The organism is Vibrio sp. V09_P4A23P171, assembly GCF_963875615.1.
Taxonomy (GTDB): Bacteria; Pseudomonadota; Gammaproteobacteria; order Enterobacterales; family Vibrionaceae; genus Vibrio; species Vibrio anguillarum.
The window spans coordinates 115,343-173,013 of record NZ_CAWNMR010000066.1 but is presented as its reverse complement, the minus strand read 5'-3'; the positions used below and the strand labels follow the sequence as shown (position 1 = coordinate 173,013).

The following is a 57,671-nucleotide window of genomic DNA, read 5'->3' as shown; positions in this document are numbered from 1 at the left end:
AAACCCACACGAAATAACCGCTATCGCACACGACTTACAACATTGGCCGATTCTTCCCAATGGTACTGAAGGTTATCGCACAGCCGAAGTCACATTAGGTGGCGTAGACACCGATTGCCTCTCATCGAAAACCATGGAATGCAAATCGGTTTCTGGCCTCTATTTTATTGGTGAGGTAATGGATGTGACGGGCTGGCTTGGCGGCTATAATTTCCAATGGTGTTGGTCAAGCGGCTATGTCGCTGGACAGTGGGTGTAAGTGTGTAGAGAAGACCCAAAAGGGGTGACGAGGATCACCCCAAGGATACAAACTTTATTATCTCTACACAGTGCTTTCACGAACGGACTAGCCTGTCTCATTTGTAGGCGTTGATAGCCTCACTTGCCCGCAACGGGGCAAGGCGTTGTTCAAAGAAGGTCGGCTGGTTTTTGCACCAGACGCAATATCAGGAAAAATCTTCTTGCCCCTACATTACTCAAGCGAATGCGTCTGCATATCAAATGCTTGGTTCTTTGTACTTACCCTTTGATATCCAAAAATCATAACCATAAATCATAAAAAGTTCGCGCTATCCTTCTGCTTTTTGTTTACTCGAAGATTGAACATAGCAACGGCTTTTTCATGCTTATCACTTTTAGCTCAAAGCATGTGATTCGATATGCTGTAAAAGTATGAATAAATGTGCATTTTATTGAACCAGTAAACGGCTAAAAATTATATTCACAACGGATGTAAACTCATCTGGATGAAATCAATCTTCTACATTTACTCACAAATAAAGACATGACCTTTTACTCATCCTCACGTCCAATAAGATGCATCTCTATACATCATACCGCGGTGATAATATAGCGCCTTCCACTGTGCTGACTATGGTTCGCTTAGATATCGTTTGAACAAAGCCTAATTTTATAAGGATTTGAAATGAAAACATCTTTTACATTTACGGAGCCTCAAAGCTATTCCCTCGAACGGGCAACATCACTACAAGAACCATTCTTTGTTAAACAGGTAAAGAATGTACCAGTCAGTGCAACGCAAAGCGCTTTGGAGCTTCGCCAGCGCCGGGTAAAAGATATGGATGATAATCGGTTCCTCTCTGAACCGAGTGATAAAATTAACTTATTAAAACATGTGCAAGAGAAGCTATGCCAAGGGGTTACGCCTCAAGAACAACCAAGCGCCTTTGTTGTTACAGGGCAAATGGGCGCTGGGAAATCGACCGCGATAAAAGCATGTTCGTCACAGCTCAAGAATAACTGTGTGGTGGTTGATTATGATGAACTGAAAAAATACATTCCAGGTTATTCGGAGTTAGCAAGCAATGGGCACCCAAGCACGGTGTCAAACTGCCAACAAACGGCGTTGTTTCTCTGCGAAGGTTTAATAAAGTACGGACTTGAAAAAAAATTCAACATGGTGATACAACGCTCCATGTTAGATCAGCAACACTCAATATTACACGTTCTGGATGACTGTAAAAAACATGGCTTTAAGACTCATTTGACGGTGCTGGCCGTTGATAAGTCGTTAAGTATGATGGGGGTTTTCACAAGGTATGAGTCAGCACTTAAAAGAATTAGAGAAGGAAAGTTAGTCCCTGATGGTGCTAGAAGAACGCCATTGAACAAACATGATGAAGCCTATAGCGATATGGAAAGTGTCGAGAAGTTTCAAGAGCTTCTTCCATTATTAGATACGATCACTGTGACCTCAAGAGCGGGAATAGAGCTCTATACAGGAAGAAATCCTGACGAAATTGTCAAAGCTTTACAAGATGGTCGAACGGCTAGTAAAAACGATAAACATTTACAGATGGAGGCATTTAACACTCTAATCGGGCTAGTGCGGTATAACGTCCAATTCCCCAATTACGACTATAACTAAGTGGTCGATTCTGTCGAAACCTTTGACGTTTTAAGTCTAGGTACCCTCTGATAGGTCAGTGTATCTAGAGGCCGTTACCTGTACGTCAAGAATAAGTTTTGCGATAGAAGCCATCCTTAGCGATAAATGTCACTAAAAAGCACTGTCAAACCAATGGATAGTTTTTTAGAAAAAAGAAGAGCTGCACAGGTTAGCCCTTCTTTTTTGTTGTGTGGCAATGAGTTGCTTCTAGCTGGATTTATTTTGTTTATAGCGGTCAAAGATAACCGCCGCGAGCAAAATAGTTCCTCGCACTACGTATTGAGAAAAAGGTGACATATTCAGTAGATTCATCGCATTCTCTACCGTACCGAGGATGAGCACACCCGCAATAACGTAAGATACTTTACCTATCCCGCCTTTGAGCGATACCCCACCGAGCACACAAGCCGAGATGACCACTAACTCAAAACCGACGGAAGTCATCGGCTGACCGCTGGTCATACGCGCGGCTAAAATAACCCCAGCGAGCGCAGAGATAAAGCCAGAGATAGTGAAAATGATGATTTTAGTTTTTACGACGTTAACACCTGCTAATCGTGCGGCTTCTTCATTACCGCCAATCGCTAATGTATTGCGCCCATAAACCGTACGATTTAGCAAAAAGGCAAAAATAGCGAAGGTGACTATGGTTAACCAAATTGGCGTTGGGATACCAAGTAAAGAGGAGTTACCTAGGGTGAAGAAGTGTTCTTCAGTGATCCCAACCGCCTTACCGTCAGAGATGATATAACCAAGACCACGAGCGATTTGCATCGTTGCGAGAGTCGTTATCAGCGCATTGATCTGCAATTTGGCAATAACGAAGCCATTTAGCAAACCAAAGAGTACACCTGAAAGTAAGCCTGCGCCGATACCCAATACCACACTGCTGGTTGCGTTAATCGCCACCGCCGTGACTACGCCAGAGCAGGCAATAACCGAAGCAATCGAGAGATCTAAATCCCCGCAGGCTAGGCAAAAGAGCATGGCGCACGCAACCATGCCGCTCATGGAAATAGCCAGACCGAGCCCTTTCATATTAATGAATGTAGCAAAATAAGGGACAAATAAACTGCAAAGCAAAAATAGCCCAGCAAAGACCATCAGCATGCCGAACTTATCCCAGATGGAAGAGAACTTAAAAGAGCGAGTCGGGCTCTCGGTATTGTCTATTTTGGTTGAACTCGTTACAGCCATTAGGATATTCCTTTTTACGCAGCGACGTCGTTGCCAATCATGGCAAGACGTAACGCAGATTGTTCGTTAAATTCAGTTCGTGTTAATTCACCCGTTACTTTGCCATCTTTCATAACCAGTAATCGGTCAGCGATACCAAGCACTTCAGGCATGTCACTAGAGACAACTAAGACAGTCACGCCATTTTCTGCCAATTTGAAGATCAACTCGTATATCTCAGACTTAGCGCCAACATCAATGCCGCGCGTCGGCTCATCTAGCAAAATGACGCTCATATCGGTAGATAACCAACGACCAAGGATCACTTTTTGTTGATTGCCACCGGAGAGCTCGCCAATGGGTTGATCTAACGAAGCGGTTTTGACGTTTAATGACTGGTTTTGTTTGAGGGCATTGCTCGACTCCCACTGGAAGTTGATTAACCCGCCAAGCTTTAGATGCCATGGACGAGCGCTGATGTTGGTGTTTTCTTGCACCGATAAAATAGGCACGATACCGTCTGCTTTGCGATCTTCAGGGCATAAGGTAATGCCCGCCCGAATGGCATCTTCAGGTTTAGTAATCCGTATTTTTTGTCCGTGAAGATAAACATCGCCCGCGGTGGCTTTTTCTGCTCCGAAAATCAAACGGGTAAGTTCTGTTCTGCCCGCACCGACCAGACCAAACAAACCTAATATTTCGCCTTGCTTTATTTCTAGCGAGAGAGGAGCGGTGAGCCCTCTGCCCATCAGGTTTTTAATCGCTAATCCACTTTGACCAAGAGGACGAGAGCGGTAGTTGTAAATGTCATTGATTTCCCGGCCAACCATTAACTCAACCAAACGGTCATGAGTGAGAGTCGAAAGGTCATAACAGGTTTGCACATGGGTACCATCTTTGAAGATGGTGATTGCATCACACAGAGCGAATATTTCTTCCATACGATGAGAAACGTAAAGAATGATTTTGCCGTCGTCGCGCAATTCGCGGATCACTTTAAATAGGTTTTCAATTTCACGTTGAGACAAGCTACTGGTTGGTTCGTCAAAAGCGATGATGTGTGCATTGCGACTTAGCGCTTTGGCAATTTCAACCATTTGCCACTGACCAATAGAAAACTCTTTTAATGGGCGAGAGGGGTCAAAATTTTCCCCCAAGCGCAATAACTGTTTACGTGCGTTACGATTGAGGGTTTCGGTATCGACCCGGCCATGTTTAGTGGGAAGTTGCCCTAAGAAAATGTTTTCTGCCACGCTGAGTTCAGGAACCAAATTAAGCTCTTGATAAATAATGGCGATACCTTGCTCTAATGCGTCAACCGTTGATTGAAATGTTACTGGATGCCCATCAATGAGCAGCTTGCCGTGGGTGGGTTGATGCAGCCCGCTTAGCGTTTTCAATAGGGTCGATTTCCCGGCCCCATTCTCTCCCATTAAGGCATGAACACTACCACTGTTAACGCGAAAGCTAATGTCGGTCAGTGCCTTAACACCCGTAAAGTGTTTTGATATTTGGCAAAACTCTAGGCAAGAGTGTGAAGCTGCCATAGTCTGTACTCCTGTTTACTTCGCGAAAGCGGTACGAAAAAGCTGTACCGCTTTTAGCCATTGACGACGAACGCCTTACAGGCCTTTCTTCGCCAGTTCTGCTTCGTAGTTGTCGCGAGTAATTAAGACAACGTCCGTCACTTCAACGAATTTTTGTGGTTCAACACCGTCTTTCACCCATTTATAGAGTGATTCGATGCTTTTGAAGCCGTGTACATCTGGGCTCGGTAAAAGAGAACCATAGAACCCTGTTGGTTTCGATTTAGCTAATTCACTGACAGCATCGACGCCATTAATGCCAACACCAATCACATTACTTGCGTTAAACCCTTGTCCTTCTGTCGCACGAACGCCGCCGAGAACGGTATTGTCGTTCATACCGACGATAAGCCACTGCTTGACCATTGGGTATTGCACCAGTAGCGAGTTTGCTGCATCCAGAGCGCCAGGGATGTCATTTGCTTTGGTTGGCACGCGGTAAATTTGGTTGGATGGGAAACCCGCTTCTTTCAGTGCCTTAATCGAACCATCGACACGACGACGCGCAGTATCCAGCTCGTCTGCGGTTATGGCCATAACACCCGTTGTTGCGGTATCCCAGTTACGTTTTGTCATCTCTTTGTACAGTTCAGAACCTTGGCGATAACCAATTTCACTGGCAGCCATCATCACCAAAGGCACGTTTGTCATCGGTTCGCCTTTCGCATTAAGGAACTGGTCATCAACCGTGATGACTTTCAAATCGTAGCTTTTTGCTTTAGCCATAATTGCAGGCCCAAGCTTAGGGTCAGGTGTGCAGATGACAAAACCTTTGGCGCCACTTGCCGCTAGCGTATCGATAGCGTTCAGTGTTTTTTCTCCATCAGGCACCGCCATTTTGATCACTTCAAAGTTATATTGCTTACCGGCTTGCTCAGCAAAATTCCATTCTGTTTGGAACCAAGGCTCTTCAGGTTGTTTTACCAAATAACCTAATTTGAGTTCATCGTTGCTACCGAAAAAGGCATTAGCAGAAATACTGAATAATGCGGTTCCGGTGAGTATTGCGGCAGCGAGTGTGGTTTTTATGCTTTTCATCTTATTTGTCCGTCCACTGGTAGGGTTGTTTCATCTCCATACTTAAGGAAGTTGACGAGCTTTGAAGTGATGAAAATCACAGCAGAAAAATGTAGCGTTTTTGTCCATTTATGTAGCGAGGTAGGGCATGAAGTACCTCTCACTTTTTATAGTTTTATGTGTTTAATTTTATATATTCATCGGCTATTTAGCGTTTTTATGCGCTTTTTTTTCTGGAAAAAAGCTGAAGTGATGATTTTAAAACCATTAGCACAGAATGAGTGTGTCGACTAATTTATCCATATTTTTAGCTATTGGGTTCATGGTGATATTGACGTAAGACCGTTATAAAAATAGGCAGTTAATCGGTCTGATGTGGAGTGACCATGAATAATTTGAATATAGATTCACCTTACGTGATCGGCTTAGATTTTGGCTCTGATTCTGTACGAGCTTTATTGGTGAATGCTCGCAATGGTGAAGAGGTTGCGTCTGGCGTGGCAAACTACCCAAGGTGGGCAAAAGGACAATACAGCGACTCGAACCAATCTCAATTTCGTCATCATCCTCTTGATTATATTGAGTCTCTGACCATTGCTGTCCGAGAAACGTTGGCGCAGGTTTCCACGGAGATCGCACAATCTGTTGTTGGCATTGGCGTGGACAGTACGGGTTCGACTCCAGCCCCTATCGATAAAGAGGGCAATGTGTTGGCGTTGCTTCCTGAGTTTGAGCATAACCCCAACGCCATGTTTATCTTATGGAAAGATCATACTTCCGTGACCAAAGCGGAACGCATTAATGAGCTGGCCCATTCACACACTTTTCCAGACTACACCAAATACATCGGGGGATTGTATTCATCGGAGTGGTTTTGGGCGAAAGCCGCGTGGGTAGCGGAACAAGATGCAGGGCTTGTTCCTTATATCCATAGCTGGGTTGAGTTGTGTGATTGGGTTCCAGCTCTCCTTGCAGGGTGTCAGCATCCTACAAATTTACGCCGCGGTATGTGTGCTGCAGGGCATAAAGCGATGTGGCATGAAAGCTGGGGCGGTTTACCTTCGCAAGATTTTTTATCGGCCATTTCTCCCACGCTCGATGGCATGCGAGATCGAATGTTTACTGAGGTATACACCTCAGACCAATTAGCTGGGCATCTGAGTGCGGAGTGGGCGCAGCGGTTAGGCTTACCAGAGGGAATTGCCATTGCTATTGGTGCTTTTGATTGCCATATGGGCGCGGTAGGCGCGGGCGCGGGCGAACATGACTTAGTGAAAGTTATTGGTACGTCAACATGCGATATTTTGATGGTGGATGCACAAAGTATCGGTGATCGAACCATTCATGGAATATGTGGCCAAGTCGCGGGTAGTGCGATGCCAGACTTAATGGCACTGGAGGCTGGGCAATCAGCATTTGGTGATATTTATGCTTGGTACAAACGTGTGATGTTGTGGCCAATCGTACAACTGGCTAAGCAAAACCCACAATTAGGGATTGATCTGGACGCCGCTGAGGCCTTGTTAATTCCTCAACTTACGGTGGAAGCACAGTCAAAACGTCTGCAACTGGAAACGCCTCTTGCTTTAGATTGGCATAACGGGCGGCGAACGCCTTATGCCAATCAACGTCTCAAGGGCGCAATCACGGGGCTGAATTTAGGCTCTAGTGCACCAGATATCTTTGCATCACTGGTGGAATCAACGGCTCATGGCGCGAAATCAATCGTCGATTGTTTCGTTGAGCAAGGTGTCGAAGTGAAACGTGTCATCGCCATTGGCGGAATTTCTCAGAAGTCACCATTTGTGATGCAAACCTGTGCCAATGTCATTGGGCGAGAAATCGCCGTTGTCGCTTCAGAGCAGTGTTGTGCATTAGGTGCGGCCATTTTTGCAGCTGTTGCGGCCGGGGTTTATAGCGATGCAGAGCAAGCTCAAACTCAAATGGCGAGCCCAATCTGCGATGTTTACTACCCAGATGCTGACACCAAAGGGATGAGCGAATGGCGTTACCACGCTTATCGCCAGTTAGGGCAGCAGATCGAACAATTTTCTGAATTCTTGTTGGCACAGGAGTGTACTGATGAGTGTTAAGACTTCTCTAGGCTTCGATTTAGCGAGCGACCCACAAGCAAAGCAACGTCTGAGTGAGCTTCGGCAGCAAGTATGGCAAGCCAATATGGCGCTACAGACCCACGGTTTAGTTACCTTTACTTGGGGCAATGTATCAGGCATTGACCGCTTAACAGGGTTAGTTGTGATTAAGCCAAGTGGCGTCGAATACGAAGCACTCAATGCCGGCAATATGGTGGTGGTTGATCTGAATGGCTTGGTTGTCGAGGGCGATCTTAAACCCTCTTCTGACACGGCTACCCATTTGGCTTTATATCGCGCTTACCCAGAGCTTGGCGGCATTGTGCACACGCATTCTCCTCATGCCACCTCTTGGGCTCAAGCAGGTAAAGCCATCCCAGCATTGGGTACTACTCATGCTGACTATTTCTACGGCAGCATTCCCTGTACTCGTCCCTTGACCAATGCCGAAATCGCAACCGACTACGAACATCATACAGGCAAGGTCATCATTGAAGCGATCAGTGGTGGTGAAGTGTTGGCCATTCCTGGGGTTATTGTTAATGAACACGGCCCATTCAGCTGGGGTAAGGATGCGGATCACGCCGTTCATAACTCAGTTGTCATGGAGGTTGTCGCCAAAATGGCGCTGCAAACTTTGCAGATCAACCCTCAAGTGACATTCATCAATCAAGCCCTACTGGATAAACATTACTTACGTAAACACGGAGCTAATGCTTATTACGGTCAAAGTAATGTAAAAAATAAATAAGGGATAACAATGAACACGTTTACCAATCAACAAGTGTGGTTTGTCACTGGGTCGCAGCACCTTTACGGACCTCAAGTATTACAAAATGTCGCGCAAAATAGCCAAGAAATTATCCATGGTTTAAATCAATCTCCAGCCATTTCGGTTCCTTTGGTGAACAAAGGTACAGTGAAGACGCCAGATGAGATATTAGAGGTTTGTCGCCAAGCCAATAATGATGATTCATGTATTGGTCTCGTGCTTTGGATGCACACATTCTCGCCTGCAAAAATGTGGATTTCAGGGTTAAGTCAGCTCAACAAGCCGTTCTTGCATCTTCATACTCAATTCAATGCGGCCCTGCCTTGGGATGAAATTGATATGGGTTTTATGAACCTAAATCAAAGTGCTCATGGCTGTCGTGAGTTTGGTTTTATTGGCACGCGACTGGGGATTGATCGAAAAGTAGTCGTGGGGCATTGGGAGAGCCCGATTGTTCACCAACAGGTGGATGATTGGTGCCGTGCAGCGATTGCTATTCATGAAGGGAAGTCGCTTAAAGTAGCGCGTTTTGGCGACAACATGCGTCAAGTCGCGGTGACGGAAGGAAACAAAGTCTCTGCGCAAATTCAATTTGGTTATGAAGTTCATGGCTATGGTTTGGGTGAGCTGAGCGAGAGCGTCAATCAAGTTTCAGACAGTGATGCTAAGGCTTTAATGGATGAATACGCGTCTTGCTACACCATGAGCCCTGAACTTTTCAAAGACAGCGCAAGTATCAATATTCTAACCCAAGAAGCGAAGTTGGAATTGGGTATGCTGCGTTTCTTGCATTCCGTGGGCGCGAAGGCATTCACCAACACCTTTGAAAATTTATCGGGTATTTCGAACTTGCCGGGCTTGGCCACACAACGCTTGATGGAAAAAGGCTTCGGGTACGGTGGTGAGGGGGATTGGAAGACCGCAGCGATGACTCGCATCATGAAAGTGATGGGGCAAGGCCGAGTGGGCGGAACATCGTTCATGGAAGACTACACCTACAACTTTGGTCAGCAAAGCCAAGTGCTCGGCGCTCATATGCTGGAAGTTTGCCCTTCCATTGCTCAAGACAAGCCAAAGATTGAAATTCATCGTCACACTATTGGCTGCAAATGCGATATTGCTCGTATGATGTTCAGCGGAAAAGCGGGGCCTGCGGTAAACGTATCTTTGATTGATCTTGGAAATCGCTTTCGCATGATAGTCAATACGGTCGATACTCAAGCTCCACCACAATCGCTACCTAAATTACCCGTGGCGCATGCGTTATGGACGCCGCAACCCAACCTTGAGACGGCAGCCGCAGCATGGATCCATGCGGGTGGCGCGCATCATACCGTATACAGCCAAGCGGTGAGCGTTGAGATGTTAGCGGATTATGCCGAAATGGCGGGGATCGAAATGGTATTAATCGATAACCAAACCTCCTTGTATCCATTCAAGTCCGCACTCAAAACAAACAGCGTTTATTACCGTTTATCTTCAGGTATTTAAACCCGCTGAGCACTCCCTCATCTGAGGGAGTGCTCATTAAGCTATGGTGTGAACATGAATGCTCTTCCTTTATCCACTGGCTTACCATTACTGCGTTATAAAGAGTGGTATTTGGAATTAAAAGCCGATACACCCGATCAATTTCAGCTGTGTTGTGAGGATAAACCTGTATTCGTTGGGCAGCTTGAGCTGATCAACAATGGGCTTATCATTGATATGTGCTCTGTGGTTTGGCATTTCAGATCTAAGCAAAACCATTTAGAGCAGTGGTGCAACATTCAGCTTAACGAAACACTCTCATTGAGTATGACTTACACCTTTTTTCAAGGAGCATTGGTGATTGATTATCTTGCGCGAAATAGCATCCCAACTCGGCTTGATATTCGACATCACATTACTCAAACAGACGTTAGCCACCAACTGGCCACGCAACCTGAAGACATCATCTCTTCGATTAAAGGTTGGCAAAGAAAACGTAATGACCAACCCAGTGAATACTTAATCGAACCCGTAGGACATGGCTTCTGTGAGGCTTTTTCTGCGACACAATGGATAGTCTTAGATGAAAAGTGTGAACTGAAAAATCGTACTTAACGAAGAGGTTGCTTACACTACACGTAAATTACAGTGAATATTGCCCCCATGCAGAATAACCCTCTAAAACCTGGATATAACTTTAATGCTCATTTAGTGGCTGGACTAACGCCAATTATTGAGGGAGATGAACTGGATTTTACGATTGATCGACCTAATGGCATGAAAGGTTTTATTGTCAATTTTACGAGCAAAGGCGAGGGAACCATTTTTTATGGCGAAGATGAGTTTCACGTGAAACCTGGAGACTTACTTCTTTTCCCTCCAACAGCGGCTCACTATTATCATCGAAAAAAAGATTGTGCTTCTTGGTTTCACCGTTGGGTTTATTTTCGGCCACGAGCCTTTTGGCATGACTGGCTAACATGGCAACAGCAAAAAAATGGCGTCTACTTAACGCAAGGGTTGGATGAGAATACCATTCGATATATTGAAAACCTGTTTATCGATATTGAATACACTTCAAAACAAGATGTCCCTTATCGAAATGATTTATCGATTAACTTGCTCGAACAATTATTGATTAGATGTAAGACACTGCAACCGGATGTCGTCAGCAAACCGCTTGACCCTAGGGTGGTGGAAGCGATGAATTATATGACGCAAAACCTCAATCAAGACTTCACTATCGAGGATGTTTCGGCCCATATCTGTTTATCACCATCGCGTTTAGGCCATCTATTTCGTTCTGAAATGGAGATGACCATAACCCAATGGCGCGACGACCAAAGGATCAGCCGAGCCAAACAATTACTGGTCACGTCTAACTACTCGGTCAATCACATTGGTCGAATTGTGGGCTATTCAGACCCACTCTATTTTTCTCGTGTTTTTAAACGTAAGGCCGGTGTGAGCCCTAAGATTTACCGCGATCAAATTACTTTGTAAACCTATGCAATCTGTCCGTTTGGGCTTTTCGTCAATTTGGGCCGCTGTCATTGAGTGATCGTTTTAGGCGTTTTAAACTGCTGCACGACAAGCCCTGTGATGATCAGCACTAAACCAATCAGAGTGGTGGGGTGAATAGTTTCGCCAATAATAGTAGCCAGCAACAGCAGTGAGATGAAAGGTGAAGCAAAAATGAGATTGCTGATCCTTGCGGTGTTGGCCGTGAGTTTTAACGCACTCAACCACAGCACGAAGGTGATCCCCATTTCAAACAAGCCGACATAAGTTACCGCACTCCACCCTTTAATCGTAATCTGATGCCAGCTTGCACCTTCATAACAACTTAAACCAATCGCAAAAGGGATGGCGATCAAAAACCCCAGTAAAACGCCAATCACGGGGTCGGCGGTGTTTTTGGTATTAAGAATCCAGTAGCCAGCCCAAAGAAGCGTTGATAATAGTGCCAGCCCAACACCCAGCGGGCTATCAAACTGCATGGCTAAAATATCACCCTTAGTCGCGATAACCACCACACCAAAATAGCTCAGTGCACACGCTATCCAATCTTGTTTACGAATGGTTTGTCCTAAAAATACAGCGGCCATCAGTGTCAGGGTGATGGCCCAACTGTAGTTGATCGCTTGCGCTTGAGAGGCGGGCAGCAGTGAGTAGGCCTTAAACAGAATGAGGTAGTATGCGAGAGGGTTAATTAAGCCCAACAATAAGTAATACCAAGGGTTAGCGAGAAAGGTACTCACCACTTGGTTGAGCTTGCCTTGCAGCGCGCAAATGCCCAGCAGTACGCACCCAGAGACAGCACTCGCAACCGTCAGCATCTGGATCGGCGTAAATTCAGCCAGCGTAAGTTTGAAAGCCGTAGCAACCGTTGACCACAATAATACGGCAGATAAGCCAAAGCCGAGTGCGCGTCGTTCGTCCATGAATCCTCGTTAGAATAATTGTTGAAATAGTGTTCAGCGGCGCAAGTCTATAGTTTGCTGTTAACTTGTACAAACTGGACATTTATCCAGTATCGAAATACCATTTGTCCATGACTGATAAAATGAGTTAACCCGTTATCATGCAATGGATTATCGAAAATCAAGCGTTAGTGCTTTCAACGTTAGGCAGCGCCGTGCTGAGTGGCTCAGTCGCTGGCTGGTGGGTTAAGCAGAAGCTCAATTTGAAAAGTGAGCTATTACAACAGCAGTTAGAGACTCATCAAGCCCATCATCAGCAGCAGATAATCGAACTCAAACAAGCCTTGCAGCAGGCGCGACAAGAGTTGGATGAGCTGGATGAAGAACGAGATAAAGCCGCATTTGAGCTTAAGCAATCGCACGGGAAATTCATGGCCGCGATGGAAAAGTTGCGCTATTTCGAAGTGGTTAAGCAAGAGCGGCAACAGAGCATGGAAGATGCGCACGCTCTGCGTGAGCAGAAATCGCAACTTGAGGCTCAACTGCGTGAGCAAGAAGCGCGGCATGAACAGCAAATTCAATCGAGCCAAGAAAAACTACAGTTACTTGAACACGCTGAGGAACGCCTAAAGCAGCAGTTTGAGCAGCTAGCCAATCAGTTATTTGAAGTCAAAACTGCGAAAGTGGATCAGCAGAACCGTCAAAGTTTGGAAGGGCTACTTTCTCCACTGAAAGAGCAGCTCGAAGGGTTTAAAAAGCAGGTCAATGACAGCTTCAATCATGAAGCGAAAGAGCGCCATACGTTGGTTCATGAATTGAAAAACTTACAACGCCTCAATGAACAGATGGCGCAAGAGGCACTCAATTTGACCCAAGCGCTGAAAGGCGACAATAAACAGCAAGGCAATTGGGGCGAAGTGGTTCTCGCGCGGGTGCTGACCGAATCGGGCCTGCGTGAAGGGCACGAATATCACACTCAAGTCAGTTTGCAAAACGAGGCTGGTAAGCGCTATCAACCGGATGTGATCGTCAATTTGCCACACGACAAACAGGTGGTGATTGACTCGAAAATGGCGCTGGTGGCTTATGAGCGTTATTTCCATGCTCAAACTGAAAGTGAACGTGCTCGCGCATTAAGTGAGCATTTACTTGCGCTGCGTGCCCATATAAAAGGACTCGGTCAGAAAGATTATCATCAGCTCAAAGGGCTACAAAGCCTGGATTACGTGCTGATGTTTATTCCCGTCGAACCTGCATTCCAAGTGGCGATTCAAGCTGATCCCAGCTTGGTAAAAGAGGCGATGGAGCAAAATATTTTGCTGGTTAGCCCAACCACCTTGTTGGTTGCGCTGCGTACGATCGATAATTTATGGCGCAATGATCGACAAAACCAGAACGCGAAGTTGATCGCTGAGCGGGCCAGCAAATTGTACGATAAATTACGCTTGTTTATGGAGGACATGGAAGGGCTTGGTGGCGCGTTAGACCGTGCAAACCAAAACTATCAAGGGGCGATGAATAAGCTCGCGACAGGGCGTGGCAACGCACTGCGTCAAGCCGAAAGTTTTAAACAACTTGGCGTCGAGATAAAACGTTCCATAAACAGTGAGTGGGTCGAAAAAGCGCAAAATGAGGCATGGGCAGACAGTGCGGTGGAAAATGCACCTTTAGTAGAAAGACATCACGCTGAGGATAAAGTAAACTGATCGCTCGCAGTCGCCTTTAACAACACAGTGCTGCCCAAGAGGAACCTTCATGACGGATACCAGCGTGCAATCAAAAACAGTATTAGAGACACAAAATACCACTCACTTTGGTTTTGAAACCGTAGCGAAAGAAGAGAAAGTCGCCAAAGTTGCGCAAGTTTTTCACTCGGTTGCGGCCAAATACGACATGATGAATGACCTGATGTCCGGTGGCATTCATCGCTTATGGAAGCGTTTTACCATTGATTGCAGTGGCGCTCGCCCGGGCCAACGTATTTTGGATCTTGGTGGTGGTACGGGCGATCTAACCGCCAAATTTTCACGCATTGTGGGCGAAAAAGGTCATGTTATTCTGGCTGATATCAACAACTCGATGCTCAATGTCGGACGCGATAAATTGCGTGATAAAGGTGTCGTGGGCAACGTACATTACGTGCAAGCCAATGCCGAAGAACTGCCTTTTCCTGATAACTATTTCGACTGCATTACCATCAGTTTTTGCCTGCGTAATGTAACCGATAAAGATAAAGCGCTGAGCTCGATGTTCCGCGTTTTAAAACCGGGTGGTCGTTTGTTGGTACTTGAGTTCTCCAAGCCAGTGCTTGAGCCATTATCCAAAGTATACGATGCGTATTCGTTCCATCTATTGCCGAAAATGGGCCAAATCATTGCCAATGATGCCGACAGCTACCGCTATCTTGCGGAATCTATCCGCATGCATCCCGATCAAGAAACCTTAAAAGGGATGATGGATCAGGTTGGTTTTGAACAAACGAGTTACTACAACTTAACGGGCGGTATTGTTGCGCTGCACCGTGGTTACAAATTCTAAGGATTGGGCATGCCGTTTGAGCCTTTAGTTACCGCCGCGATTGAGACCACACTCAACACCTTAATTCAAGACGATCCTGAATTGGTGCGCCGATTATCACGCCTGAAAGGGCAAGTCATCCAAGTGCATCTCAAAGAGTTCAATAAAACGCTGACCTTCATTTTTAGCCAGCAAATTGATGTGTTAGCGGCTTACGAAGGCGAGTCGAATTGCTACCTGTCGCTCAATGTTTCCATTTTGCCCGAGCTACGTGAGCAAGCGAACATCACCCAACTGATCAAACAAGATAAGTTGGTGCTGGAGGGCGATATTCAACTGGCGCAAAAATTTGCCCAGTTGATCACCGATTGCAAGCCGGATGTTGAAGAGTGGTTGTCACGCCTGACGGGCGATGTGCTGGCTCACGCTTTAGTGCAGGGTGTGAAAGACATAGGCCAAGCGCTGCAATCACAACGAAGCAAGCATCAAAACCATCTCAGCCAAGTGTTAACGGAAGAGTGGCGTTTATTGCCCAGCTCGCTCGAGGTGGCTTATTTTTGTGACCAAGTGGATGATCTCAATAGCCAAGCGGCGCGTATCGAAGCCAAAATTCAACACTTGTTGGAGCAAGCATGACGCCAACTGAACTCAAGCGGTTGTACCGAATTATCAAAGTACAATTGGAATATGGTCTAGATGAACTGTTGCCAGAACATCAACTCACTAAAGCGCCAATATTAGCGCGTAAAGGATTGTTCTGGATTAAAAATCAGCATGCGGACAAACCATTAGGTGAGCGCTTGCGCTTAGCCTTGCAAGAGCTTGGCCCAGTGTGGATTAAGTTTGGTCAGATGATGTCAACGCGGCGTGACCTGTTTCCACCGCACATCGCAGACCAACTTGCGTTACTGCAAGATAAAGTCGCTCCGTTTGATGGTGTACTTGCTAAAACTCAGATGGAAAAAGCGTTGGGCGGCGCTTTAGAAACTTGGTTTGATGAATTTGATATTGAACCACTTGCTTCTGCATCGATTGCTCAAGTCCATACCGCCAAACTCAAATCATCTGGCCGGGAAATCGTACTCAAGGTGATTCGGCCAGATATTCGGCCAGTGATTGATGCCGATATCAAACTCATGTATCGCATGGCGAAAATTGTTGCCAAAGCATTACCTGAAGCAAGGCGACTGAAGCCCGTTGAAGTGGTGCGTGAATACGAAAAAACTCTGCTTGCTGAACTCGATCTACGCCGAGAAGCAGCCAACGCCATTCAACTGCGTCGTAACTTTGAAAATAGTGAAGAGTTATACATTCCAGAGATAATTCCTGACTTTAGTAATGAAACTGTCATGGTTTCTGAGCGAATATACGGCATTCAAGTTTCTGATATTGAAGGTTTAGCGGCCAACGGTACTAATATGAAGTTGCTTGCTGAACGCGGGGTGAGCGTATTCTTTACCCAAGTGTTCCGCGACAGTTTTTTCCATGCCGATATGCACCCGGGTAATGTCTTTGTTAATCCCGCGCATCCTGACAATCCACAATGGATTGGCTTAGATTGTGGTATTGTCGGTACCTTAAACAGTGAAGATAAACGTTATTTAGCCGAAAACTTCTTAGCTTTTTTCAACCGAGATTACCGCCGAGTGGCACAATTGCACGTTGATTCTGGTTGGGTTCCACGTGAAACCAACATCGATGAATTTGAGTTTGCTATTCGCGTGGTCTGTGAGCCAATTTTTGCCAAGCCATTGTGCGAAATCTCATTTGGTCACGTGTTGCTAAACTTGTTTAACACGGCTCGTCGCTTCAATATGGAAGTGCAGCCGCAATTGGTCTTGCTGCAAAAAACGTTATTGTATGTCGAAGGGTTAGGGCGTCAGCTTTATCCTCAATTGGATTTGTGGCAAACCGCTAAACCATTTTTAGAAAAATGGATGATGAACCAAGTTGGGCCGCAAGCGTTTATCCGCGCAGTGAAAGAGCGAGCTCCGCTTTGGGCTGAAAAATTACCTGAATTGCCAGAGCTGCTTTACGATAGCCTCAAACAAGGTAAAGCAATGAACCAAAGGTTGGATCAGTTGTACCAAGGTTATCGAGCCAGTAAGCGTCAACAGGCAACAGGAAAGTTTTTATTTGGTATTGGCGCCACTTTGGTCGTATGCTCGGCGATATTAGTGACCAGTGCTTATCAGCCGTTTGCAATAACCAGTGCGATTGCAGGTGTTGTATTTTGGCTACTCAGTTGGAGTGCTTACCGTCGTTAAGCGGTCTTTTATTTGAAATCAATTTGTTGAGAAATTCCTGAGGTGTAGAGAATGGGTGGTATCAGTATTTGGCAACTTCTAATTATTGCCGTGATTGTTGTATTACTATTTGGAACCAAGAAACTGCGTGGTATCGGTAGCGATCTCGGTGGTGCGGTTAAGGGGTTCAAAAAGGCGATGAGCGATGAAGAGCCAGCCAAGAAAGACGCAGATTTTGAACCTAAAAATATAGAGCAGCAGAAGACAGAAGCGACTGCTGAGACTAAAAAAGATAAAGAGCAGGCCTAACACGTGTTTGATATCGGTTTTTGGGAGCTGGTATTAATATCGGTTGTCGCGTTGGTCGTTCTTGGCCCTGAGCGTTTACCTCATGCTATTCGCAGTGTGGCAAAATTTGTTAGCACAGCAAAGAACATGGCGAACAGTGTCAAAGATGAATTAGCACATGAGCTCAAAATTCAAGAGCTGCAAGAAAACTTGCGTAAAGCAGAGCAAATGGGAATGGAAAATTTATCTCCAGAGCTGAAATCTTCTGTGGATCAGCTCAAGCAGGCTGCGCAAGATGTACAACGCCCTTATGCGAACTCATCGCCCTCTGAAACAAAAACAGAGCACGATGGACAAAGCGTTGAAGTGATTCCCGCTACAACGATTTCGTCGCCTGAAACGGCCGATAAGAAAGCCGACTCATCTCTGTAGGAGGAGTTATTGTTACCACTGTAATTCCTCCTCTTAAGCTCTATTTATACGAGGTTCGATATGTCTTCCGTTGAGCAGACACAGCCTTTAATCAGTCACTTGCTAGAACTACGCGATCGTTTATTGCGTTCAATAGCTGCGGTGATCGTGATTTTTATCGGCTTAGTCTATTTCTCTAGCGACATCTACGATTTTGTCTCCAAACCATTGGTTGAGCGTTTGCCTGAAGGGGCGACGATGATTGCGACCGATGTTGCCTCGCCCTTTTTCACGCCACTCAAACTTACTTTGATCGCGTCCGCTTTTCTCGCGGTGCCTTTTATCCTTTATCAAATCTGGGCCTTTGTCGCTCCAGGTTTGTATAAGCATGAACGCCGTTTAGTCATGCCATTGATGTTTTCAAGCTCATTGTTGTTCTATTGCGGTGTGGCGTTTGCGTACTTTGTGGTATTTCCGCTGGTGTTTGGCTTTTTTACGGCCATCTCTTTAGGCGGTGTTGAGTTTGCAACGGACATTGCCAGTTATCTCGATTTTGTGCTTGCGCTCTTTTTCGCTTTTGGTATCGCCTTTGAGGTTCCCGTCGCCATCATTTTACTGTGTTGGACGGGGGCGACGACGCCGAAAACCTTGAGTGAGAAAAGGCCTTATATCGTGGTTGGGGCATTTGTGGTGGGTATGTTACTGACGCCGCCTGATATGGTGTCGCAAACCTTGCTCGCCATTCCGATGTGTTTATTGTTTGAGGTTGGACTTTTCTTTGCTCGTTTTTATGTGCGCAAAGATGAGGAAGAGCCGGAAGATGAAAGTCATTAATACATGAAAAAAGCGGCGAATAGCCGCTTTTTTTGTACCTATGATAGTGGACTATTTAATCTTCAAAAGATAACCGCACTGAGAGCATCGATAGACTTCCTTGATACCCAGAAGTTTTTGCCAGAAGGTTCGATGTTGACGTTGTAAGTGATTACCATGTTCACACATATTAGCCACGTTTATGTATTAAAATTTTGCCGCATACTATAGTGTTTGCATAACTATTTTTGTGATATAGATCACGTTAATGTGTATATCATTCTATCTATAGTTCTATAAATTATAATTTAAACAGTGAGTTAGCATTAGTGTTTGTAATGTTATTCACTTCAACCAACGAGAGTTCGGTGAGTTCTGCGATGCGTTTGGCAACTAGCGTTGTGTAAGCTGGTTCGTTGCGCTTACCTCTGTGAGGGACAGGGGCTAAATAGGGACAATCTGTTTCTAGCAGAACAAAGTTCATATCGAGATGCGGTAATACTTTATCCATGCCGCCATTTTTAAACGTTGATACACCACCAATCCCAAGATGAAACCCTAGCTCATTAATGGCTTTAGCTTCTTCAAGCGTGCCGCCAAAACAGTGGAATACACCGCTAAGTGAGCCATCTTGCTCTTTTTCCAGCAGTTGTAGAGTTTGAGTGATGGAATCACGGGTGTGGATGACAACAGGCAAATCGCGCTCTTTGGCCCAATTAAGTTGAGTGACGAAAGCCATCTCTTGTTCGGCCTGAAAGGTTTTGTCCCAATACAGATCAATGCCAATTTCACCAATGGCGATAAAGGGGTGTTTATCTAGCCAAGATTCGATAACCGTTAGCGTTTGCTTCACATTTCCATCTACATAGCATGGGTGCAGCCCCATCATCGATCGGCAAAGTTCAGGGTAAGCCGCTTCTGTTTTAAGCATAGGCTCAATGGAGGCAAGATCGATATTGGGCAACAAAATAGCCTCAATGCCTTGCGCTTTAGCGCGTTGTACGACCTCATCTCGATCGTGATCAAATTCAGCGGCATAAATGTGAGCGTGAGTGTCAATCATGGTGTGTCTCGATAAACAGAGAATGGGAGAACAGTATACGGAAGTGTGAGCCTGAGGTCATTTTTCTGATTTTTGTCGATTGCCGCTAGCGTCAAAAAGCGAGAGTGATATGATTTCGCCACACTTGAGCGATAGCGGTAGTGAAGAAAGAATGCTTTCTCACACCGCGTATAAACAAGGAGAAGAGAGTGTCAGTATCCATTCAAGGTCAGTTCCCAGGGCGTCGCATGCGTCGCTTACGCAAGCATGATTTTAGCCGCCGTTTGATGGCTGAGAATCAGTTATCGGTTAATGATTTAATTTATCCCATGTTTATTTTGATGGGTAAAGATCGCCGCGAGCCAGTGGAGTCTATGCCTGGTATTGAGCGTCTCTCTATCGACTTAATGCTCGAAGAAGCGCTGTATTTGGCTAATCTCGGCGTGCCAGCCATCGCACTTTTTCCAGTGGTTAATCAAGATGCTAAAAGTTTGTGTGCTGCTGAAGCGCATAATCCTGACGGCTTAGTGCAACGTGCGGTGAAATTATTAAAAGAGCATATACCACAAATGGGTGTCATTACCGACGTCGCGCTGGATCCTTTCACGACCCATGGCCAAGATGGCATCATCGATGAAAGTGGCTATGTGATGAATGATGAGACCACCGAGGTGTTGATCAAACAAGCGCTGTCTCACGCTGCAGCCGGTGCCGATGTGGTTGCCCCTTCCGATATGATGGATGGACGAATTGGTAAGATCCGCGAAGCGCTTGAAGAGGCGGGTTTTATTCACACACAGATCATGGCTTACTCTGCGAAATACGCGTCATGTTATTACGGCCCATTCCGCGATGCGGTTGGTTCCTCTTCGAACCTGAAAGGGGGAGACAAGAAAAACTATCAGATGGATCCGGCCAACAGCGATGAAGCCATTCACGAAGTGGCGATGGATATCAATGAAGGGGCTGACATGGTGATGGTGAAGCCCGGCATGCCATACCTTGATGTGGTGCGCCGCGTGAAATCTGAATTACAAGTTCCTACGTTTGCGTATCAAGTGTCTGGCGAATATGCGATGCATAAAGCGGCCATTTTAAATGGTTGGCTTAAAGAACGAGAAACCGTAATGGAGTCATTATTGTGCTTTAAACGCGCTGGGGCAGACGGCATTTTAACCTATTTTGCTAAAGACGTTGCGCAGTGGCTGGCAGAAGATAACGCCAAAACGGCACAATATTTACATCAAGATAACTAAGTTGTGAATTTAGGCTGGGGAGCGATTTTTCTATCTATTTGAAAATCAATTAAAAAAAGATTTCATGAAATAGATGGGTAGGTGTTTTTAGCATGATTAGAAAATAAATGAGATTTTTTCTCATTTAGGGGTTGATAATTAAATGAGAATCATTATTATTAACCATGTCTTAGGGAATGGCGAAGTTCACAAGGACGTCGAGTTTACGATTAACGAATTGCTAGGTGTTAAAAGTAACAAGACAAATTGGCGACGAACTTGCGCAAGTTCTTTTTGACACGACATTGCTCACATTGCTTCCAGTGTAATTTATAGCTTTATCGTAAGGCTGAATGAATCACTTCACTTAGTTTTACCTGTTTTTGCTAGGCGACATCCTCGGGTGTCGCTTTTTTTATCGCTCATTTTCAAGAGGATGCTTTTGTTGTGAATAAAAGGCCATCGATAGTCTTTTCCACAATCAATGATCGTAAAAAGATCATGATAGGAATGTTCGATCTTTGTTTTATTCATTTATAAACAATAAGTTAATGCCATTGTTTTCCTCGTTAATCACTGTTTAATAACCAGTGGATAAAAACTATGAACAGAGTTATCCACAGAATGTCATTTGCGGTGGTGGACAAATCAGCAAAATGTTTCGTTGCTCAAGGTGCATTGGCGTGGAATCCTCAAGACAGTCATGGCATCCTTAGTCATTACATTTCGTACTCGCTTTGGATTGCAAAAGACTATGGCTCGCATACCTGACAACCCGTTCATTCTGATTGATGGCTCTTCTTACCTTTACCGTGCATTTCATGCCTACCCAGGCACCATGAGTAATGGCGAAATTCCAACTAATGCTGTCTATGGCGTGGTCAATATGCTCCGTAGCATGATGCGCCAGTTTTCCGCTGAGCGTATGGTGGTTATTTTTGACGCGAAAGGAAAAACCTTCCGCGATGATATGTACCCACAATACAAAGCTAACCGTCCACCAATGCCTGATGATCTACGTTGTCAGATTGAGCCGTTGCACAATGTCATCCGTGCGATGGGACTACCGCTGATATCGATTGAAGGTGTCGAAGCCGATGACGTGATTGGTACGCTAGCCTCTCAAGCATCACAAGCCGGCATGCCAGTGCTGATCAGCACAGGTGATAAAGACATGGCACAGCTGGTGGACGAGAATGTCACCTTGATCAATACCATGACGAATGTGGTACTTGACCGTGAAGGGGTGATTGAAAAATTCGGTATCCCTCCTGAGCTTATCATCGATTATCTGGCCTTGATGGGCGATAAAGTCGATAACATTCCTGGTGTACCGGGTGTCGGTGAGAAAACAGCGATTGCGTTACTACAAGGCATTGGCAGCCTAGAGCAAATTTACGATAACCTCGATAAAATTGCGCAATTGGGTTTTCGCGGCTCTAAAACCATGGCGCAAAAACTGGCGGATAACCGTGAAAACGCTTTTCTCTCTTACCAATTAGCCACTATCAAGCTGGATGTCGCTTTGGAAGAGAAACCAGAAACCTTGTGCAAAACCCAGCCCAATATTGATGAGTTGATTAAACTTTATGGTCAGCTCACGTTTAAATCTTGGTTAACAGAATTGCTGGATGGTGGTAATGGGGTGATTGACGCTGATGAAAAAGTGGGTGCGGTAAACACTTCTTCTTCACAAGCAAGGGAGATGGATACAACCGCCGCCACGATTGATCGCAGCCAATATCAAACCATTTTAGATGAAGAGACATTTAATACTTGGTTAGAAAAACTGAAAGCGGCAGAAGTGTTTGCGTTTGATACGGAAACCGACAGCCTCGATTATATGGTAGCGAATTTAGTTGGCCTCTCTTTTGCGACCGAAGAGGGCGTTGCAGCGTATGTTCCTGTTGCGCATGACTATCTTGACGCACCAAAGCAACTGGACCGTGATTGGGTACTCGCCCAACTTAAACCCATTTTAGAAGATGAAAGCCAAGCCAAAGTGGGGCAGAACCTAAAATACGATGCCAGCATTGTTGTGCGTTACGGTATCAATATGAAAGGCATCAAGCACGATACGATGCTCGCATCTTATGTGTACAACAGCGTCGGTGGCAAACATGATATGGACAGTTTGGCGCTACGATTCTTGCAACACAGCTGTATTTCATTTGAACAGGTGGCGGGCAAAGGTAAAAACCAGCTGACCTTCAACCAAATCGAACTTGAGCAAGCGGCACCGTACGCTGCGGAAGATGCTGATGTGACTTTGCGACTTCATCACCGTTTGATGAGTCATATTGAGCAAGATGAGAAGCTTAATCGCATCTACCAACAGATAGAAGTACCTCTTGTTCCCGTGTTGTCACGTATGGAACGTACAGGCGTGATGATCGATGATATGTTGCTTGGCGCGCAATCGCATGAAATCGCTGCTCGTTTAGAGCAACTAGAACAACAAGCGTTTGATATCGCGGGTCAACCTTTCAACCTAAGCTCACCAAAACAGCTGCAAACCATTTTGTTTGAACAGATGGGGCTACCGGTGATTAAGAAAACGCCAACAGGTACACCTTCCACCAATGAAGAAGTACTGCAAGAGTTGGCACTCGACGGTTATCCTCTGCCTAAAGTGATCATTGAACATCGTGGTTTAGCTAAGTTGAAATCAACCTATACCGATAAACTGCCTAAAATGATCAACCCAACCACAGGGCGAGTGCATACCTCGTATCACCAAGCTGTAACCGCCACTGGTCGTTTGTCTTCAACCGATCCAAATTTGCAAAACATTCCGATCCGTAACGAAGAAGGACGCCGGATCCGTCAAGCCTTTATCGCTCCTCATGGCTGGAAAATTCTGGCCATCGATTACTCGCAAATTGAGCTGCGGATTATGGCGCATTTGTCCGGCGATAAAGCGCTGCTTGAAGCATTCCAGCAAGGGAAAGATATCCATGCAGCGACCGCGGCTGAAATTCTTGGAGTGAGTATTGAGCAAGTCAGCAGTGAGCAACGTCGCCGTGCGAAAGCGGTTAACTTTGGTTTGATTTACGGGATGAGCGCCTTTGGTTTAGCCAAGCAGCTCGGCATTCCTCGTTATGAAGCCCAAGAATATATGGATAAATACTTTGAGCGTTATCCTGGTGTGATGCAATACATGGAAGATACACGCTCTACGGCTAGTGAACTTGGCTATGTTGAAACTTTATTTGGTCGCCGTTTGCATCTGCCTGAAATTAAATCGCGTAATGGGATGCGCCGCAAAGCCGCTGAACGTGCTGCGATCAATGCTCCAATGCAAGGTACGGCTGCGGATATCATCAAAAAAGCGATGCTATTAGTCGATGCTTGGATTGAGGAGCATGGACAGGGACGCGTTAAACTCTTGATGCAAGTGCACGATGAACTGGTGTTTGAGGTGCAAGAGACGGCTTTAGCCGAAATTGAAATTAAAGTACAACAATTGATGGAATCAGCGGCAACGCTAGCGGTGCCATTGGTCGCGGATACTGGTCATGGAGACAACTGGGATCAGGCGCATTAGTTGTTTTTTGAGCAGAATTAGCTAATTTATATGAGCCGACGCACAAATGTCGGCTTTTTTATGGCCTAGAAACAAGTGTTCTTGATTTTAAACTTTGTGTTGTTTAATAAAATTTTCATGAAAAAAAACTACAAAAATAGTTTTCATTTCTGACCATTTGTTATACATTAACTCTCGTAGGGTACAGAGGTAAGATGTTCTATCTTTCAGACCTTTTGTTTCACGTTATTGGATTAGGCTGATTCAGCCGCCCCAGTCAGTATTTGACTGGGGCGTTTTTTATTGGGCCAAAGAAAATATTCATCACTGTTTTTTTACGAGAATTTAGGTGATAAAAACACACTATTCTATTGCTGAGTAGTTACTTTATTTCTTTTATAAACACCCAATTCTGTAACTGGCTAACAGTCACACTTTGATTATTTCTAATGAGAAATCAAGTTCGCCTCAAACACAAAGAATATGTTTAAATATTATTAATATTCATTATGTTATGTTGATTTTATTGGAGTGAGCCAGAGGAGTGTTCTGTGGGTGAGTGAATTGATGACTCTTTGACCTATTGAAAAGTTGGAGGGATTAAGGAATGCTTAGCAAAACAATAATAAATTACCTCCTACTTCTCTCCCGTTGCCCCACCAGGATGGTGGGGATTTTTCTCTTTGCCGTTCGCATTTGGATTTAAAGCCTATAAAAAAGCCCCACGATTAGGTAGGGCTCTGTTGGAGTCACGATTTTTAGTGTTCTTCTGAATTAGTGCTGTGCAGAATGGTCTGGATTCTCTTCTATCTCTTCTAAGTGAGTTGAGTCACACTCATCCATCTCTTCCACTGTTTCTTGCTCGGCTAAATGTGCGAGTGCGGGTGCAAACCACGTATCTAATTTGTTACGCAGCACATCGACGCCTAAGCCTTTCAATGATGAAAAAGCATCGACAGTGACATCGCCGCCAAAAGAGCGTGCCTCTTCACGAATTTTTAACACTTGAGCTTTACGTGCGCCACTTTTTAGCTTGTCCGCTTTAGTCAGTAGTACTAGTACTGGGATGTAGCAATCGACAGCCCAAGAAATCAATTGTTGGTCGAGATCTTTCATCGGATGGCGAATGTCCATTAGCACAACCAGCCCTTTTAAGCTCTTACGCTTTTGTAGGTATTCACCTAATGATTTTTGCCATTTTTTCTTCAGTTCCAAAGGAACTTGAGCAAAACCATAGCCCGGTAAATCCACAATATGACAACCTTCAGTGACTTTAAATAGGTTGATCAGTTGGGTTCGACCCGGAGTTTTACTGGTTTTAGCCAAGCTCTTCTGATTCGTTAAGCGATTCAACGAACTCGACTTACCTGCATTGGAGCGTCCTGCAAACGCAATTTCGATCCCTTCATCATCAGGTAGATGACGAATGTCAGGCGCACTGGTAATGAAATGCGTGTTTTGATAATGAATTTTTACGCTCACTGTTAACTCCATCTCGACTTTGTGTAGTCGATTGATTACTTTTTTGTGAAATTGTGTAAAATAACCGTGCTCGGCATAAGGTCGCCTATTGTACCATGAGTCGCCACTGAGAGTGAGTAGCAACTGCAAAGTGGTACTGGAAGCTTGATAATTATAAATGGAATGTCATGAAGAAATTAGCGCTAATCTTGAGTCTTTTAGCCAGCTGCTCAGTGTGGGCCCAAGGCAGCATTGAAGCTGGTAAAGCAAAATCCCAAACGTGTGTTGCCTGTCACAGTGCTGATGGCAATAGTCTACTTACAATTTATCCTAAAATTGCTGGTCAGCATGAGAAATACATAGAGAAGCAATTGCATGATCTCAAGCTGGGAATGACAAGCGGTGGCAAACAAGGTCGTTACGATCCCGTAATGAGTGCCATGGCGATGCCTCTTAGCGACGAAGATATAGCTGATCTTGCAGCGTATTTTGCATCACAAACTATTTCAGCGAACTCAACGCCTGAAGACGTTGCAGTGAAAGGAAAAGCACTTTATAGCGCAGGTGATGCAGAGCGTGGTTTAACCGCTTGTATTGCGTGTCATGGTCCACGTGGTAATGGTACTGAGCTTTCAGGTTTCCCTAAAATTTCTGGTCAGCATGCTGACTACATCAAAGCTCAACTGCAAAAATTCCGCGATGGCGCTCGTAATAATGATATGAATGCCATGATGCGTGATGTCGCGAAAAAGCTCAGCGACACTGACATCGAAATACTTTCTAAATACGTTGGCGGCCTTCACTAAACCCTACACCGTTCGAGCACTGTTGTTTGAAAACGCCTTAGCACTGAGCTAGGGCGTTTTCTTTTGTACTGAAGAAAACGTAATTTTTTGCTCAATGATCGGCTTACCTATCGCTTTTTTTATCTTTTTTTGCCTAGCTGGTGAAAAAATACGCGCTGACTCTCCACTCTAATGCCACTTTCTGGTATGTTGCGCATCCCTGTTTGAGGATGTTACATGCACATTTGCCCATTATGTTTTAGTGAACAAATAGTTCCTTATTTTGCCGATAAAGTTCGCCTTTATCTGCAGTGCCAACACTGTGCACTTGTGTTTGTTAGCCCTGAACATCGTCTTGACGAAAAAGCGGAAAAAGCATTTTATGATTTGCATGAAAATACCCCGCAGGATAGGGGTTATCGCCAGTTTTTGTCACGCGTTTGTGCGCCGATGTTGGAGAGGCTTTCTCCGGCATCTAACGGGTTAGATTTTGGTTGTGGGCCGGGGCCAACCTTATCCATTATGTTGGAAGAGGCTGGGCACACAATGTCGTTATACGATATCTTTTTTCATCCAGATGAAAAGGTGTTGCAGGCGACCTATGATTTTATGACTGCCACTGAAGTGATTGAGCATTTACATAAGCCGCACCAAGTTTGGCAGCAATGGTTAAATTTAGTTAAGCCAGGAGGCTGGATTGGGTTAATGACCAAACTAGTCAAAGACGTGGAGGCGTTTGCTGGGTGGCACTACAAAAATGATCTCACACATGTGATCTTTTTTAGTCGTGAAACCTTCCAGTACTTGGCCAAGCGGGATGAGCTTGAACTTGAATTTATTGGTAATGATGTAATTTTACTGAGGAAACCCCAGTAATGAGCCGTAGTAAAAAATCGAGAAAGCCGGGTTCAGCCGGTGAAGGCGACGTGATTGTCACGCGTAATCGCAGTGAGGCAGATGTTGAAGGCCGTTTGCGTAAGCGAGTTAAAAAACAGAAAGGTCTGAAAGCGGGTAGCCGCCATTCCGATGGTTCAGATCAGCAGCAGCGAGAAGCCGCTAAAGCGCGCGATCCACGTTTAGGCAGCAAGAAAAAAATTCCTCTGGTGGTTGAGCCAGCGAAGAAAATGACCAAGCAAGAGCGTCGTTTGTCGGCTGAGCAAGAGCTCGAAATGCTGGAAAATGATGCGCAATTGAACGTGTTGCTCGATCGTATTGATAATGGCGAAAACCTAGGTGCCGGCTTGCAAAAATACGTTGATGAGAAACTCGATCGTATTGAAGCACTGATGAAGCAACTTGGTCTGTATGCTGAAGAGCAAGAAGATGTTTTCGAGCCAATCGTGACTGGCGGTAGTGCCAAAAAATCACGTTCAGATGATGATTTATTATCAGATTTTGAAGGCTTCGACCTAAATGATTTAAAAGGATAGAAAGTGCCATGAATGTAACCTTGTTAGCCATTGCTGGTGGAATCATTATTCTCGGCTTAGCGTCTTACGCTGGTTACCTTCTGCTGCAACTGAAAAAGCAAAAGGATTTGCAGCTTCAACATCAAACATTGGCCATTGAAAAACGCAATGCAAATATTTTTGATAGCGTAAATACGCTTTGCATGGCTGGGATTCAAGGCCAATGTGATCTCTCCGAGATCAGCATCCGTGTCTACTGCATTATGGATTATGTTCAAGGCGAACAGAGAATCGACTTTGATAGTTCGTATCCCGCTATTTCCGAACTTTATTATATAGTGAAGGATATGCCGCGTGGCGAAGAGCGCAGCCAACTCGCTAAACAAGAGCGAATGAAGCATAACTTAGTGCGCCAAAAGGCGGAGGCCCGTTTAATGGATGCGATTGTTGAAGAGTTAAAAGTTCTGCAAAAACGCATTGCCCCTTTGAATAGTCAAATTCCGATTCAAATGATGTAATGGCTCGACTGCCTCTTTCGAGTGAGTGATCGCGTTAGCAGTTTAGAACATTTATACACAAATTTCGTTTTGTCACCCGACGTCCGTCATTGTCATGTGGCAAAATAGCCCGTCAAAGTTTCGAACGGAAAGCACAGCATGTCTTCGCAAGTCGTACCCAGCCAACAGATCGTATGGGATCAAGCTGTTTTAGATAAGTATAACTATTCAGGCCCGCGTTATACCTCTTATCCTACAGCACTTGAATTCCATGAAGCATTTACTATTGCCGATTATGATATGGCGTGTGCCCAATACCCTGACAGGCCACTTTCGCTTTATATTCATATCCCGTTTTGTCACAAACTTTGTTACTACTGTGGTTGTAATAAGGTGATTACCCGTCATTCGCATAAAGCCGACGACTATTTGGATGTGCTCGAACATGAGATTCGCCAACGAGCCTCTTTGCTGCATGGCCGTAGAGTCACACAACTGCATTTCGGTGGCGGCACACCAACCTTTTTAACTCAATTGCAAATTAGCCGTTTAATGGCCATTTTGCGTGGTGAGTTCCGCTTTGAAAATGACGCAGAAATCAGTATTGAAGTTGATCCGCGTGAAATTGAGCTAGAGATGCTTGATCACCTGCGCAGCGAAGGATTTAACCGCCTGAGCATCGGCGTACAAGATTTCAACAAAGAAGTGCAAAAGCTGGTGAACCGCGAGCAAGATGAAACCTTTATTTTTGCTATGGCGGAACGAGCTAAACAACTGGGTTTTCGCTCAACCAACCTTGATCTCATATACGGCTTGCCTAAGCAGACTAAAGGCTCTTTTGCTAAAACATTAGCGCAAGTGTTGGAGATGAAGCCGGGTCGATTGTCGGTATTTAACTACGCGCACATGCCGCAGCTGTTCGCTGCGCAGCGTAAGATTAAAGATGAAGATCTACCTACGGCGGAAGAAAAACTGGCCATATTACAAGACACGATCGCGACCTTAACGGGTGCTGGTTATCAGTTCATTGGCATGGACCATTTTGCTCTGCCCAATGATGAGTTGGCCGTCGCGCAGCGTGAAGGCATTTTACATCGCAACTTTCAAGGTTATACCACGCAAGGTAACTGCGACTTAGTTGGCTTTGGTGTCTCAGCCATTTCAATGATTGGGGATGCGTATGCGCAGAACCAAAAAGAGCTGAAAAAATACTATGAGCAAGTCAATGAGTTACGTCATGCACTCTGGAAAGGGGTGGCACTGGATAGTGATGACTTACTTCGTCGCGAAGTGATCAAGCAGCTTATCTGCAATTTCAAATTGGATAAAAGCCAAATTGAAGCACAGTTTAACGTGACGTTTAATCACTACTTCAAGCAAGATCTTGAGTTACTACAAACTTTTATTGATGATGAGTTAGTGGAAGTCGATGAAAAAGAGATCCGCGTTACTTTGCGCGGGCGGTTGTTGATCCGCAACATCTGCATGTGCTTTGATAAATACTTGCGTGTTCGTGCTCGTCAGCAACAATTTTCGCGGGTAATTTAATGCCCTTACCATGAATCAAAAAGCCACTGCTCGTCAGTGGCTTTTTCTTTGAAAAGAGGGATGAGTTATGGCGTCAGGTATTTATTCGCTGCAACATCCCACAATGCTTTGATTAATGGGTTATCAAGCTGCGAGCGTTTGCAGCACACACCGAGCTGAAATGGTTTTACGGGTGCTAATTTAAGGCGCTGGATCTTATCTCTCACCGGGCTATTGTTGATCACTACATCCGGCGCAATGCCGATACCGCAACCGAGCGCGACCATGCTGACAATCGCTTCATGCCCTGAGCTCTGCGCGTAAATATTGGGTTTGATCTTCATTTTTTTAAACCATGCATTGGCTCTATCTCTTGCCGTTCCCGCTTCAGGAACAATAAAAGGGACAACTGACCAATCGGGTGTGTCATTTTGCAGTTGTTCGATAAAGCTACTGATCCCGAGCGGCGCGATCACCGATAAGGGTATTTCACCAATCGTTTCAAATTCAACGCGAGCTGGTAGCTGTTCGGGCATGGCTGAAATGGCAATATCCGCTTCATCATTCAAAATCTTATCAATCGCTTGAGCAGGATCGCCAGTCAAGAGTTTGAACTCAATATACGGATGGCGAACTCGAAAATCGGACAGTAACTGAGGCAGGTGGCTGTAGCTGGCGGTGACTGAGCAAAACAAGCGAATTTCCCCTTGTAATACGCTGTTTTGGTTTTTCATTTGTACGTTATATTGCTGCCACTCTGTAATGATTTTGAGTGCAACAGGAACCAGTTTACTGCCTGCTGGCGTTAGCTCAACGCTACGATTATCACGCACAAATAAGCTTTGGCTAGTTTCTTCTTCCAGCTTCTGGATCTGCCGGCTGAGCGCGGATGGGCTGATGTGCATCGCGGCGGCGGTCTTACTGAAGTTTTTACTCTCACACAGATGGATAAACATCTGCAGGTTTTTAATGTTCATAAGTTAATCACATCACGTTGCATAAATTGCAATAACTAATTGTGAATATATCACTTTAAGCAACTTGATGTCTGCTTTAGTATCAGTTTATTCGGTTCTAGAAACCGACCTGATGGAAAGAATCTTTAAAGGAGAGCGCTAACATGGCTAACTATTTCAATACCCTAAATCTACGCCAACAACTTGACCAACTTGGTCGTTGCCGCTTTATGGATCGCTCTGAGTTTGAAAGCGAAGCCGAGTACCTCAAAGGTAAAAAAGTAGTGATTGTCGGTTGTGGTGCACAAGGTTTAAACCAAGGTCTAAATTTACGAGACTCTGGCCTTGATGTCTCTTATGCATTGCGTCAAGCAGCGATCGACGAACAGCGTCAGTCCTATAAAAATGCTAAAGAGAACGGTTTTGAAGTGGGTAGCTATGAAACGCTTATCCCTCAAGCAGACTTGGTCATTAACCTAACGCCAGATAAACAGCACAGCAATGTTGTCGAAACCATCATGCCGCTGATGAAAAAAGGTGCAGCATTGGGGTATTCTCACGGCTTCAACGTGGTTGAAGAAGGGATGCAGATCCGTAAAGACATCACGGTTGTGATGGTGGCGCCTAAGTGCCCGGGAACCGAAGTGCGTGAAGAGTATAAGCGTGGTTTCGGCGTGCCGACTTTGCTTGCTGTTCACCCAGAAAATGACCCTCAAGGTGAAGGTTGGGATATCGCAAAAGCTTGGGCGGCGGGAACGGGCGGTCATCGTGCTGGCTGTTTGGAATCCTCTTTCGTTGCCGAAGTAAAATCGGACCTTATGGGCGAGCAAACCATCTTGTGTGGCATGCTACAAGCGGGTTCGATTGTGTGCTATGAGAAGATGGTAGCAGAAGGTATTGACCCAGGTTACGCAGGTAAACTACTGCAATACGGTTGGGAAACGGTAACCGAAGCGCTGAAATTTGGTGGCATCACTCACATGATGGATCGCCTATCAAACCCAGCAAAAATCAAAGCGTTTGAGTTATCTGAAGAGCTTAAAGACTTGATGCGTCCACTGTACAATAAACACATGGATGACATTATTTCTGGTCATTTCTCTAGCACTATGATGGCTGACTGGGCCAACGATGATGCTGATTTACTGGGTTGGCGTGCTGAAACCGGTGAAACTGCGTTTGAAAACTACCCACAGTCTGATGTACAGATCACTGAGCAAGAGTACTTCGACAAAGGTATTTTGATGATTGCCATGGTTCGCGCTGGGGTTGAGCTGGCATTTGAAGCTATGACGGCTTCCGGTATTGTTGAAGAGTCAGCTTACTATGAATCCCTGCATGAGCTGCCACTGATTGCTAACACAGTAGCACGTAAGCGTTTGTATGAAATGAACGTGGTTATTTCTGATACGGCAGAGTATGGTAATTACCTGTTTGCCAATGTCGCAACACCGTTACTGCGCGAAAAGTTCATGCCAAAAGTATCTACTGATGTGATTGGTAAAGGCCTTGGAGAAAGCTCGAATTTCGTTGATAACGCGACCTTGATTGAAGTGAACGAAATTCTTCGCAACCATCCGGTTGAGTACATCGGTGAAGAGTTGCGCGGTTATATGACAGATATGAAACGCATTGCTGTCGGTGGCTAAAGGCTAATTAACCTTCCGGTGGTTAAGAAGGGGCCGAGAGTTCGCCCCTTTTCAATGACGAGAATGATGACGTAAAGCTCCAGACTGACTGGAGAATAAATACAAAAGCAAACACAATATAAAACAAAAGGCTTGGTCGCCGTTGACCAAGCCTTTTTTATTGGGAAATTTTTATCTCAACCGGGCAATATTATTTGGCGGTGATTTTCGCTTCTAGCTCGGCCAATTTTTGCTCCATTTCAGTGAGCTTTTGGCGAGTACGCATTAATACTTGAGTCTGTACATCAAATTCTTCACGGCTCACCACGTCCAATTTATTTAATTGGCCTTGGATCACTTGGCGTATTTTTTGATCAACGTCGGCACCCAAATCTTTTACGGGTTGAGGCATTGAATCGTGAATTTGTTTGGCAATTTGCTCAAGTTTTTTAGGGTCAAACATAGCGGCTTACACTCCTGTCAGTTTGTCTCCATTCTAAGCAATTGAGCTGAGAATGTCGTTATTCAAGGTAAGAAAAAGGCCACTGAGGTGGCCTTTTTTGAAGCAGTCTTAATTATATTGTGTTATTTATTTTCAGCGAGTCGGCGTTGTGCTGCTTTGGCCTCGTCAACTCTGGCTAGCTTTTCGAGGTCTTTATCCTCAACAAACACAGGCAGTGGCTTATGTTTTTCGGCTAGATAGCTGTAAATTACCGGCAGTACGAATAGCGTAAATAGTGTACCAATCGCAAGACCTGCCACAATCACAATACCAATACTAAAGCGCTGAGCTGCACCTGCACCCGTTGCGTACATCAACGGGATCAAACCTGCAATCATCGCCGCAGTTGTCATCAGAATTGGGCGAAGACGCACTTTGGCTGCCTCCATCACCGCTTCGATGCGAGACTTGTTATGGTGTAGCTGCTCTTCTTTCGCTACTTCACAAATAAGAATACCGTGCTTGGTGATAAGACCAACCAGTGTAATCAACCCTACTTGCGAGTATATGTTCATGGTTGCTGCGCCCCAAGCTAGTGCAATTAATGCTCCGCAAATGGCGAGAGGAACAGATACCATGATAACCAATGGATCTTTTAACGACTCAAATTGAATCGCCAGTACCAAGAAGATGATGGCGAGTGCCAAACCAAAGGTCGCGTAGAGTGCGCTTCCCTCAGTCACGTATTGACGTGCTTCACCCATATAATCGTGGTTGTAGCCTGCGGGCAGTTTAGTCGCGGCAACATCCTCAAACCACGTAATCGCATCACCCATTGCAACTCCTGGGCCCGGTACACTTCCGACGGTTGCCGAGTTTAGCTGGTTAAAGTGCGGCAGTGAGCGCGGCTCTGCAATCACATCAATGGTAATTAGGCTCCCTAATGGGATCATTTTTCCGTCAACGGCACGCACAAAGTAGTGATTCATCGATTCAGGGTTGAGGCGATATTTACGTTCAACCTGCGGGATCACTTCATAAGAGCGGCCATTGAGATCGATGCGGTTGACATAGCCATCCGCCATCATGGTCCCTAATGTCGTGCCAATATCCTTCATCGTGATGCCATAAACCCCAGCTTTATCTTTGTCGATATTGATTTTCATCGTCGCAGAATCGTAATTGAGGTCTAAATCGGAGTACACAAACATCGGGCTTGCTTTCACTTCTGTTAGCACTTCAGTGGCAATAGCAAACAAACTTTCAAAGCTATTGGGTGTAGTGATGACAAATTGAATTGGCAATCCAGAGCCTGCGCCGGGAAGTTCAGGCATTTGGAAGGCCGTCACGGCCATGCCTGGAATATCTTGCACTAAGGTGCCGACTCGAGTGGCAACCTCAGCTTGGCTTGCCTGGCGTTCACTCCAAGGCACCATAGAGGCAATACCAAACGCTTGGTTGGAGCTTGGAACACCGGTAAAGACTTGAGCAAACTGAACTTCTGGCTGTTCAGACAGAATCGTATTCACGTCATTCATGGTGTTTTGTAAATAGTCCAAGTTCGCATTCGAAGAACCCGTACCAATTAACATGACCACGCCTTTATCTTCAGAAGGGGCAAGCTCACTTGGAATGAATTTGAACAGCATAGGCAGGCTGGCAAACACGATCACCGCAAAGGCAATCACGACAGGACGGCGCTGCATTACTTTCTCGAGTAATTTCGCGTAGCGGTTACTCATTGAATCAAGCAATCCATGCACTTTTTGTTCAAACTTGTTGGGCTCTTCGTGCGCTTTAAGCATTTTAGAACACATCATGGGTGAAAGTGTCAGTGCAACAATACCTGAAACAAATACAGCACCAGCCAGTGTGAGTGCAAACTCTTTAAAGAGTGAGCCTGTTATGCCACCCATCATCGCTATCGGTGCATAAACGGCGCCCAGTGTCAGCGTCATCGCAATTACCGGAACGGCGATTTCACGAGTACCAATAATCGCGGCACGAAATGGTGATTCACCCAGCTTAATGTGGCGGTCAACGTTTTCTAGTACAACGATTGCATCATCCACCACAAGGCCGATAGCCAATACCATCGCTAGCAGTGTCATCAAGTTCCATGAGAAGCCCATTCCCTGCATTACCATAGCAACACCCACTAAGGAGAGTGGAATGGTAACAATCGGGATGATAACGGCACGTAAAGAGCCTAGGAATAGAGTAATGACGACAAGTACGATCAAGGCGGCTTCAGCGATGGTTTTCATGACCTCGTGGATCGATTCATTGATCGCCACCGTGGAGTCATACATCACGTTCATTTCGATGTTACTTGGTAGATTACGCTTTAACTGCGGTAACAGATCCAGCACATCCTGAGCAATGTTGATTGGGTTTGCGCTAGGTGCTGCGTTGATGGCTGCTACAACCGCTTCTCGGCCGTTTGCACTTGCGCGGTAAACATCATGGCTTTTTTCTAGCGTGACGTTTGCAATATCACCTAGGCGAATAACATTGCCGTCGCCCGTTTTAACCACCAGGTTTTTCAGCTCATCGACATTTGACACTTGCGTATCGGCACTACCATTATACAGCACGAATTCGCCAGTGGCTTGTCCTGTTGCTGATTGATAGTTGTTGGCATTCAGCACATTCATCACATCGCCCGCAGTGAGCTGTAGTCCTGCCATTTTTGCTGGATCAAGCCAAATGCGAAGGGCGTATTTCATGCCACCATACAAGTCAATCTTAGAGACGCCGTTGACGGTGAATATTTGAGGGTTAAATACACGCTCAAGATAGTCAGTAATTTGGCTTGAACTAAGTTCATCACTAGTGAAACCAATATACAGCACCGCGGTGGTTGAGCCGGTAGACATAGTTACCGTCGGATCTTCTGCCTCTTTAGGAAGCTGTGAGCGTACCGAGTTCGTTTTTGCTAACACATCTGAAAGTGCAGCGTTGGGATCGGTATTGAGCTTCATCGTTACGGTAATCGTTGATTTACCCAATACCGAAGAAGAAGTCATATAATCAATGTTGTCGGCTTGTGCGACTGCTTGTTCCAAAGGTTGAGTGATAAAACCTTGGATTAAGTCGGCACTTGCACCGTAATAGCCTGTACTCACTGTAACAACGGTATTCGTCATTTCAGGGTATTCACGAACTTGCATTTTGAAAATAGCTTGAAAACCAAGCAGAGCTATCAAAAAGCTGATCGATACCGCGAGCACTGGACGTTTTATAAAAACATCAGTAAAACGCATGATTCCTCCAATTACAGCATCGGTGTTTCAGCAGGTGGTGTAGTCGCATTACTTTCGACTACCCGAACTTTCGAATGGTTACTTAAGCGCACTTGACCTGAAGTGACCACGATGTCTCCATCTTGTACACCCTCTAAAATATGCGCCACAGCACCTTTGCGTTCACCTACTTTTACAACGCGCTGCTCTACTCGTTTAACGCCATCTTCTTCTTTCAACACGTAAACATTATCACCATACAGGGTGAAGGTAATGGCGGTTTGAGGAAGCGTGACTTGGTTTTCTAATTTCGGCAGGATGATGTTGGCACGAGCAAACATACCGCTGCGTAGTTTACCGTCACTATTTGGAATATCGGCTTGCACTTGGATTAAACCACTTTGAACGCTAACGGCAGGCTCAATCGCAGTAATGGATCCTGTAAACGCTGCATTAGGATAAGCATCGATAAAAATATCCACTTGCTGGCCTAATGAAATACGTGAAATATCCGTTTGTGGAACGGTAAAGCGCAGACGCATTACACTGGTATCTTCCAAGCGAACAATATCGGTGCCTGGCTGTAGGTATTGGCCTAAATACACATTACGGATACCCACCACACCAGCAAAGGGAGCTTTGATTTCACGACGATCAATAGAAGCTTTTAAACTTTCAATATCTGCAGACAAAGAGTAGTAGTTTGCTTCGGCTTCATCATAAGCTTCTTTTGAAATCGACCCTTTAGCAAATAGACCTTTATAGCGTTCGTATTTCGCTTTTGCCGCTGGTAGGCGAGCTTGTGAGCTTTTTAAATTCGCTTTCTCAACCGCGGAATCAAGTAAAACTAAAGGTTGGTCTTCCTCAACTTGTGTTCCTGATTCAAATGAAATCTTATCGATCACGCCGCTGGTTTCAGATGTCAGTGTCACGCCTTGATTGGGTTCAATAAAACCAATCGCTTCAATCACTGGGATCCAATCAACAGGAGTTACATCAGTCACTGTCACTGGAAATTCAGGTTCAGGACGGTTGGCCATGAATTCGGCAATTTTTTGTTGTTTAAACAGATTAAAACCTATCACGCTACCAAACAGTAGGAAGGCGATAAGTAACATAAAGAATGTCCACTTTTTCATTCTAGTCAGAACTCCAAGTTAGTGTTGAGTAATTGCATCCCAACTGGCGTCAATCACGGCACTGAGTGCGCTGTCATCCAGTTGATAACATTCCATCGCTTTTTTACGGGCAAGGGCGACCGTTGTTTCGAAGCTTAAAGCAGACAAAATCTGGTTATCCAACGGCTTGAATAATCCCTGCTCTTTACCTTGATCAAATAGTAAATCCACTTTGGCAAACATTTTTCGCTCAAGTTCCTTAACATTGCAACTGATTGTTGTTGGCAATGATTCATATTGAACTCGGTTGCTGAGTGTTGCACTGCTTGATTGTGCTAATTCCCAGATATTAAGCCACATCATTTTAAAGCGTTCTTTCAAAGGCATCTCATCATCAATATTGGCTTGCACCGCGTCAGCAATGTGCTGACAAACGTGTAAGCGAACGGTCACGAGAAGATGATCTTTGTCATCAAAGTAACGGTAAATTGTTCCCGTTGCGACACCGGCTTCTTTGGCTAATTTGTGCATCGATAAGCCTTGAAATCCAGATTCAGCGATCAGCTTTTCAGCGGCCACCAATATCTGCTGGTACTTATCCACGTGAATACAGTTAGACATGCTGACATCCCACAGTGAATGAACGTTCATTCATTATAGACCAAACTATAGCCCCTTATGCAATACACTAGTGTAGTAAAATGACAAAAATCTTATGGTGAATGACGTAGTAATCAGTAAAGCGCGGCATTATCATAGACGGCCCAAATAAAAGTGATACGAGTACCTCATGAAGCTGAATCCAAGACAAGACGAAGCCGTCAAATATGTATCGGGCCCATGTCTAGTATTGGCGGGGGCTGGCTCGGGTAAAACGCGCGTAATTACCAACAAGATCGCTTACTTGGTTCAACAGTGTGATTATAAAGCGCGCAACATTGCTGCCGTTACATTTACTAACAAAGCCGCTCGAGAAATGAAGGCGCGGGTAGCACAAACGCTTGGAAAAGCTGAGTCAAAAGGGCTGCTCGTTTCCACATTTCATACTTTAGGCCTCAATATTATCCGTCGGGAATATAAATTTTTGGGCTTGAAAGCGGGGTTCTCTCTGTTTGACGACCAAGATCAGCTTGCGCTGCTCAAAGAGTTGACAGAGAAACAGCTCGAGGGCGATAAAGATCTGCTGCGCCAATTACTCAGCACCATCTCCAATTGGAAGAACGACATGTTGACGCCAGAGCAAGCGAAAGGTTTTGCTCAAGGTGAACAACAACAGCTGTTCGCTTACTGCTTCGATCTTTATCAAAAGCAAATGAAAGCGTATAACGCGCTCGATTTTGATGATCTTATTTTAATGCCGGTGCTGTTATTGCAAAACAACGCCGAAGTTCGTCAGCGTTGGCAAAACCGCATTCGCTACTTGCTGGTGGATGAATATCAAGATACCAATACCAGTCAATACGAGTTAGTGAAATTGTTGGTTGGAGAACGTGGCCGTTTAACCGTGGTGGGTGATGATGATCAATCCATCTATTCTTGGCGAGGGGCGAAACCGCAAAACCTCGTGTTGCTGGGGCAAGATTACCCAAATCTTAAACTGATTAAGCTTGAGCAGAACTACCGTTCAACCAGCCGTATTTTGAGAGCGGCCAATATTCTGATTGCCAACAACCCACACGTGTATGAGAAAACGCTTTTTTCTGAGATCCCTGAGGGTGAAAAACTCAAAGTTCTGCTAGCGAAAAATGAAGATCATGAAGCGGAGCGGGTCACTGGTGAACTGATTGCGCATAAATTTCTCAATCGCACCGAATATCGTGATTACGCGATATTGTACCGCGGTAATCATCAGTCACGCTTAATTGAAAAATCGCTGCTGCAAAACCGCGTGCCTTATAAGTTATCCGGTGGAACGTCATTTTTTGCCAGAGCCGAAATTAAAGACATCATGGCTTACCTCAAAGTATTGGTGAATCCTGACGATGACAATGCTTTTTTACGCATTGTGAACACGCCAAAACGAGAAATTGGCCCAGTCACGTTAGAGAAATTGGGTAGTTACGCCAATATGCGTGGCAAAAGCTTGTTTTCGGCCAGTTTTGAACTTGGCTTAGAGCATCATTTGTCTGGAAGAGGGCTCGACAACTTGCGTCAGTTTACGCAATGGTTAGTGGCTATCTCAGATCAAGCTGAACGAGGCAATACCGTTGAAGCGGTACGATCGTTAGTCCGAGATATTCATTATGAAGATTGGCTGTATGAAACCTCTTCCAGCCCCAAAGCGGCCGAAATGCGTATGAAAAACGTCTCTGATCTCTATTCTTGGATTGTGGCCGACCTTGAAGGTGACAACTATGACCAACAAGAAAAATCGCTCAAAGAAGTTGTACAGCGCTTAACCCTACGCGACATGATGGAGCGAAGTGAAGAAGAGGATGAGAGTGATGCCGTTCAGTTGATGACATTGCATGCATCGAAAGGCCTTGAATTTCCTTACGTTTATTTGATTGGCACTGAAGAGGGTATTCTTCCTCATCAAACCAGTATCGATGAGGACAACGTCGAAGAAGAACGTCGTTTGATGTATGTCGGGATAACTCGCGCGCAGCGAGAACTGACTTTCACTATGTGTAAAGAACGTCGTCAATACGGGGAACTGCTTAAACCCACACAAAGTCGCTTTTTGGATGAATTACCCTTTGACGATGTTGAGTGGGAACAGAGCAAAAAGCCAGTAAGTCAAGAAGAGCGAATGGCGAAAGGACAAAGCCATATTGCTAACTTGCGCGCTGCCATGTTTAAGAAATAGTGCTTAAAAAATAATAAAAACAAAGGTTTGGAATTAAAGCCAAACCTTTGTTTTATAGGAATTAATGTATTAAAGACCTGCAATCATATGCTCAATGGCGGCAACGATTTCGTCGTCAGAGCAATCCATACAGGTTCCTTTAGCTGGCATGGCATTAAAGCCTTGCAGTGCATGATTTTTCAATACATCTTTACCTTGGGCGATACGTGGAGCCCACTCTTCGGCATTGCCAATTTTAGGTGCGCCACTGATGCCTGTAGAGTGGCAAGCGATACAGAATGTACCATAAACTTGCGCGCCATCACGAGGGCCTGTCGGCTCTGCCGCAACGGGTTCACTACCCGCTAAGTAAACATCACCTACAGGTTTAATGCGATCAGCAATGGCATCGTATTCAGCTTGGCTGGTTGCCAATGCAACACTAGAAAAGGTTAAAGCAGCGAATAACACGCTTATGATTCGTCGAGACATATCCATTAAACTCACTTTATATTCCAAAGGTAAGTTCATGCTTACCTATTTATACTTAGATTTAGAGTGTGGCTGATTTAAAAGCCATTCAAGCTGTTAAATCAATGTAAATATTGGGTGATTATATCCCGATAAGTTGTTGCAATAAACAACAAGTTGCGATCTTCAAGGGGTGAGTCACATCCTTATTATAGAGGTAATAATGGTTATCTGATGAAAAAGGCGTCAAACGATAAAAAAAGTTGAAAAAGTACTAGACGCCCTAGTGTGAACTCCGTATTATTCCACTCCGCCGATAGGGCATGCGCCCGTAGCTCAGCTGGATAGAGCGTTGGCCTCCGGAGCCAAAGGTCGAAGGTTCGAATCCTTTCGGGCGCGCCATCCGGATGCTTATTAAATAAGTAGCAAATTGGCAAAACAGTGGTGGCTATAGCTCAGTTGGTAGAGCCCCGGATTGTGATTCCGGTTGTCGCGAGTTCAAGTCTCGTTAGCCACCCCATTATTTGGTAACTTCGGTTTCCTTTCTTGGTGAAAGTCGAGAAAAAAGATTTACATCGATGAATAGACTAGTTTGATAGTGCATCATGATGTTAGGAATAGCGGAGCAGAGGGTTCTCTATCGCTTATTCCAAAAAATGAATTTGTATCGGTGAATAGCGCAGCTTGGTAGCGCATCTGGTTTGGGACCAGAGGGTCGGGGGTTCGAATCCCTCTTCACCGACCACTTTTCTTTTCTTCTCATTGGTTAAAAATGAAAAGAAAAATAACGGCAAGCAAGCGGTTATTGCAAAGTTTGATGGTGGCTATAGCTCAGTTGGTAGAGCCCCGGATTGTGATTCCGGTTGTCGCGAGTTCAAGTCTCGTTAGCCACCCCATTATTCGGTAACTTCGGTTTCCGTTCTTGGTGAAAGTCGAGAAGAAAGAGATATATCGGTGAATAGCGCAGCTTGGTAGCGCATCTGGTTTGGGACCAGAGGGTCGGGGGTTCGAATCCCTCTTCACCGACCACCTTAATAAGCCTCAGTCGAAAGACTGGGGCTTTTTAACATCTGATGTTTGGAGCCTTAATCAAGGTAATGAGAGCCAAAGTAGGGTTCGCCTGATCTTCAAAATCGGGCTCTTCATCGACCATCTTAAAAAGCCTTGGTCGAAAGACTGGGGCTTTTTAATATCTGATGTTTGGAGCCTTAATCAAGGTAATGAGAGCCAAAGTGGGGTTCGCCTGATCTTCAAAATCGGGCTCTTCACCGACCATCTTAATAAGCCTTGGTCGAAAGGTTGGGGCTTTTTAACATCTGGTGTTTGGAGCCTTAATCAAGGTAATGAGAGCCAAAGTGGGGTTCGTCTGATTTTCAAAACCGGGCTCTTCACCGACCACCTTAAAAAGCCTCGGTCGAAAGGTTGGGGCTTTTTAATATCTGATGTTTGGAGCCTTAATCAAGGTAATGAGAGCCAAAGTGGGGTTCGCCTGATTTTCAAAACCGGGCTCTTCACCGGCCATCTTAATAAGCCTCAGTTGAAAGACCATTCTCTCTATTCAATGTTCGATCCCTTATTGACTCCTATCTCATTAAGTCAGTGAATTATCATGTTTAAAGGCTAAACCCTAAATTTTCTGTTCAGATGAATTCACTGCTTTTCTGCCTTTTCATTAGTTTTTAGTCTGGCATTTTGTTGGTTATTCTGGTTTTTGTTTCTAATGTGTTACGTGATATGCCGCAATATAATTTGAGATTTTATTCTGCATTCTTTTTTAGAATGCATGGTAAATTGGCGTTTTCTTAGGCTTAACGTCTATGTTTTGGGGTGTATTGCTGCGTGCTAGAATATTGGTCATACCAATGATTAATGCATATGTGGTGCATAAAAATACGATGTTACTGCTTTGGTTTGATTTGATATCGACTTTTTATCCTATCGATGTTGCTTTTCTGTGAAATATTTGCCAAATTGATGGCCTTGTTAATTACCAGAATATTGTACTGGTATGAATGGATTCATTTTTACTGGCTTTGAACGCTTTGTTGTTCAAAGGTAGTTACAGACAGGGCACAACACTGCCCAAGTCGTAGAGGTCTGGGATGTCACTTTTAGAAGTAAAAAACCTGCGTATTGAATACCCATCGCGTCATGGTGTTCACGTTGCTGTGAAATCGCTTTCGTTTAATATCGAGCGGGGTGAAATTGTTGGGGTTGTGGGAGAATCAGGCGCCGGAAAATCGACCGTAGGTAATGCGGTTATCGATTTATTGAGCCCACCCGGTCTCATTGCCAGTGGCGATGTGTTCTTAGATGGTGAGAAGATTTCAGGCCTATCGCCTGAGCAGATGCGCCAAGTTCGCGGCTCTAAAATTGGCTTTATTTTTCAAGATCCAATGACGTCGCTTAATCCGCTATTTACTGTTGAACATCAACTGACAGAAACCATCCATGCCAATATGAAAGTGACTGAGGAAGAAGCGTATCAGCGTGCACTTTCTTTGATGAAGCAAGTGGGTATTCCTCAGCCTGAAAACCGTTTGAAGCAGTACCCACACCAATTCTCTGGTGGCATGCGTCAACGTGTTGTGATTGCCATTGCGCTGGCGGGTGAACCTGATCTTATTATTGCCGATGAACCGACCACTGCATTAGACGTTTCTATTCAAGATCAAATCTTGAGCCTCATCCGCGAGCTATGCATTAAAAACAATGTTGGTTGTATGCTGGTCACCCATGATATGGGTGTGGTCTCGAATGTGACGGATCGCGTCGCGGTGATGTATCGCGGTGACTTGGTTGAATTTGGACCGACAGCTAAAGTGTTGGGCGCACCGGATCACTCCTATACGCGCAGTTTGATTTCCGCCGTTCCTCGCTCAGATAAAAAACTCGATCGCTTTCCGCTGGTGAGCTATATCGAAGAGGCAAGTGAGTTAAAACCACTGGATGTTAAAAACCATTGGTTAGGTCAGAGCCAAGATAATCGCCAATACACAGGCCCACTGCTGACAGTAGAAAACGTGAATTTACGCTTTACGACCAAAGACTCATTGTTTGAAAGTCGCCGTGAATATGTCCAAGCTTCAAATGACGTCAGTTTCGAGGTGTTTGAAGGGGAAACTTTTGGTTTGGTTGGGGAATCAGGTTCCGGTAAATCAACCATCGCACGCGTGATTGCGGGTCTGTACGCTCCAAACTCAGGCAAAGTCTGTTTTGAAGGGATTGATCTTACTGCGCTGAAATCGGAAAACGAGCGCCGTCCGATGCGCCGCCAGATGCAGATGGTGTTTCAAAACCCTTATACCTCAATGAATCCGAGAATGAAGATTTTCGATATCATTGCCGAGCCGATTCGTTTTCATAAATTAACCCGTAGCGAAGCGGAAACACGGCAAATTGTGCATGATCTTTTAGAGCACGTAGGCCTAGGTAAAATGGCGGGAGTGAAATATCCGCACGAGTTTTCCGGCGGTCAACGTCAACGTATTTCGATTGCTCGCGCACTCGCCACGCGTCCTCGCTTATTGATTTGTGATGAACCCACGTCCGCGCTCGACGTGTCTGTGCAAGCGCAGATCTTAAACCTATTAAAAGATCTGCAAGATGAGCTCAATTTGACCATGCTGTTCATCAGCCATGACTTACCGGTGATCCGCCAAATGTGCGATCGTGTCGGGGTCATGCAAATGGGGACCTTACTGGAGGTCGCCCCTACAGAGCAGTTGTTTAAGTCACCTCAACACCAATACAGCCAGCATTTGATTTCTTTAATGCCTGAGTTTACGGGCTTAAGAGAAGATGTAGTAACGGCGTAAGCCAAAAAAGTTACAGATAGAGATATCATGACCAAGCGTGCTTGGAATGAATAAACAGAAGCAATTACAACAACTAGGGATTTGGATTCCCGCATAAGGAGTTATGCAATGAAAACCATGAAAAGCAAACTAACAGTAGCTTTGATGGCGGCAGGCTTAAGCTTTGCAGCTAGCGCGGCCAATATTACCGTCGCTTATGATGCTGACCCAGTGTCACTTGACCCGCATGAGCAGCTATCTGGTGGTACGCTACAAATGTCTCACATGGTGTTTGATCCTCTCGTTCGTTACACCCAGACATTTGATTTTGAACCTCGCCTTGCTGAGAAATGGGAACGTGTCAATGATACAACATTCCGTTTTACGCTGCGTAAAGGGGTGAAATTCCATTCAGGTAACGAAATGACGGCAGACGATGTGGTCTGGACGTTCGATCGTTTACAAGATTCTCCTGATTTCAAAGCTATTTTTGAACCGTATGAAAAGATGGTCAAAGTGGATGATTACACCGTCGAGATCGTATCCAAGGGCGCTTATCCGCTGGTTCTGCAAACCGCAACCTACATCTTCCCTATGGACAGCAAGTTCTATTCGGGCAAAGCGGCTGATGGTAAAGAGAAATCTGAAATTGTGAAGCACGGCAACTCGTTTGCTTCGACCAATGTTTCTGGTACTGGCCCATTTAGAGTGACTTTCCGCGAACAAGGCGTAAAAGTGGAATTTGAACGCTTTAAAGATTATTGGGATAGCGCATCAAAAGGCAACGTAGACAAACTGACCTTAGTACCGATTAAAGAAGATGCCACTCGTGTTGCGGCGCTCCTTTCTGGTGATGTGGATATGATTGCTCCTGTTGCGCCAAACGATCATAAACGTGTGGAAGAAGCCAAAGGTATTGATCTTGTGACCTTGCCGGGTACGCGTATCATCACTTTCCAAATGAACCAAAACAGCAATGAAGCACTGAAAGATGTTCGTGTGCGTCAAGCCATTGTTCATGCCATCAACAACCAAGGTATCGTTGACAAAATCATGAAAGGTTTTGCGACAGCAGCTGGCCAACAAGGCCCAGCGGGTTATTCTGGTTATGACGCGAACCTTGTGCCTCGTTTTGATTTGAAAAAAGCGAAAGAGCTGATGAAAGAGGCTGGTTATGAGAAAGGGCTGACGCTCACCATGATCGCGCCAAACAACCGTTATGTGAACGATGCGAAAGTTGCACAAGCTGCAGCGGCGATGTTGTCGAAAATTGGTATTAAGGTTGATCTTAAAACCATGCCAAAAGCGCAATATTGGCCTGAGTTTGATAAGTGCGCCGCGGATCTGCTAATGATTGGCTGGCACTCAGATACTGAAGACTCAGCAAACTTCACCGAGTTCTTAACCATGACACGTAACGAAGAGAGTGGTAAAGGCCAGTACAACTGTGGTCACTACTCAAATCCAGAAGTGGATAAGTTGGTTGAAGCGGCAAACGTAGAAACCGATCCTGCGAAACGTGCACAGATGCTGCAAAAAGTCGAAGTGACTTTGTACAACGACGCAGCATTTGTTCCACTGCATTGGCAAAACCTAGCGTGGGGTGCGAAATCTACTTTAGATATCAAACCGATTGTTAACGCGATGGAATTCCCTTATTTCGGCGACCTAGTCGTTAGCGAGTAATTACTTAAGTTGGCCGCTCATGTAATGTGGGCGGCGCTTAAGTCACTCAAGGCATCCGCTTGGATGCCTTATTAAGATCTCTGCACTTTGCTTTATTTCAGTCGGGTCGAGTGTCGTTTTTTAGGCTGAATTTTTTCGTTCCTATTAAAGTTAATTCAATTTTAAAAAGAACCATCATGGATAGTTTAAGGGGCAAGGAATGTTTTCGTTTCTGGTCAAGCGCCTGTTTCAGGCACTGATAGTGATGTTTGTGATCAGTCTGGTGGCGTTTGCCATTCAGGATAACTTAGGCGACCCATTGCGTGAGCTTGTTGGGCAGTCTGTTTCAGAAAGCGAGCGCCAAGCGCTGCGCGATGAACTTGGACTGAATGATCCTTTCATTGCCAAATATACTCGTTTTATTACGGCCGCGGTGCAGGGTGATTTAGGCACGTCCTACTTTTTCAAACGTCCTGCGGTAGACGTTATTCTCGATAAATTAATCGCAACGTTAGAGCTTGTGCTCGGTGCGACCGTAATCATCATTGTCTGTTCCATTCCTTTAGGGGTTTACACAGCCATTCATCCCAAAAGCTTTTTTACCAAAGTGGTGATGGCGGGCAGCAGTATTGGTATTTCTATCCCAGTGTTCTTAACTGCGATTATGTTGATGTACGTTTTCTCGATCACGTTAGGTTGGTTACCATCGTATGGACGAGGGGAAACCGCCAATTGGTTGGGTTGGGAATCTGGCTTTTTCACGGCTGATGGATTAGCACACTTGGTGCTGCCTTGTGTTTCACTGGCGTCGATCATGCTGCCGCTGTTTATTCGTTTAGTGCGTTCTGAAATGTTGGAAGTGCTGAGCTCGGAATACATCAAATTTGCTAAAGCTAAAGGCTTGGCATTGAACAAAATTTACTACCAACATGCCCTTAAAAATACCATGTTACCGGTGCTAACCGTCGGCGGTGTACAAATTGGGACTATGGTGGCCTACACCATCTTAACCGAGACTGTTTTTCAGTGGCCGGGTACGGGCTTTCTTTTCCTTGAAGCGATCAACCGAGTTGATACTCCGCTGATCACCGCTTACGTCATATTCGTTGGCCTGATTTTCGTTGTCACCAACACCATTGTCGATCTGTTATACGGTCTGATTAACCCGACTGTGAACCTTACTGGAAAAGGAGCTTAATCATGAGCCAATTTGCTGCTGCTCCATCTCGTTGGGAGCGTTTTAAACAGTCTGATTTTTTGTACTATTTCTTGCGTGATAAAGTGGCGATGACCAGCTTCGTCATCTTTTTGGTATTCTTAACTTTGTCTGTCGCTGCGCCACTCATTGCCCCCAGTAACCCGTACGACCTATCATCGATTGATCTGATGGATGCAGAATTACCTCCCTCTTGGATGGAGGGAGCCGATGAGCGCTTTGTTCTCGGCACGGATGAGCAAGGGCGCGATATTTTGTCGACCATACTGTATGGTTCGCGTCTATCACTGACGATTGGCTTTTTGGCGGTCGGTTTACAGTTGCTACTTGGTATCGTGATTGGCCTTTCTGCTGGCTACTTTGGTGGACGTATTGATAGCTTTTTGATGCGTTTTGCTGATGTACAGCTATCGTTTTCAACCATGATGGTGGCGATCATTGTTTCGGCAATTTTCAAAGCCAGTTTTGGGAGTGAATTTTATAGTCAGTATGCGGTTGTGATGCTGGTGGTGATTATCGGCGTGGCTGAGTGGCCACAATACGCGCGGACAATTCGTGCGTCAGTGCTTGCCGAGAAGAAAAAAGAGTATGTGGAAGCGGCTCGTGTGATGGGTTTTAAATCGCCACGCATCATGTTTCGCCATATTTTACCTAACTGTTTATCGCCTATTTTGGTTATCTCAACTGTACAAATTGCCAATGCGATCATGTCTGAAGCGGCACTCTCTTTCCTAGGCTTAGGTTTGCCAGTCGATCAGCCATCACTGGGTGCTTTGATTAGCATGGGCTTTAACTACATCTTCTCTGGCGCTTGGTGGATTACGGCTTTCCCTGGTTTTGTACTAGTCACATTAGTGTTGGTGATCAATCTGTTGGGTGACTGGCTACGCGATGTTTTTAACCCAAAAATTTACAAAGGGTGATGTGGCAATTGATTTTTGCTAAAGAAAATCCCTAAACTAAAAGCCGCCGTCAAATGCGGCTCTTTTTTTGCTAGTATTTTTGTTATACCCAATCCAAATCCATTGAACTAGGGAACATTGAATCGGTAATGTTGTCACTACTATTAAGCAAGTATATGGACTCAATATGATGACCCTGATGCGGAAAACGACCCTGTGTGTGACATCAAGCCTAACGGTGTTGGCGTCGCTGGCTTTATTTCAACCCGCTTGGGCGGAAGATTTTCTTTGTGATGCGACCCAAGCTTCTGTCGATCAGTTGCCCATTCTTGATAAAGCATGCCCAATAGGGCAAGGTTTATGGGGAAAGAAAAAGCCCAAAGGGCAATCATCCACTTTTTGGATTCAGTGTGGCGTGTTAAATAAGCCATTATCTTTGCTGAAAGCCAAAGCGTTTTATACCCATATTTCTACCGATGTATGGCTAAAACCAGAAGCGAAAACGTATCGTTGCTTAATCGGTCCTTATACTGATTATGAGCAAGTAAAAAAAGAACTGCCTCTTATCCAGCAAATCCCCGGTTACAAAGAAGCTTTCATTCGTGAGGTTGTCAAAGGGCGCGCACAGTCTAGCTCGCCGATAAAAAAGACAACTTCCGCTCAAGTAACGTCTGCCGCAAAACAAATCACCAAAAAGTCTTTACCGAAACCACAAGTGGAAATGGCGAGTTCGCCATTATCAACGAAACCATCAACCAAAGCGCCAGCTCTTAATGTTCCGCCAGCGGTTGAAATTCGTTTGAGCACCACCGCAAACGGTTTGCAGTTTGTGGTGCCTCATTTACGTTCGAGTGATGAACAGTTCTATATGGAACATGGTCTAGCATGGAGCCGCCTAAATTATGAGGTGGCAGAAAAAACCTGCCAAAAAATGGCGATGCGCTTGGTAACGGAAGAAGAGTGGCAACGCCTTTTGGATTCAAAACAGATGGACAGTAACCAATGGCCAATGCACTTGCCTTATTGGGGATGGTCGCAAAAAGGGCTTTTTACCAACGGTAAAGTCAGCCAACTGAAAGGTTCCTCATTACTCAATGTGATTTGCGTTAAATAAGTGTCTCAGTTTGTCGTCAGAAATGGCGGCAGCGCTACTCTTTCTTTCCATCTTCGAGTAATTGTAGATAGCGTTGTTCGATAAAATCTTTTTCTTTACTGATGTGATACAACTGTTTTTTCATCGCTTCGACATCGACAGAAGTGCCACCTTGTTTGGCTTGCTCTTTGTATTTCTCAATGGTCTCTAGTAGTTCTTTTTTCTCGGCTTGATAATTTTTTGCCATTTCGTAGAAATCACCCGCTTTACTGATCTTAATGTATTCCGCTTCTAACTGTTCAAACTCTTTTTCGATAGTGGCTTTTTCTTCTTTCAAACTGTCAACGGTATCAGTTTGAGCAAAGAGTTTTTTACGAGTCACTCGTAGCCCTTTCACACTTTTATCGAGATCGCCTTTCAGTTTGCGGATCAACTTATGCGATTTACTCAATTTCTCATTGAGCTCATCAATTGAAGCCTGATCTTCGGCACTAATGCCCTGAGAAGAGGAATTTTTGATGAGAGAAACCTGTTGCTCGAGCGCTTTTTGAATGATGATTAAATCATTCAGAGTCGAGCTATGCTCTGCGGTGTAGTTCAACGCATTTTCAACGGATTGTTGGCATAAATGAAGCGTGTCTTCATCGTTATCACTTTTATTACGAGTAAAACCATGCGCAAATTTCCTAAATTCACGCAGGATCAGCAGTAGGATAAAAAACCAAGCCAACAAGATAATAAGCCCGAGATCGATCGCTAAGAGCGATAAAACCTTTTCGGTGAGGAACTCTTGTATTGGCATCACATAAACCCACTTTTGTTGCTGTATTTTCAGGTAAGTTTAGTTGTTGTAAAAAAATGTGCCTATACTTTGAACAAGTTAGGTCATAGAAAAATATGCTGTGAAGATTCTCATTGTTGATGACAGTAAAGCGACACTTGAAATAGTCAGACGAGCCTTAGAGGCGTTTGGCTACCGACGTTTGTCCATTCAAAAAGCAGACAATGGTAAGGCCGCACTCAAGCTGATTGGCAGTTGGCAGCCGGATATTGTCTTAACAGATTGGCATATGCCCGGTATGACGGGGCTGGAGCTGACACAAGCGATAACCAAACGTAAGCTCGGGATAAAAGTGGCAATGCTCACCACGGTGGCCGATGAGCAACAAATCAAACAGGCGCTTGAAGCTGGAGCGTCGTTTGTGTTATCGAAACCGTTTGACGATGGTGAACTGCACCAAAAGTTGCTTCCTTTAGTGCAAGGAGCGGAAGAGAGCTGCATTGAATTAGATGAAATGGTTGAGCTGCAAGATGAGTTGGCTTTACCAAAGCTTTCGCAGCTAGAGAAGCTGCTAAAAAGAGCGGTAGGTGCTGATATCGTGCTGAATAATATTCGTCGCCAATCGTTTGATGAGAGCAAAATTCCTTGTTTGATGGCAGTCTATGAAGATGGCGAAACGCAAAAGCCGCGCGCGGTGGCACTGCTTGATATCTACGCCGTTTGTGTCTTTGCTAAAGGCAACCCCAGCATTACCAAAGAGCAACTACAACAAGCGGTACACAGCAAAATGGTCAGTAAAGATATTCTCGATACTTGCCAGAAAGTGTTAAGTGCTTCCGCATTAGCGTTTCTTGATAATCAAACCCGCAAAAGCTTGAAGTTAAAAAATATCAGTTTTATTCCTCAATCATTTGAAAAGCTCGAAACCCTATTTGCCAAAGAAGCGGATAAACGGGTCGATTTTTCCTGCCAAATGGGGGCGTTAGCCCAAGGGAAAATTACTTTAGTGGGATTTTAATCATCTTTAAGAGCATATTCTGAGGTTATCTTTATGACAGGATGATTTTTGCTATTGGGCATATTCTTAGATGATATTGATGAGCCGTTATTCATGAGATATAAGCAAAATTGCCACTTAGTGACTATATTTAAGTTATTCCTAAAAGTATTTAACATTAGGATTAATTGATTAATTAAAGGAAGCGATATGATAAAGTTTATACGGATATTCATCATTGGTTGCTTAAGCCTATTTATGTCAGCCCCACTTTTAGCGAATGTTACGTGGGAGGGGCATTGCCGAGATAGAAAGCCCTATCTTTATTTTGAAAATGGTGAGTGTAAAGGCCCTGGTGGCGATGTGATTAACCAGGTTATTCTTAAGTTGGGGCATAAAGTCCATTGGACAAAAGTTCCTTGGGCAAGAACCATTGGTGTTGCACCACAGGGTGGAGTTGATCTTATTCCTCTGCACTCTATGGATGAAGAGAGAGAACAGTTTCTTCACCCATTATTAATGGGGTATGGTGAAAGAGAGGTGTTTTATTTTACTCGGACGAACTCGGATATTGATGCAAATAGTTTTGATGAAATTGTCAGCCGAGGTTTTGTTATTGGTGCACTCAATGGCAGTTTTTATAGTGACCAATTTAACCAAAATACAGACAAATTAAAAATCAGTTTTGTTACTAGTGTAGAACAAATTATTAATATGCTAGAGGCTAGTCGCATCGATCTTGCTATCACCTCTGAACAGCATGGGCTCAATCTTTTTGAAAATGACCCTAAATTAAAGAAAATAAGTTATAAAAACATTTACCTAAATGGTCGTTTTTTTAGTGTACCCAAACGATCGGCGAACTATCAGTATATCGATCAGCTAGAGAGTATTTTAGCTGAAATGCGTCGTTCCGGAGAGATTACTAGGATATACGAATCTTATAACTTAGAAGCCCCAATTCAGAAAGAGTAGATTGAGGAATATTACTTTTTATTTTTATATTTCATTGCGATATATCTATTCGTAATTTAAACAGCAGCGAGGCGGCTTATGACTCGCTGCTATTTTACGATAAAGAATATATTTAGTTTCTCATAGTAACAAACTCTTCACTACCCGTTGGGTGTATTGCCACAACTGAATCAAAATCGGCCTTGGTTGCGCCCATTTTCATGGCTACGCCAAAGCCTTGAATCATTTCATCAACCGCAAAACCGATGCCGTGTAGGCCAACAACGGTTTCTTCAGGGCCTGCGCATACTAGTTTCATTTTGCATGGTTGACGGTGAGAGGTGACGGCGGTGTACATGGCCGTGAAGCTAGATGTATACACTTTGACATTCTCTTCGCCATATTGCGCTTGGGCTTCTTGCGTGGTGAGGCCAATTGTGCCGATTGGCGGATGGCTAAAGACCACGGTCGGGACTAGTTTGTAATCCATCTTCGCATCGGTTTTGCCATTAAACAGACGCTCTGAAAGTTGACGGCCTGCTTTGACGGCTACTGGTGTGAGCTCGATACCGCCTTCCATGATATCGCCGACACAGTAGATACCCGCGACGTTGGTTTGCTGGTACTCATCAACCTTAATATAGCCTTGTGCATTAGTTGCCACACCCGTTGCTGCTAGGTTTATCGCATCGGTTGCTGGGTGGCGGCCGATTGCCCAAATGAGCGTATCAACGTTTTGGCTTTGGCCATTTTCAAGGTGTAGAGTCAGGCTGCCATCGGCTTCTTTGATCACTTCTTTTGGCACTGAATGAGTATGTAATGTTGGGCCTTCCGCCGCCATGACTTCAGTGAGTGTTTCGATGATCATGGGATCAAAGCTGCGCAGTGGTGATTCTTTGCGCACGTAAAGGTGCGTTTCAGTGCCGAGTGCGTTGAGTACGCCCGCGATTTCAACCGCAATATAACCTGCGCCCACAACCGCGACGCGTTTAGGCTGTTCGGTCAAGTCAAAGAAACCATTGGAATCAATGCCGTATTGTGCCCCTGGGATCGCCGGAATCGTTGGGCGTCCGCCAACGGCAATCAGGATATGGTCTGCTGTGTAGTGTTCACCGTTTACTTCTACGGTTTTTGCATCAACGAAGCGTGCAAAACCGCGGATCACTTCCACTTTATTATTGCCCAATACGCGGTCGTATGATTGATGAATACGGCCAATATACGCTTGGCGGCTCTCAATCAGTTTTGACCAATCCAATCCTTTGACATCGACATCGAAGCCGTAATCTTTGGCATAAAGGTGCATTGCTTCAGCAATTTGCGCGCCATGCCACATCACTTTTTTCGGAACACAACCGACGTTGACACAAGTGCCGCCAAGGTCTTTGGCTTCAATCAGTGCGACTTTCGCACCATACATTGCCGCGCGGTTCGCTGAAGCGATACCACCAGAGCCACCACCGATACAGATATAATCAAAATGCGTTGTCATTACTTTCTCCATTATTCTTTTTTCATCCTGTTTGACCTTGGTTTTGTACGGTGTTGGCAACCATAGCAAGGCGAAAAAGGTTCTCTACTTCTTTGATAGATTGGGTCAGTTTATTCTGGTACAACCCATTCGACTTTAAAATGACCGGTTACCGGGGCAATCGCTTGCTGAAGAAACGGTAAAATTTCCTGCATTTGCCCTTCTAGTGTCCACGGTGGGTTAATCACTATCATGCCTGAAGCGGTCATGCCACGTTCATGGGTGTCTGGCGACACGCCCAATTCAATTTGTAAGATTTTGCGAATACCGAGGCTTGCCAGCCCTTCAAGCAAGTCATCAATGGTGTCGCGATTCACTACGGGATACCAAATGGCGTAGATACCCGTCGCCCAGCGCTTATAACTTTGGGCAATGGCTCTTACGACATCGCTGTACTCTTTGGCCAATTCGTAAGGGGGATCGATCAACACTAAGCCGCGACGCTCTTTCGGTGGCAGGCTACCGATTAAGCGTTGGAAACCATCTTCTTTGTAAATCGATACCTGACGATCTCGGTGGAACTCTTGCTCGAGCAAAGGGTAATCGCTCGGATGCAATTCAGTGAGCACCATACGATCCTGCGCGCGTAGATGAGCACGCGCTACGCGCGGTGAGCCGGGGTAGTAGCGTAACTCTTCGCTTTCATTGAGTGCTTTTACTGCCTCAAGGTAGCTTTGAATGGCGGGTGGCGTTACATTTTGTTGCCAAATACGAGCAATCCCTTGTTTATATTCACCGGTTTTTTCTGACCATTCATGGGTCAAGTCATAACGGCCCACGCCAGAGTGGGTGTCATGATAAACAAAAGGCTTCTCTTTTTGCTGTAATGCATTGAGGATAAGGCTTTGTACGATATGCTTTAATACATCCGCGTGGTTGCCCGCGTGAAAACTGTGGCGATAACTTAGCAAAATAGGCTCTCAAAACACCCCAAATGGAGTGTGTTTCATCAATCAAACGTATTGGCTGATTATACGCCACTATTGAAAATTGCTGAACCTACCTATATTTACTATTTCAGATAAACAAAATCGACGGTTGCCGTGAAACAATCAGTGACTGTTGCAGAGAAATGCATCAACGTGCAGGCGCGTCTTAACTTAAAAGGAATGTTTTATGTCTAATCCACTTCTCACTTTCACGGATTTACCGCCGTTTTCCGCCATTAAGCCAGAGCATGTGAAGCCTGCGGTTGAGAAAGCGATAGAAGATTGCCGCACCGAAATTGAAAAACACCTTGCTGGCAATAGCACCCCAACGTGGGAAAACTTGATTGCACCCATTGAAGAGGTGGATGATCGCTTAAGCCGTATTTGGTCGCCAGTGAGCCACCTTAATTCCGTGCTCAATAGCGATGAACTGCGTGATGCGTACGAAAGCTGTTTGCCGCTGCTGTCTGAATACGGCACTTGGGTTGGGCAACATAAAGGCCTGTTTGAAGCCTATAAGAGCATGAAAGCCAGCGATACTTTTTCCTCGCTCTCTCAAGCGCAGCAAAAAACCATCAATGATGCACTGCGTGATTTTGAGCTATCGGGTATCGGCTTGCCATTGGCAGAGCAAAAACGGTACGGCGAGATCAGTAAACGTCAATCTGAGTTGGGTTCTAAGTTCTCTAATAACGTACTGGATGCCACGATGGGCTGGACCAAGCACATTACTGACGCCAATCAATTAGCGGGCATGCCAGAATCGGCATTAGCAGCTGCACAAGCGGCGGCGCAAGCCAAAGAGCTCGATGGTTATTTATTAACGCTCGACATTCCTTCTTATCTGCCAGTGATGACTTATTGTGATAACCAAGCTCTGCGCAAAGAGCTTTATGAAGCGTATGTCACGCGTGCCTCGGATCGCGGGCCAAATGCGGGCAAGTGGGATAACAGCGAAATCATCGCTGAGAAGCTCAAACTGCGTCATGAAATAGCCCGTATGCTCGGCTTTAATACCTACAGTGAAAAATCACTGGCGACTAAAATGGCGCAAACGCCCGATCAAGTGTTAGGGTTTTTAAATGATTTAGCCACCAAAGTGAAACCGCAAGGTGAGCGTGAAGTAGAAGAGTTGCGTCAATTTGCGCAGCAAGAGTTTGGCGTGACCACGCTAGAGTTGTGGGATATCGCTTACTACAGCGAAAAACAGAAACAGCACTTGTTTGATATTTCAGATGAAGAGCTGCGCCCTTATTTCCCAGAGTCGAAAGTGGTGAGCGGCCTATTTGAAGTACTCAACCGCGTATTTGGCATGAGCGTCAAAGAGCGCTCTGGGGTTGATATTTGGCATCCATCGGTGCGTTTTTTCGATATTTTTGATGCGAAAGGATCACTGCGTGGCAGCTTCTATCTCGACCTGTATGCACGCGAACATAAGCGTGGCGGCGCGTGGATGGATGATTGCCGTGGCCGCCGTATCACTCAAAATGGCGAGCTACAAACACCAGTGGCTTATTTGACCTGTAACTTTAATCGCCCAATCGGTGATAAACCTGCGTTATTTACTCATGATGAAGTGGTCACTTTGTTCCATGAGTTTGGACACGGGATCCACCACATGTTGACTCAAGTTGAAGTGGGTGCGGTATCTGGCATCAATGGTGTACCGTGGGATGCGGTTGAACTGCCAAGTCAGTTCCTTGAAAATTGGTGCTGGGAAGAAGAGGCGTTAGCGTTTATTTCAGGTCATTACGAAACGGGTGAACCGCTACCGAAAGAAATGCTCGATAAAATGCTCGCGGCGAAAAACTTCCAGTCAGCGATGTTTATTTTGCGCCAACTTGAATTTGGTTTGTTCGATTTCACCTTGCACACCACTTACGATCCCGAAGTAGGCCCGCAAGTGTTGGAAACTCTCGCTCAAGTGAAAAAGAAAGTGGCCGTGTTACCAAGCCTTGAATGGAACCGTTTCTCACACAGCTTTAGCCACATCTTTGCTGGCGGTTACAGCGCAGGTTACTACAGCTACTTATGGGCAGAAGTGCTTTCGGCGGATGCGTTTTCTCGCTTTGAGGAAGAGGGGATTTTTAACCCACAGACTGGGCAAAGTTTCTTGAATAACATCCTTGAAATGGGTGGTAGTGAAGAGCCGATGGAGCTATTTAAACGCTTTAGAGGCCGTGAGCCGCAAATTGATGCGTTGCTGCGTCATGCGGGGATCGCCGCGTAGTCACGCGCTTAAAATGCGATGAAGCTCGAATTAGCCCACCTTTGCGGTGGGTTTTTCATTTTTGAATGCCCAGAAAAATGTGATAGAGACGAGCATCTTGCCGCGATTTGAGGTTATAATCTGGGCAATTATGTATAAATAACCAGTAGCTTAGCCATGATGGATCCTTCTCTCTTACTCGACGGTCTCAACGATAAACAGCGCGAAGCGGTTGCCGCGCCTTTAGAAAACTTGCTGGTGCTTGCCGGAGCGGGGAGTGGTAAAACCCGAGTATTGGTGCATCGCATTGCTTGGCTTATCTCGGTTGAAAACGCCTCGCCTTTTTCAGTGATGTCGGTGACTTTTACCAACAAAGCGGCGGCGGAAATGCGTGGCCGAATTGAAGAGTTGATGATGGGCAGCGCATCGGGCATGTGGAATGGTACCTTCCACGGTATTTGCCACCGTATTTTACGCGCTCACTATCTTGACGCTCGCCTGCCTGAGGATTTTCAGATCCTCGATTCTGAAGATCAACTGCGTTTGCTGCGTCGTTTAATCAAAGCACAAAACCTAGATGAGAAGCAGTGGCCTACGCGCCAGGTGTGCTGGTGGATTAACGGTAAAAAAGATGAAGGTCTTCGTCCGAAGCACATCGATGCGTACCGCGATCCCGTGACTCAAACCTATTTGCAGCTTTATTCCGCGTATCAAGAGGCGTGCGATCGCGCAGGTTTGGTTGATTT

49 protein-coding genes and 5 tRNA genes (2 of these 54 running past the window's edge) are annotated in these 57,671 nt (G+C 45.1%); 39 read left to right on the top strand and 15 right to left on the bottom strand.

What is annotated here, in order from left to right; genetic code table 11:
- Window positions 1-259 carry the final stretch of an NAD(P)/FAD-dependent oxidoreductase gene (locus AACT23_RS15870; RefSeq protein ID WP_088733017.1) on the top strand. 929 nt of this gene lie to the left of the window's left edge, so the window shows 259 of its 1,188 coding nt (coding positions 930-1,188); its start codon lies off the left edge, out of view; its stop codon occupies window positions 257-259.
- Between the two features lie 666 nt (window positions 260-925).
- Window positions 926-1,888 (top strand): zeta toxin family protein, encoded by a 963-nt coding sequence (locus AACT23_RS15865; protein WP_094127939.1) that lies wholly within the window; start codon window positions 926-928, stop codon window positions 1,886-1,888.
- A gap of 228 nt (window positions 1,889-2,116) precedes the next feature.
- Here AACT23_RS15865 and araH read toward each other — a convergent pair whose 3' ends face one another.
- From araH to AACT23_RS15850, 3 genes are all read right to left on the bottom strand, one after another.
- Window positions 2,117-3,106 carry an L-arabinose ABC transporter permease AraH gene (gene araH / locus AACT23_RS15860; RefSeq protein WP_013855627.1) on the bottom strand — a complete coding sequence of 330 codons (990 nt, stop codon included), beginning with the start codon at window positions 3,104-3,106 and terminating at the stop codon, window positions 2,117-2,119.
- A gap of 14 nt (window positions 3,107-3,120) precedes the next feature.
- Window positions 3,121-4,632: an L-arabinose ABC transporter ATP-binding protein AraG gene (araG, locus tag AACT23_RS15855; protein ID WP_013855628.1), complete on the bottom strand. Its 1,512-nt coding sequence runs from the start codon at window positions 4,630-4,632 to the stop codon at window positions 3,121-3,123.
- 75 nt (window positions 4,633-4,707) lie between these two features.
- Window positions 4,708-5,709: an arabinose ABC transporter substrate-binding protein gene (locus AACT23_RS15850; protein ID WP_047690318.1), complete on the bottom strand. Its 1,002-nt coding sequence runs from the start codon at window positions 5,707-5,709 to the stop codon at window positions 4,708-4,710.
- Between the two features lie 365 nt (window positions 5,710-6,074).
- On the opposite strand from AACT23_RS15850, the gene AACT23_RS15845 reads away from it, so the two are divergent.
- The 5 genes from AACT23_RS15845 to araC are packed head-to-tail and all read left to right on the top strand — an operon-like array spanning window position 6,075 to window position 11,526.
- Complete coding sequence (locus tag AACT23_RS15845; protein WP_176428643.1) at window positions 6,075-7,781, top strand: ribulokinase; 1,707 nt, start codon at window positions 6,075-6,077, stop codon at window positions 7,779-7,781.
- Window positions 7,771-8,532 (top strand): L-ribulose-5-phosphate 4-epimerase, encoded by a 762-nt coding sequence (locus tag AACT23_RS15840; RefSeq protein WP_094127931.1) that lies wholly within the window; start codon window positions 7,771-7,773, stop codon window positions 8,530-8,532. The genes AACT23_RS15845 and AACT23_RS15840 overlap by 11 nt, the downstream gene beginning before the upstream one ends.
- Window positions 8,533-8,541: 9 nt before the next feature.
- Complete coding sequence (gene araA / locus AACT23_RS15835) at window positions 8,542-10,044, top strand: L-arabinose isomerase (RefSeq protein ID WP_094127928.1); 1,503 nt, start codon at window positions 8,542-8,544, stop codon at window positions 10,042-10,044.
- 54 nt (window positions 10,045-10,098) lie between these two features.
- On the top strand, window positions 10,099-10,638 hold the full coding sequence (locus AACT23_RS15830) for a hypothetical protein (protein ID WP_094127924.1): 540 nt from the start codon (window positions 10,099-10,101) through the stop codon (window positions 10,636-10,638).
- A gap of 48 nt (window positions 10,639-10,686) precedes the next feature.
- Window positions 10,687-11,526, top strand: a complete 840-nt coding sequence (gene araC / locus AACT23_RS15825; protein ID WP_029189931.1) for an arabinose operon transcriptional regulator AraC — start codon at window positions 10,687-10,689, stop codon at window positions 11,524-11,526.
- Between the two features lie 47 nt (window positions 11,527-11,573).
- Here the strand turns inward: araC and AACT23_RS15820 are convergent, their stop codons facing one another.
- A complete protein-coding gene (locus AACT23_RS15820) occupies window positions 11,574-12,467 on the bottom strand; it encodes a DMT family transporter (RefSeq protein WP_017044512.1) in 894 nt (297 codons plus the stop codon).
- A 140-nt stretch (window positions 12,468-12,607) separates the two neighbouring features.
- Here AACT23_RS15820 and rmuC point away from each other — a divergent pair, with 140 nt between their 5' ends.
- From rmuC to tatC, 7 genes are read left to right on the top strand one after another with little or no spacing between them, the layout of a single operon-like run.
- The gene (gene rmuC / locus AACT23_RS15815) at window positions 12,608-14,152 is read left to right on the top strand and encodes a DNA recombination protein RmuC (protein WP_094127921.1); all 1,545 of its coding nucleotides are present in this window, start codon (window positions 12,608-12,610) and stop codon (window positions 14,150-14,152) included.
- Between the two features lie 49 nt (window positions 14,153-14,201).
- Window positions 14,202-14,984, top strand: a complete 783-nt coding sequence (ubiE, locus tag AACT23_RS15810; protein WP_094127918.1) for a bifunctional demethylmenaquinone methyltransferase/2-methoxy-6-polyprenyl-1,4-benzoquinol methylase UbiE — start codon at window positions 14,202-14,204, stop codon at window positions 14,982-14,984.
- A gap of 9 nt (window positions 14,985-14,993) precedes the next feature.
- The gene (locus AACT23_RS15805; protein ID WP_047690304.1) at window positions 14,994-15,599 is read left to right on the top strand and encodes a ubiquinone biosynthesis accessory factor UbiJ; all 606 of its coding nucleotides are present in this window, start codon (window positions 14,994-14,996) and stop codon (window positions 15,597-15,599) included.
- On the top strand, window positions 15,596-17,230 hold the full coding sequence (ubiB, locus tag AACT23_RS15800) for a ubiquinone biosynthesis regulatory protein kinase UbiB (protein WP_013855638.1): 1,635 nt from the start codon (window positions 15,596-15,598) through the stop codon (window positions 17,228-17,230). The genes AACT23_RS15805 and ubiB overlap by 4 nt, the downstream gene beginning before the upstream one ends.
- A gap of 51 nt (window positions 17,231-17,281) precedes the next feature.
- Window positions 17,282-17,518, top strand: a complete 237-nt coding sequence (gene tatA / locus AACT23_RS15795) for a Sec-independent protein translocase subunit TatA (protein WP_010319841.1) — start codon at window positions 17,282-17,284, stop codon at window positions 17,516-17,518.
- 3 nt (window positions 17,519-17,521) lie between these two features.
- A complete protein-coding gene (gene tatB, locus AACT23_RS15790) occupies window positions 17,522-17,929 on the top strand; it encodes a Sec-independent protein translocase protein TatB (RefSeq protein ID WP_017050163.1) in 408 nt (135 codons plus the stop codon).
- A 60-nt stretch (window positions 17,930-17,989) separates the two neighbouring features.
- Window positions 17,990-18,742 (top strand): twin-arginine translocase subunit TatC, encoded by a 753-nt coding sequence (tatC, locus tag AACT23_RS15785; RefSeq protein ID WP_010319843.1) that lies wholly within the window; start codon window positions 17,990-17,992, stop codon window positions 18,740-18,742.
- Window positions 18,743-19,022: 280 nt separating this feature from the next.
- Here tatC and AACT23_RS15780 read toward each other — a convergent pair whose 3' ends face one another.
- Window positions 19,023-19,784 (bottom strand): TatD family hydrolase, encoded by a 762-nt coding sequence (locus AACT23_RS15780; protein ID WP_094127915.1) that lies wholly within the window; start codon window positions 19,782-19,784, stop codon window positions 19,023-19,025.
- A gap of 188 nt (window positions 19,785-19,972) precedes the next feature.
- On the opposite strand from AACT23_RS15780, the gene hemB reads away from it, so the two are divergent.
- From hemB to AACT23_RS18045, 4 genes are all read left to right on the top strand, one after another.
- Entirely contained in the window at window positions 19,973-21,019 is a 1,047-nt protein-coding gene (gene hemB / locus AACT23_RS15775; protein ID WP_026028265.1) for a porphobilinogen synthase, read from the top strand.
- 582 nt (window positions 21,020-21,601) lie between these two features.
- Window positions 21,602-21,769 carry a hypothetical protein gene (locus AACT23_RS15770; protein ID WP_156117117.1) on the top strand — a complete coding sequence of 56 codons (168 nt, stop codon included), beginning with the start codon at window positions 21,602-21,604 and terminating at the stop codon, window positions 21,767-21,769.
- Window positions 21,753-24,545, top strand: a complete 2,793-nt coding sequence (gene polA / locus AACT23_RS15765) for a DNA polymerase I (RefSeq protein ID WP_094127959.1) — start codon at window positions 21,753-21,755, stop codon at window positions 24,543-24,545. Before AACT23_RS15770 ends, polA begins: the two co-directional genes overlap by 17 nt.
- A 194-nt stretch (window positions 24,546-24,739) precedes the next feature.
- Window positions 24,740-24,787, top strand: a complete 48-nt coding sequence (locus AACT23_RS18045) for a hypothetical protein (RefSeq protein WP_438356636.1) — start codon at window positions 24,740-24,742, stop codon at window positions 24,785-24,787.
- 511 nt (window positions 24,788-25,298) lie between these two features.
- On the opposite strand, the gene yihA is transcribed toward AACT23_RS18045, so the two are convergent.
- Entirely contained in the window at window positions 25,299-26,006 is a 708-nt protein-coding gene (yihA, locus tag AACT23_RS15760; protein WP_017048504.1) for a ribosome biogenesis GTP-binding protein YihA/YsxC, read from the bottom strand.
- 167 nt (window positions 26,007-26,173) lie between these two features.
- Here yihA and AACT23_RS15755 point away from each other — a divergent pair, with 167 nt between their 5' ends.
- From AACT23_RS15755 to hemN, 5 genes are all read left to right on the top strand, one after another.
- Window positions 26,174-26,791, top strand: a complete 618-nt coding sequence (locus tag AACT23_RS15755) for a c-type cytochrome (RefSeq protein ID WP_094127912.1) — start codon at window positions 26,174-26,176, stop codon at window positions 26,789-26,791.
- Window positions 26,792-27,007: 216 nt separating this feature from the next.
- Entirely contained in the window at window positions 27,008-27,646 is a 639-nt protein-coding gene (locus AACT23_RS15750; RefSeq protein ID WP_094127909.1) for a class I SAM-dependent methyltransferase, read from the top strand.
- Window positions 27,646-28,200, top strand: a complete 555-nt coding sequence (gene yihI, locus AACT23_RS15745) for a Der GTPase-activating protein YihI (RefSeq protein WP_013855646.1) — start codon at window positions 27,646-27,648, stop codon at window positions 28,198-28,200. Before AACT23_RS15750 ends, yihI begins: the two co-directional genes overlap by 1 nt.
- 8 nt (window positions 28,201-28,208) lie before the next feature.
- Window positions 28,209-28,697, top strand: coding sequence for a DUF2489 domain-containing protein (locus AACT23_RS15740; RefSeq protein WP_013855647.1), 489 nt, complete (start codon window positions 28,209-28,211; stop codon window positions 28,695-28,697).
- Window positions 28,698-28,835: 138 nt separating this feature from the next.
- Window positions 28,836-30,224 carry an oxygen-independent coproporphyrinogen III oxidase gene (hemN, locus tag AACT23_RS15735; protein WP_047690293.1) on the top strand — a complete coding sequence of 463 codons (1,389 nt, stop codon included), beginning with the start codon at window positions 28,836-28,838 and terminating at the stop codon, window positions 30,222-30,224.
- A 65-nt stretch (window positions 30,225-30,289) separates the two neighbouring features.
- On the opposite strand, the gene ilvY is transcribed toward hemN, so the two are convergent.
- Complete coding sequence (ilvY, locus tag AACT23_RS15730; RefSeq protein WP_013855649.1) at window positions 30,290-31,180, bottom strand: HTH-type transcriptional activator IlvY; 891 nt, start codon at window positions 31,178-31,180, stop codon at window positions 30,290-30,292.
- A gap of 143 nt (window positions 31,181-31,323) precedes the next feature.
- Between ilvY and ilvC the strand changes: the two genes are divergently transcribed.
- Window positions 31,324-32,808 (top strand): ketol-acid reductoisomerase, encoded by a 1,485-nt coding sequence (gene ilvC, locus AACT23_RS15725; protein WP_013855650.1) that lies wholly within the window; start codon window positions 31,324-31,326, stop codon window positions 32,806-32,808.
- A gap of 190 nt (window positions 32,809-32,998) precedes the next feature.
- Here the strand turns inward: ilvC and ubiK are convergent, their stop codons facing one another.
- The 4 genes from ubiK to AACT23_RS15705 form a co-directional block, all read right to left on the bottom strand.
- Complete coding sequence (gene ubiK / locus AACT23_RS15720; protein ID WP_010319855.1) at window positions 32,999-33,250, bottom strand: ubiquinone biosynthesis accessory factor UbiK; 252 nt, start codon at window positions 33,248-33,250, stop codon at window positions 32,999-33,001.
- A 122-nt stretch (window positions 33,251-33,372) separates the two neighbouring features.
- Entirely contained in the window at window positions 33,373-36,495 is a 3,123-nt protein-coding gene (locus tag AACT23_RS15715) for a multidrug efflux RND transporter permease subunit (protein ID WP_094127906.1), read from the bottom strand.
- Between the two features lie 11 nt (window positions 36,496-36,506).
- Window positions 36,507-37,613: an efflux RND transporter periplasmic adaptor subunit gene (locus AACT23_RS15710; RefSeq protein WP_017042454.1), complete on the bottom strand. Its 1,107-nt coding sequence runs from the start codon at window positions 37,611-37,613 to the stop codon at window positions 36,507-36,509.
- Between the two features lie 18 nt (window positions 37,614-37,631).
- Complete coding sequence (locus AACT23_RS15705) at window positions 37,632-38,243, bottom strand: TetR/AcrR family transcriptional regulator (protein WP_013855653.1); 612 nt, start codon at window positions 38,241-38,243, stop codon at window positions 37,632-37,634.
- A 139-nt stretch (window positions 38,244-38,382) separates the two neighbouring features.
- On the opposite strand from AACT23_RS15705, the gene rep reads away from it, so the two are divergent.
- Window positions 38,383-40,401 (top strand): DNA helicase Rep, encoded by a 2,019-nt coding sequence (rep, locus tag AACT23_RS15700; RefSeq protein ID WP_017048508.1) that lies wholly within the window; start codon window positions 38,383-38,385, stop codon window positions 40,399-40,401.
- Window positions 40,402-40,470: 69 nt separating this feature from the next.
- Here rep and AACT23_RS15695 read toward each other — a convergent pair whose 3' ends face one another.
- Window positions 40,471-40,878, bottom strand: a complete 408-nt coding sequence (locus AACT23_RS15695) for a c-type cytochrome (protein WP_088718017.1) — start codon at window positions 40,876-40,878, stop codon at window positions 40,471-40,473.
- Between the two features lie 298 nt (window positions 40,879-41,176).
- Between AACT23_RS15695 and AACT23_RS15690 the strand changes: the two genes are divergently transcribed.
- From AACT23_RS15690 to AACT23_RS15645, 10 genes are all read left to right on the top strand, one after another.
- A tRNA-Arg gene (locus tag AACT23_RS15690) sits at window positions 41,177-41,253 on the top strand.
- A gap of 42 nt (window positions 41,254-41,295) precedes the next feature.
- Window positions 41,296-41,371: transfer RNA gene (locus AACT23_RS15685), tRNA-His, on the top strand.
- Between the two features lie 148 nt (window positions 41,372-41,519).
- Window positions 41,520-41,596, top strand: a tRNA-Pro gene (locus AACT23_RS15680).
- 75 nt (window positions 41,597-41,671) lie between these two features.
- Window positions 41,672-41,747, top strand: a tRNA-His gene (locus AACT23_RS15675).
- Window positions 41,748-41,803: 56 nt separating this feature from the next.
- Window positions 41,804-41,880: transfer RNA gene (locus tag AACT23_RS15670), tRNA-Pro, on the top strand.
- Between the two features lie 1,073 nt (window positions 41,881-42,953).
- Window positions 42,954-44,669 (top strand): dipeptide ABC transporter ATP-binding protein, encoded by a 1,716-nt coding sequence (locus tag AACT23_RS15665; RefSeq protein ID WP_019281822.1) that lies wholly within the window; start codon window positions 42,954-42,956, stop codon window positions 44,667-44,669.
- 108 nt (window positions 44,670-44,777) lie between these two features.
- Window positions 44,778-46,334 (top strand): ABC transporter substrate-binding protein, encoded by a 1,557-nt coding sequence (locus tag AACT23_RS15660; protein WP_026027967.1) that lies wholly within the window; start codon window positions 44,778-44,780, stop codon window positions 46,332-46,334.
- Between the two features lie 199 nt (window positions 46,335-46,533).
- Window positions 46,534-47,511 (top strand): ABC transporter permease, encoded by a 978-nt coding sequence (locus AACT23_RS15655; RefSeq protein ID WP_013855660.1) that lies wholly within the window; start codon window positions 46,534-46,536, stop codon window positions 47,509-47,511.
- 2 nt (window positions 47,512-47,513) lie between these two features.
- Window positions 47,514-48,452 carry an ABC transporter permease gene (locus AACT23_RS15650; protein WP_017046673.1) on the top strand — a complete coding sequence of 313 codons (939 nt, stop codon included), beginning with the start codon at window positions 47,514-47,516 and terminating at the stop codon, window positions 48,450-48,452.
- Between the two features lie 166 nt (window positions 48,453-48,618).
- Window positions 48,619-49,545 carry an SPOR domain-containing protein gene (locus AACT23_RS15645; protein WP_094127903.1) on the top strand — a complete coding sequence of 309 codons (927 nt, stop codon included), beginning with the start codon at window positions 48,619-48,621 and terminating at the stop codon, window positions 49,543-49,545.
- Window positions 49,546-49,579: 34 nt separating this feature from the next.
- On the opposite strand, the gene AACT23_RS15640 is transcribed toward AACT23_RS15645, so the two are convergent.
- Complete coding sequence (locus AACT23_RS15640) at window positions 49,580-50,329, bottom strand: chromosome partitioning protein ParA (protein WP_094127900.1); 750 nt, start codon at window positions 50,327-50,329, stop codon at window positions 49,580-49,582.
- Between the two features lie 97 nt (window positions 50,330-50,426).
- Between AACT23_RS15640 and AACT23_RS15635 the strand changes: the two genes are divergently transcribed.
- Both AACT23_RS15635 and AACT23_RS15630 read left to right on the top strand, forming a co-directional pair.
- The gene (locus AACT23_RS15635) at window positions 50,427-51,323 is read left to right on the top strand and encodes a response regulator (RefSeq protein ID WP_017046676.1); all 897 of its coding nucleotides are present in this window, start codon (window positions 50,427-50,429) and stop codon (window positions 51,321-51,323) included.
- A 189-nt stretch (window positions 51,324-51,512) separates the two neighbouring features.
- The gene (locus tag AACT23_RS15630; RefSeq protein WP_017049808.1) at window positions 51,513-52,277 is read left to right on the top strand and encodes a substrate-binding periplasmic protein; all 765 of its coding nucleotides are present in this window, start codon (window positions 51,513-51,515) and stop codon (window positions 52,275-52,277) included.
- Between the two features lie 112 nt (window positions 52,278-52,389).
- Here AACT23_RS15630 and gorA read toward each other — a convergent pair whose 3' ends face one another.
- Together gorA and AACT23_RS15620 are read right to left on the bottom strand one after the other, a co-directional pair.
- A complete protein-coding gene (gene gorA, locus AACT23_RS15625; RefSeq protein WP_081245272.1) occupies window positions 52,390-53,748 on the bottom strand; it encodes a glutathione-disulfide reductase in 1,359 nt (452 codons plus the stop codon).
- Between the two features lie 110 nt (window positions 53,749-53,858).
- Complete coding sequence (locus tag AACT23_RS15620; RefSeq protein WP_013855685.1) at window positions 53,859-54,698, bottom strand: 23S rRNA (adenine(2030)-N(6))-methyltransferase RlmJ; 840 nt, start codon at window positions 54,696-54,698, stop codon at window positions 53,859-53,861.
- A gap of 205 nt (window positions 54,699-54,903) precedes the next feature.
- On the opposite strand from AACT23_RS15620, the gene prlC reads away from it, so the two are divergent.
- Complete coding sequence (gene prlC, locus AACT23_RS15615; RefSeq protein ID WP_094127897.1) at window positions 54,904-56,946, top strand: oligopeptidase A; 2,043 nt, start codon at window positions 54,904-54,906, stop codon at window positions 56,944-56,946.
- 156 nt (window positions 56,947-57,102) lie between these two features.
- A protein-coding gene (uvrD, locus tag AACT23_RS15610; RefSeq protein WP_013855687.1) for a DNA helicase II crosses the window boundary here: on the top strand, window positions 57,103-57,671 show its 5' portion. 1,606 nt of this gene lie beyond the right edge of the window; the window shows 569 of its 2,175 coding nt (coding positions 1-569); the start codon lies at window positions 57,103-57,105; its stop codon lies off the right edge, out of view.

Coding starts and splice junctions, on each gene's coding strand:
- AACT23_RS15865 (WP_094127939.1), top strand. CDS start 926: ATGAAAACATCTTTTACATTTACGGAGCCTCAAAGCTATTCCCTCGAA.
- araH (WP_013855627.1), bottom strand. CDS start 3,106: ATGGCTGTAACGAGTTCAACCAAAATAGACAATACCGAGAGCCCGACT.
- araG (WP_013855628.1), bottom strand. CDS start 4,632: ATGGCAGCTTCACACTCTTGCCTAGAGTTTTGCCAAATATCAAAACAC.
- AACT23_RS15850 (WP_047690318.1), bottom strand. CDS start 5,709: ATGAAAAGCATAAAAACCACACTCGCTGCCGCAATACTCACCGGAACC.
- AACT23_RS15845 (WP_176428643.1), top strand. CDS start 6,075: ATGAATAATTTGAATATAGATTCACCTTACGTGATCGGCTTAGATTTT.
- AACT23_RS15840 (WP_094127931.1), top strand. CDS start 7,771: ATGAGTGTTAAGACTTCTCTAGGCTTCGATTTAGCGAGCGACCCACAA.
- araA (WP_094127928.1), top strand. CDS start 8,542: ATGAACACGTTTACCAATCAACAAGTGTGGTTTGTCACTGGGTCGCAG.
- AACT23_RS15830 (WP_094127924.1), top strand. CDS start 10,099: ATGAATGCTCTTCCTTTATCCACTGGCTTACCATTACTGCGTTATAAA.
- araC (WP_029189931.1), top strand. CDS start 10,687: ATGCAGAATAACCCTCTAAAACCTGGATATAACTTTAATGCTCATTTA.
- AACT23_RS15820 (WP_017044512.1), bottom strand. CDS start 12,467: ATGGACGAACGACGCGCACTCGGCTTTGGCTTATCTGCCGTATTATTG.
- rmuC (WP_094127921.1), top strand. CDS start 12,608: ATGCAATGGATTATCGAAAATCAAGCGTTAGTGCTTTCAACGTTAGGC.
- ubiE (WP_094127918.1), top strand. CDS start 14,202: ATGACGGATACCAGCGTGCAATCAAAAACAGTATTAGAGACACAAAAT.
- AACT23_RS15805 (WP_047690304.1), top strand. CDS start 14,994: ATGCCGTTTGAGCCTTTAGTTACCGCCGCGATTGAGACCACACTCAAC.
- ubiB (WP_013855638.1), top strand. CDS start 15,596: ATGACGCCAACTGAACTCAAGCGGTTGTACCGAATTATCAAAGTACAA.
- tatA (WP_010319841.1), top strand. CDS start 17,282: ATGGGTGGTATCAGTATTTGGCAACTTCTAATTATTGCCGTGATTGTT.
- tatC (WP_010319843.1), top strand. CDS start 17,990: ATGTCTTCCGTTGAGCAGACACAGCCTTTAATCAGTCACTTGCTAGAA.
- AACT23_RS15780 (WP_094127915.1), bottom strand. CDS start 19,784: ATGATTGACACTCACGCTCACATTTATGCCGCTGAATTTGATCACGAT.
- AACT23_RS15770 (WP_156117117.1), top strand. CDS start 21,602: ATGAACAGAGTTATCCACAGAATGTCATTTGCGGTGGTGGACAAATCA.
- polA (WP_094127959.1), top strand. CDS start 21,753: ATGGCTCGCATACCTGACAACCCGTTCATTCTGATTGATGGCTCTTCT.
- AACT23_RS15755 (WP_094127912.1), top strand. CDS start 26,174: ATGAAGAAATTAGCGCTAATCTTGAGTCTTTTAGCCAGCTGCTCAGTG.
- AACT23_RS15750 (WP_094127909.1), top strand. CDS start 27,008: ATGCACATTTGCCCATTATGTTTTAGTGAACAAATAGTTCCTTATTTT.
- yihI (WP_013855646.1), top strand. CDS start 27,646: ATGAGCCGTAGTAAAAAATCGAGAAAGCCGGGTTCAGCCGGTGAAGGC.
- AACT23_RS15740 (WP_013855647.1), top strand. CDS start 28,209: ATGAATGTAACCTTGTTAGCCATTGCTGGTGGAATCATTATTCTCGGC.
- hemN (WP_047690293.1), top strand. CDS start 28,836: ATGTCTTCGCAAGTCGTACCCAGCCAACAGATCGTATGGGATCAAGCT.
- ilvY (WP_013855649.1), bottom strand. CDS start 31,180: ATGAACATTAAAAACCTGCAGATGTTTATCCATCTGTGTGAGAGTAAA.
- ilvC (WP_013855650.1), top strand. CDS start 31,324: ATGGCTAACTATTTCAATACCCTAAATCTACGCCAACAACTTGACCAA.
- ubiK (WP_010319855.1), bottom strand. CDS start 33,250: ATGTTTGACCCTAAAAAACTTGAGCAAATTGCCAAACAAATTCACGAT.
- AACT23_RS15715 (WP_094127906.1), bottom strand. CDS start 36,495: ATGCGTTTTACTGATGTTTTTATAAAACGTCCAGTGCTCGCGGTATCG.
- AACT23_RS15710 (WP_017042454.1), bottom strand. CDS start 37,613: ATGAAAAAGTGGACATTCTTTATGTTACTTATCGCCTTCCTACTGTTT.
- AACT23_RS15705 (WP_013855653.1), bottom strand. CDS start 38,243: ATGAACGTTCATTCACTGTGGGATGTCAGCATGTCTAACTGTATTCAC.
- rep (WP_017048508.1), top strand. CDS start 38,383: ATGAAGCTGAATCCAAGACAAGACGAAGCCGTCAAATATGTATCGGGC.
- AACT23_RS15695 (WP_088718017.1), bottom strand. CDS start 40,878: ATGGATATGTCTCGACGAATCATAAGCGTGTTATTCGCTGCTTTAACC.
- AACT23_RS15665 (WP_019281822.1), top strand. CDS start 42,954: ATGTCACTTTTAGAAGTAAAAAACCTGCGTATTGAATACCCATCGCGT.
- AACT23_RS15660 (WP_026027967.1), top strand. CDS start 44,778: ATGAAAACCATGAAAAGCAAACTAACAGTAGCTTTGATGGCGGCAGGC.
- AACT23_RS15655 (WP_013855660.1), top strand. CDS start 46,534: ATGTTTTCGTTTCTGGTCAAGCGCCTGTTTCAGGCACTGATAGTGATG.
- AACT23_RS15650 (WP_017046673.1), top strand. CDS start 47,514: ATGAGCCAATTTGCTGCTGCTCCATCTCGTTGGGAGCGTTTTAAACAG.
- AACT23_RS15645 (WP_094127903.1), top strand. CDS start 48,619: ATGATGACCCTGATGCGGAAAACGACCCTGTGTGTGACATCAAGCCTA.
- AACT23_RS15630 (WP_017049808.1), top strand. CDS start 51,513: ATGATAAAGTTTATACGGATATTCATCATTGGTTGCTTAAGCCTATTT.
- gorA (WP_081245272.1), bottom strand. CDS start 53,748: ATGACAACGCATTTTGATTATATCTGTATCGGTGGTGGCTCTGGTGGT.
- prlC (WP_094127897.1), top strand. CDS start 54,904: ATGTCTAATCCACTTCTCACTTTCACGGATTTACCGCCGTTTTCCGCC.